This is a genomic window from Ferdinandcohnia sp. GQ5 (assembly GCF_059759275.1).
Genome location: NZ_JCAXEW010000005.1, coordinates 115,343 through 173,013, shown reverse-complemented (window position 1 = coordinate 173,013; position 57,671 = coordinate 115,343). Strand labels below are relative to the sequence as shown.

General features: G+C 34.6%; 49 protein-coding genes and 2 pseudogenes (1 of these 51 cut by a window edge). 8 read left to right on the top strand and 43 right to left on the bottom strand.

Going from position 1 to position 57,671, the window contains the following annotated elements; translation table 11 throughout:
- Positions 1 to 316: the start of a redoxin domain-containing protein gene (locus AC6CHV_RS08280; protein WP_498078672.1), read on the bottom strand. Its footprint begins 335 nt before the window's first position; 316 of the gene's 651 nt are visible here — the first part of the coding sequence; its start codon is at positions 314 to 316; its stop codon lies off the left edge, out of view.
- A gap of 858 nt (positions 317 to 1,174) precedes the next feature.
- Here AC6CHV_RS08280 and AC6CHV_RS08275 point away from each other — a divergent pair.
- From AC6CHV_RS08275 to AC6CHV_RS08265, 3 genes are read left to right on the top strand one after another with little or no spacing between them, the layout of a single operon-like run.
- Positions 1,175 to 2,683 (top strand): spore germination protein, encoded by a 1,509-nt coding sequence (locus AC6CHV_RS08275; protein WP_498078671.1) that lies wholly within the window; start codon positions 1,175 to 1,177, stop codon positions 2,681 to 2,683.
- On the top strand, positions 2,676 to 3,773 hold the full coding sequence (locus tag AC6CHV_RS08270; RefSeq protein ID WP_498078670.1) for a Ger(x)C family spore germination protein: 1,098 nt from the start codon (positions 2,676 to 2,678) through the stop codon (positions 3,771 to 3,773). The genes AC6CHV_RS08275 and AC6CHV_RS08270 overlap by 8 nt, the downstream gene beginning before the upstream one ends.
- Positions 3,774 to 3,791: 18 nt before the next feature.
- The gene (locus AC6CHV_RS08265; protein WP_498078669.1) at positions 3,792 to 4,898 is read left to right on the top strand and encodes a GerAB/ArcD/ProY family transporter; all 1,107 of its coding nucleotides are present in this window, start codon (positions 3,792 to 3,794) and stop codon (positions 4,896 to 4,898) included.
- 71 nt (positions 4,899 to 4,969) lie between these two features.
- Here the strand turns inward: AC6CHV_RS08265 and AC6CHV_RS08260 are convergent.
- The 6 genes and pseudogenes from AC6CHV_RS08260 to AC6CHV_RS08235 all read right to left on the bottom strand — a co-directional run.
- Positions 4,970 to 5,216, bottom strand: a pseudogene (locus AC6CHV_RS08260) (IS1595 family transposase); the annotation flags it as partial.
- A 156-nt stretch (positions 5,217 to 5,372) separates the two neighbouring features.
- Positions 5,373 to 6,020: a TlpA disulfide reductase family protein gene (locus tag AC6CHV_RS08255; protein WP_498078740.1), complete on the bottom strand. Its 648-nt coding sequence runs from the start codon at positions 6,018 to 6,020 to the stop codon at positions 5,373 to 5,375.
- Between the two features lie 15 nt (positions 6,021 to 6,035).
- Entirely contained in the window at positions 6,036 to 6,149 is a 114-nt protein-coding gene (locus AC6CHV_RS08250; RefSeq protein WP_498078668.1) for a peroxiredoxin family protein, read from the bottom strand.
- Between the two features lie 161 nt (positions 6,150 to 6,310).
- Positions 6,311 to 7,231: a 2-dehydropantoate 2-reductase gene (locus AC6CHV_RS08245; protein WP_498078667.1), complete on the bottom strand. Its 921-nt coding sequence runs from the start codon at positions 7,229 to 7,231 to the stop codon at positions 6,311 to 6,313.
- 969 nt (positions 7,232 to 8,200) lie between these two features.
- Positions 8,201 to 8,644, bottom strand: coding sequence for a carboxymuconolactone decarboxylase family protein (locus AC6CHV_RS08240; protein ID WP_498078666.1), 444 nt, complete (start codon positions 8,642 to 8,644; stop codon positions 8,201 to 8,203).
- 85 nt (positions 8,645 to 8,729) lie between these two features.
- Positions 8,730 to 9,368: an NAD(P)H-dependent oxidoreductase gene (locus tag AC6CHV_RS08235; protein ID WP_498078665.1), complete on the bottom strand. Its 639-nt coding sequence runs from the start codon at positions 9,366 to 9,368 to the stop codon at positions 8,730 to 8,732.
- Between the two features lie 216 nt (positions 9,369 to 9,584).
- Here AC6CHV_RS08235 and AC6CHV_RS08230 point away from each other — a divergent pair, with 216 nt between their 5' ends.
- Positions 9,585 to 10,076, top strand: coding sequence for an Rrf2 family transcriptional regulator (locus tag AC6CHV_RS08230; RefSeq protein WP_498078664.1), 492 nt, complete (start codon positions 9,585 to 9,587; stop codon positions 10,074 to 10,076).
- Positions 10,077 to 10,774: 698 nt separating this feature from the next.
- On the opposite strand, the gene msrA is transcribed toward AC6CHV_RS08230, so the two are convergent.
- From msrA to AC6CHV_RS08195, 7 genes are all read right to left on the bottom strand, one after another.
- Positions 10,775 to 11,728 (bottom strand): peptide-methionine (S)-S-oxide reductase MsrA, encoded by a 954-nt coding sequence (msrA, locus tag AC6CHV_RS08225; RefSeq protein WP_498078663.1) that lies wholly within the window; start codon positions 11,726 to 11,728, stop codon positions 10,775 to 10,777.
- A 167-nt stretch (positions 11,729 to 11,895) separates the two neighbouring features.
- Complete coding sequence (locus AC6CHV_RS08220; protein WP_498078662.1) at positions 11,896 to 12,339, bottom strand: carboxymuconolactone decarboxylase family protein; 444 nt, start codon at positions 12,337 to 12,339, stop codon at positions 11,896 to 11,898.
- Positions 12,340 to 13,976: 1,637 nt separating this feature from the next.
- Positions 13,977 to 14,933 (bottom strand): thioredoxin-disulfide reductase, encoded by a 957-nt coding sequence (gene trxB / locus AC6CHV_RS08215; protein ID WP_498078661.1) that lies wholly within the window; start codon positions 14,931 to 14,933, stop codon positions 13,977 to 13,979.
- A gap of 727 nt (positions 14,934 to 15,660) precedes the next feature.
- The gene (locus AC6CHV_RS08210) at positions 15,661 to 15,813 is read right to left on the bottom strand and encodes an FbpB family small basic protein (protein ID WP_498078660.1); all 153 of its coding nucleotides are present in this window, start codon (positions 15,811 to 15,813) and stop codon (positions 15,661 to 15,663) included.
- A gap of 247 nt (positions 15,814 to 16,060) precedes the next feature.
- Positions 16,061 to 16,843 (bottom strand): cyclase family protein, encoded by a 783-nt coding sequence (locus AC6CHV_RS08205; RefSeq protein ID WP_498078659.1) that lies wholly within the window; start codon positions 16,841 to 16,843, stop codon positions 16,061 to 16,063.
- A 962-nt stretch (positions 16,844 to 17,805) separates the two neighbouring features.
- Positions 17,806 to 18,708: an NAD-dependent epimerase/dehydratase family protein gene (locus AC6CHV_RS08200; RefSeq protein ID WP_498078658.1), complete on the bottom strand. Its 903-nt coding sequence runs from the start codon at positions 18,706 to 18,708 to the stop codon at positions 17,806 to 17,808.
- A 30-nt stretch (positions 18,709 to 18,738) separates the two neighbouring features.
- Complete coding sequence (locus tag AC6CHV_RS08195) at positions 18,739 to 19,245, bottom strand: redoxin domain-containing protein (protein ID WP_498078657.1); 507 nt, start codon at positions 19,243 to 19,245, stop codon at positions 18,739 to 18,741.
- A gap of 1,060 nt (positions 19,246 to 20,305) precedes the next feature.
- Between AC6CHV_RS08195 and AC6CHV_RS08190 the strand changes: the two genes are divergently transcribed.
- Positions 20,306 to 20,932, top strand: a complete 627-nt coding sequence (locus tag AC6CHV_RS08190) for a TetR family transcriptional regulator C-terminal domain-containing protein (protein WP_498078656.1) — start codon at positions 20,306 to 20,308, stop codon at positions 20,930 to 20,932.
- A gap of 515 nt (positions 20,933 to 21,447) precedes the next feature.
- On the opposite strand, the gene AC6CHV_RS08185 is transcribed toward AC6CHV_RS08190, so the two are convergent.
- The 8 genes from AC6CHV_RS08185 to AC6CHV_RS08150 form a co-directional block, all read right to left on the bottom strand.
- A complete protein-coding gene (locus AC6CHV_RS08185; RefSeq protein ID WP_498078655.1) occupies positions 21,448 to 21,648 on the bottom strand; it encodes a hypothetical protein in 201 nt (66 codons plus the stop codon).
- 312 nt (positions 21,649 to 21,960) lie between these two features.
- Positions 21,961 to 22,821, bottom strand: coding sequence for a YetF domain-containing protein (locus tag AC6CHV_RS08180; protein ID WP_498078654.1), 861 nt, complete (start codon positions 22,819 to 22,821; stop codon positions 21,961 to 21,963).
- A 23-nt stretch (positions 22,822 to 22,844) separates the two neighbouring features.
- Positions 22,845 to 23,051: a DUF1657 domain-containing protein gene (locus tag AC6CHV_RS08175; protein ID WP_498078653.1), complete on the bottom strand. Its 207-nt coding sequence runs from the start codon at positions 23,049 to 23,051 to the stop codon at positions 22,845 to 22,847.
- A gap of 15 nt (positions 23,052 to 23,066) precedes the next feature.
- The gene (gene spoVAE, locus AC6CHV_RS08170; RefSeq protein ID WP_498078652.1) at positions 23,067 to 23,417 is read right to left on the bottom strand and encodes a stage V sporulation protein AE; all 351 of its coding nucleotides are present in this window, start codon (positions 23,415 to 23,417) and stop codon (positions 23,067 to 23,069) included.
- On the bottom strand, positions 23,414 to 24,433 hold the full coding sequence (gene spoVAD / locus AC6CHV_RS08165; RefSeq protein WP_498078651.1) for a stage V sporulation protein AD: 1,020 nt from the start codon (positions 24,431 to 24,433) through the stop codon (positions 23,414 to 23,416). The genes spoVAE and spoVAD overlap by 4 nt, the downstream gene beginning before the upstream one ends.
- Positions 24,433 to 24,912 carry a stage V sporulation protein AC gene (gene spoVAC, locus AC6CHV_RS08160; RefSeq protein ID WP_498078650.1) on the bottom strand — a complete coding sequence of 160 codons (480 nt, stop codon included), beginning with the start codon at positions 24,910 to 24,912 and terminating at the stop codon, positions 24,433 to 24,435. The genes spoVAD and spoVAC overlap by 1 nt, the downstream gene beginning before the upstream one ends.
- A gap of 19 nt (positions 24,913 to 24,931) precedes the next feature.
- Positions 24,932 to 25,405 carry a YhcN/YlaJ family sporulation lipoprotein gene (locus AC6CHV_RS08155; protein WP_498078649.1) on the bottom strand — a complete coding sequence of 158 codons (474 nt, stop codon included), beginning with the start codon at positions 25,403 to 25,405 and terminating at the stop codon, positions 24,932 to 24,934.
- A 77-nt stretch (positions 25,406 to 25,482) separates the two neighbouring features.
- Positions 25,483 to 25,689 (bottom strand): DUF1657 domain-containing protein, encoded by a 207-nt coding sequence (locus AC6CHV_RS08150; RefSeq protein WP_498078648.1) that lies wholly within the window; start codon positions 25,687 to 25,689, stop codon positions 25,483 to 25,485.
- A 1,024-nt stretch (positions 25,690 to 26,713) separates the two neighbouring features.
- Here AC6CHV_RS08150 and AC6CHV_RS08145 point away from each other — a divergent pair.
- The 3 genes from AC6CHV_RS08145 to AC6CHV_RS08135 all read left to right on the top strand — a co-directional run bounded on the left by AC6CHV_RS08145 (position 26,714) and on the right by AC6CHV_RS08135 (position 28,627).
- Positions 26,714 to 26,965, top strand: a complete 252-nt coding sequence (locus AC6CHV_RS08145; protein WP_498078647.1) for a GntR family transcriptional regulator — start codon at positions 26,714 to 26,716, stop codon at positions 26,963 to 26,965.
- 131 nt (positions 26,966 to 27,096) lie between these two features.
- Positions 27,097 to 28,128, top strand: a complete 1,032-nt coding sequence (gene pdxR / locus AC6CHV_RS08140) for a MocR-like pyridoxine biosynthesis transcription factor PdxR (protein WP_498078646.1) — start codon at positions 27,097 to 27,099, stop codon at positions 28,126 to 28,128.
- A gap of 115 nt (positions 28,129 to 28,243) precedes the next feature.
- Entirely contained in the window at positions 28,244 to 28,627 is a 384-nt protein-coding gene (locus AC6CHV_RS08135; protein WP_498078645.1) for a thioredoxin family protein, read from the top strand.
- A 715-nt stretch (positions 28,628 to 29,342) separates the two neighbouring features.
- On the opposite strand, the gene AC6CHV_RS08130 is transcribed toward AC6CHV_RS08135, so the two are convergent.
- From AC6CHV_RS08130 to AC6CHV_RS08030, 21 genes and pseudogenes are all read right to left on the bottom strand, one after another.
- Positions 29,343 to 30,026: a cyclic nucleotide-binding domain-containing protein gene (locus AC6CHV_RS08130; RefSeq protein ID WP_498078644.1), complete on the bottom strand. Its 684-nt coding sequence runs from the start codon at positions 30,024 to 30,026 to the stop codon at positions 29,343 to 29,345.
- A gap of 4 nt (positions 30,027 to 30,030) precedes the next feature.
- A complete protein-coding gene (locus tag AC6CHV_RS08125; protein ID WP_498078643.1) occupies positions 30,031 to 30,240 on the bottom strand; it encodes a hypothetical protein in 210 nt (69 codons plus the stop codon).
- 781 nt (positions 30,241 to 31,021) lie between these two features.
- A complete protein-coding gene (trxA, locus tag AC6CHV_RS08120) occupies positions 31,022 to 31,321 on the bottom strand; it encodes a thioredoxin (RefSeq protein WP_498078642.1) in 300 nt (99 codons plus the stop codon).
- A gap of 243 nt (positions 31,322 to 31,564) precedes the next feature.
- Entirely contained in the window at positions 31,565 to 31,837 is a 273-nt protein-coding gene (locus AC6CHV_RS08115) for a Spo0E family sporulation regulatory protein-aspartic acid phosphatase (RefSeq protein WP_498078641.1), read from the bottom strand.
- 2,451 nt (positions 31,838 to 34,288) lie between these two features.
- Complete coding sequence (locus AC6CHV_RS08110) at positions 34,289 to 34,708, bottom strand: VOC family protein (protein WP_498078640.1); 420 nt, start codon at positions 34,706 to 34,708, stop codon at positions 34,289 to 34,291.
- A 441-nt stretch (positions 34,709 to 35,149) separates the two neighbouring features.
- Positions 35,150 to 35,827, bottom strand: a complete 678-nt coding sequence (locus tag AC6CHV_RS08105) for a nitroreductase family protein (protein WP_498078639.1) — start codon at positions 35,825 to 35,827, stop codon at positions 35,150 to 35,152.
- Positions 35,828 to 36,548: 721 nt separating this feature from the next.
- Positions 36,549 to 36,848: pseudogene (locus tag AC6CHV_RS08100) on the bottom strand (alpha-galactosidase); the annotation flags it as partial.
- A gap of 388 nt (positions 36,849 to 37,236) precedes the next feature.
- Positions 37,237 to 38,967 (bottom strand): CocE/NonD family hydrolase, encoded by a 1,731-nt coding sequence (locus AC6CHV_RS08095; protein WP_498078638.1) that lies wholly within the window; start codon positions 38,965 to 38,967, stop codon positions 37,237 to 37,239.
- Between the two features lie 234 nt (positions 38,968 to 39,201).
- Positions 39,202 to 40,902 carry a PucR family transcriptional regulator ligand-binding domain-containing protein gene (locus tag AC6CHV_RS08090; RefSeq protein ID WP_498078637.1) on the bottom strand — a complete coding sequence of 567 codons (1,701 nt, stop codon included), beginning with the start codon at positions 40,900 to 40,902 and terminating at the stop codon, positions 39,202 to 39,204.
- 260 nt (positions 40,903 to 41,162) lie between these two features.
- Complete coding sequence (locus AC6CHV_RS08085; RefSeq protein WP_498078636.1) at positions 41,163 to 42,644, bottom strand: aldehyde dehydrogenase family protein; 1,482 nt, start codon at positions 42,642 to 42,644, stop codon at positions 41,163 to 41,165.
- The gene (locus AC6CHV_RS08080) at positions 42,641 to 44,206 is read right to left on the bottom strand and encodes a nitrilase-related carbon-nitrogen hydrolase (protein WP_498078635.1); all 1,566 of its coding nucleotides are present in this window, start codon (positions 44,204 to 44,206) and stop codon (positions 42,641 to 42,643) included. Before AC6CHV_RS08080 ends, AC6CHV_RS08085 begins: the two co-directional genes overlap by 4 nt.
- Positions 44,207 to 44,233: 27 nt before the next feature.
- The gene (locus AC6CHV_RS08075) at positions 44,234 to 45,214 is read right to left on the bottom strand and encodes an amidohydrolase family protein (protein ID WP_498078634.1); all 981 of its coding nucleotides are present in this window, start codon (positions 45,212 to 45,214) and stop codon (positions 44,234 to 44,236) included.
- Positions 45,211 to 45,816, bottom strand: a complete 606-nt coding sequence (locus AC6CHV_RS08070) for an isochorismatase family protein (protein ID WP_498078633.1) — start codon at positions 45,814 to 45,816, stop codon at positions 45,211 to 45,213. The genes AC6CHV_RS08075 and AC6CHV_RS08070 overlap by 4 nt, the downstream gene beginning before the upstream one ends.
- Before the next feature lie 66 nt (positions 45,817 to 45,882).
- Positions 45,883 to 47,172 carry an MFS transporter gene (locus tag AC6CHV_RS08065; protein ID WP_498078632.1) on the bottom strand — a complete coding sequence of 430 codons (1,290 nt, stop codon included), beginning with the start codon at positions 47,170 to 47,172 and terminating at the stop codon, positions 45,883 to 45,885.
- 154 nt (positions 47,173 to 47,326) lie between these two features.
- Positions 47,327 to 48,685: a dihydroorotase gene (locus AC6CHV_RS08060; protein ID WP_498078631.1), complete on the bottom strand. Its 1,359-nt coding sequence runs from the start codon at positions 48,683 to 48,685 to the stop codon at positions 47,327 to 47,329.
- Between the two features lie 169 nt (positions 48,686 to 48,854).
- Entirely contained in the window at positions 48,855 to 49,652 is a 798-nt protein-coding gene (locus AC6CHV_RS08055) for a fumarylacetoacetate hydrolase family protein (protein ID WP_498078630.1), read from the bottom strand.
- Positions 49,653 to 50,399: 747 nt separating this feature from the next.
- Entirely contained in the window at positions 50,400 to 51,626 is a 1,227-nt protein-coding gene (locus AC6CHV_RS08050) for a molybdopterin-dependent oxidoreductase (RefSeq protein WP_498078629.1), read from the bottom strand.
- A complete protein-coding gene (locus AC6CHV_RS08045) occupies positions 51,598 to 52,095 on the bottom strand; it encodes an ATP-binding protein (RefSeq protein WP_498078628.1) in 498 nt (165 codons plus the stop codon). Before AC6CHV_RS08045 ends, AC6CHV_RS08050 begins: the two co-directional genes overlap by 29 nt.
- A gap of 68 nt (positions 52,096 to 52,163) precedes the next feature.
- Entirely contained in the window at positions 52,164 to 52,487 is a 324-nt protein-coding gene (locus tag AC6CHV_RS08040) for a HAMP domain-containing protein (protein ID WP_498078739.1), read from the bottom strand.
- Positions 52,488 to 53,391: 904 nt separating this feature from the next.
- Positions 53,392 to 54,594: a RepB family plasmid replication initiator protein gene (locus AC6CHV_RS08035; RefSeq protein ID WP_498078627.1), complete on the bottom strand. Its 1,203-nt coding sequence runs from the start codon at positions 54,592 to 54,594 to the stop codon at positions 53,392 to 53,394.
- Between the two features lie 1,835 nt (positions 54,595 to 56,429).
- Complete coding sequence (locus AC6CHV_RS08030; RefSeq protein WP_498078626.1) at positions 56,430 to 57,500, bottom strand: DnaA N-terminal domain-containing protein; 1,071 nt, start codon at positions 57,498 to 57,500, stop codon at positions 56,430 to 56,432.
- Positions 57,501 to 57,671: the final 171 nt, after the last annotated feature.

Here is a 57,671-nt window from a genome sequence, read left to right as displayed (position 1 = left end):
CTATCGCCTGGATTTCAGGTAATATCTGCTGGTACGCCTTTAATTGCATATTGCAAAAAGGACACCATCCGCCGCGATAGAAAACTAGCACAACCGGCCCTTTCGCGATCTCATCAAATAAAATAACATCCCGGCCTAGTGCGTTTGTTAATTTAAAGTCTACAGCCTTTTCACCTGGTTGCTTCCCGGAAGCAATCCCCGATTTCTGAAGTTCTTCAATCATTTGTCCAATCTTGACCTGCGCTTCAATTGGTGAATTGGCCTTAAATTGTTGTGTGGCCGCTTTCAGCTGTTCGGTTAAATTTGGGTTGAGCATTTTTCTAAAACCTCCAATATCGAATGATAGCTTGATTATAAGTCTAAAAAACTCGAACTTCTGTAATGTAGCTTACAGTTCTCCATTTTTGGTTTTGGAATTGTGTAATACGGTAAGTGAGAGTCTTTATGACCACCCGGATAGCCCGAAACAACATCTATGATGCCTAAAAACTCTTAAAAGGTAAAAATCCATGCACCAAAAGCATTCACCAACACATGTAGCCTCTTCAGTGTTATTCATTATAAATCCCCCCTACAAAGGATTCATTTGTATCCTATTCTATATATTGGATTATGCAACGAAATGTAACTTAACGTCACCTTTATTCTCATTAGGGTCGAATTATCGCGCTTTATTAAATGCGTTACTTTATGGACTAAAATTCTATACTGCTACAATTTGTTTTCTGTCAGTTTATCATTTCAATAGAATCTAACATAGAAGCCAATCAGCCTTTCGTCAGATTTATCCGTACTCACCTAAATTTACATAGGGATTCAAAATTACTAATCACGAATAATTTTCATTTCATAAGAAACCCACACGGCTTCTCTCCAAATCGGCCACTACCTATCATAAAAAAAATTGAGCTCTAATAAGAAGGTTTATTCTTAATTATTGATGGCAATACAGTTAATAAAAAATACGAACAGTTCAGAAATACGAAGATCGTAAACTTATGTTATTTTACTAATCCTCTTAACTTGTTATTTGGTGTAAATGACATATGTGATGATTATTTAGGTATCTATCGCTCTTTTGGAGAGAAATAAGCATTATTAAGAGAATAAAAATACCCAGTATAATACTGAAAAACTCAGAGTAAATATAACCATGAAACTTAAGGTGGTAAGAATGGCTTCCTTTTTTAAGAAACGTAGTCTAAAGAAATTAACAAACAAACCTAAGTCAATTAAAGTAGTTTTTGAGCAAGCAAATAAATCCAGTGATTTTCACCAATACTCTCCTTTTGAGGGTTCGGATCGTCTATTAATTAGCTATTACAAATCTATGATAGACATTGAAAAGGTAAATCGACTTCTTCTGCCGTCAATTCAAAAAAACATAGAGAAGATTACCAAAGTTGATGATATAAAAAATTATATTCCTTTTGATAAAGTACAAATTGTAAGTGATGGCCAGGATGTTCAGAACAAACTTATTCAGGGCTATGCAATGATCCAAATAAACGAATCAGATACACAATTTCTCGCAGTAAACATTGATAACGCTAGTCTTGGAATCCGAAAAAACAATGACACGGAAAATGAATTTAGTGTTATTGGGCCAAAGTTTGGTTTTATTGAAAACATTGATGTCAACATTCATTTATTGAGAACCAAAATTTCTATTTCTGAATTAATTTTTGAAGAGGTTAATCTTGGGTCAATGTCAAAAACAAAGGTGACCATTGCGTATTTGGACGGAATAACTAACCCTCAGAATATTCAAACCGTTCGACAAAGACTAAAGGATATAGATATGGATGTTTTGTATGATAACTCGCACCTAAGCCAAATCCTTTCCGATAATTCAAATACACTTTTTCCGACAATGGTAACGACTGAACGAATCGATAGGGTAACATTTTCTCTAACGCAAGGGCAGATTGCCATCTTATCAAATGGATCACCGTACGTAATTATTGGACCTTCAATATTGATGGATTTTTTTATTTCACCTGAGGATTATTATTTTCCTTGGTTGATAGGGTCCTTCTTTCGGATTATTCGTTTATGGAGTGTTATTTTTTCGATTTTCGCCAGTCCATTGTATGTGGCCGTGCTAACGTTTCATTATGAGGTCATACCACAAGTTTTACTAGGGCCATTTATTAACTCCCGAGCCAATGTCCCATTGCCACCAGTTTTGGAAGTTATTTTTATGGAACTAACGATTGAATTATTACGCGAAGCCGGTGCACGTTTACCAACAAAAGTTGGACAAACTTTAGGTATTGTAGGTGGGATAGTTATCGGACAGGCAACCGTAGAGGCTGCTCTTACAAGTAATGTTTTGCTTATCATTGTTTCTTTGTCTGCGTTGGCATCCTTTACAACGCCGATCTATACAATGTCCAGTGCCATTCGTCTCCTACGTTTTCCCTTTATATTAGTTGCAGCACTTTGGGGAGGATTAGGGCTTGCGTTAGGTGCGGTTATTCTTTTTGGACATCTGTCAAGGTTACAGTCTTTCGGTACGCCATATTTAGCACCGCTATATCCATTTAGAATTAAAAATCTTCGGGACAGTTTTATCCGGTCATCATTCAAGTATACAACAAAACGAAGTCAAATTTTGAGACCTCTCAAGATGAAAAAGTATACACCAGGGAAAGACGAGGATGATAATAATAATGAATAGTCTACGAAATATTATCAAAATTGGCTTTATGTTTATTATTACATTTCCTATATTGATCGGTTGTAATCGTATAAATATCCTCGATCAATTACAAATTGTGACGATTCTGGGGTTTAGTAAAGAGGATAACAAGTATATTGGAACAGCTTTATATGCTGACTATACGGAACAAAAGCAAGGGAAAGTTCACACATTGCAGGGAGAGGCCTCAACCGTTGAGTTGGTTCTCGACGATTTAAACAGCCAATCGGAAAAACCTATAAAAATTGGGAAGTTAAGGCTACTCATCGTCAGTGAAGATATAGCCAAAGAGGATATTTCCGAGATTGTCAGAACAATATGTACAGACCCTTTGGTTGGAACCAATCTAATCGTAGCTGTTTCAGAAATTCCACCAAAAGAATTACTTAACAAAATAAAAGATGAAAGAAGTGACTATCTTCCAGGACTAATCGAACAAAACTTTAAATTGAGAAATTTACCAATTTCGAACCTTCATATTTTCTTATTTGATTTTTATGGAGAAGGAAGAGACATCGCGGTTCCTTATCTGAGGCTAAATCAAAAAGGGAAAGTTATGATAAAGGAATATGCAGTTTTTAAAAAAGAAAAGATGAATCTCATTTTAAATGAAAAAGAGATGGTTCTTTATAAAGTTTTACGAGATGAATCCATAGGTGGTCAAGTTGCAGTTAAAGTAAGGAAAGATCAGTTCGAAGATTTAGCTGTACTTACTATTCTTTCTGGTACAAATATTGAATCCGTATCAAATCCTAATACGTTACCGAGGATATCGTACAACATAACCTTAAATGGAATGGTTAGAGATTATCCAAAATGGTTGGATTTGAGGAAGAAGGAAAGCACTTTATTACTAGAAAGACAGTTAGAAAAAAGTTTAAAGGACGATCTAAGACTCCTATTGTTAAAATTCCAGGAACACAATGTTGATCCTTTAGGTGTTGGAGATTTCATAAGAGCTCATAGTGAAGAATGGAATGAAGAACAATTTTACAAAACAATCTACCCAAATATTACATTCAATGTCGATATTAATGTCGTATTGACTGAATCAGGAATAAAAAAGTAGAAATATAGGAGATTAACAATGAATAAACAGGTAAAAGAAAGCTTAACAGTATCCCCATTTTTTATTTTTTTTCTGATCCATGGAACCCAAACCGGTGTGGGGATGTTGAGCTTTCAACATGAAATAATAAAAGATGTAGAACAGGATGCATGGGTCTCCGTTTTGTTGGTTGGATTCAGTTTTCACTTAATTATATGGATGATTTACTTTATATTACAACGTTCAAGTAAAGGAGATGTTTTATCCTTACATCAACAATTATTTGGGAATTGGTTCGGAAAAATCTTAAATATCATTCTTTTTGTTTATATTATTGTAATTACTTCATCTGTTATTCGTTCTTACGTAAAAGCTTTACACATTTGGGCTTTCCCTTATATTGAGATTTGGGAGTTATCATTAATTGTTTTAATAGCAACGACATATATAGCCTCCGGGGGATTCCGTGTTGTAACAGGGATTTGCTTTTGGGGTGTAATTATACCGAGTATTTTATTATTAGCCGTTTATTACCCGTTAAAGTATGCTCATTGGGACAATTTAAAACCTTTTTTGAACCACGATTGGAGCGACTACTTCAATTCAGGTAAAAATCTCATCTATATGTATCTGGGCGTAGAATTATTATTAATTTATTTTCCATTTATTAAAGATAACGTAAAGTCAAAAAAATGGGCACATATTTCCCTGTTCTATACAAACCTTCTATATTCTTCAATTACTATAATTTCACTTGTTTTTTTTAGTACTGGGCAGTTAGAACATATCACATGGCCCACTCTTAATTTATCAAAAATTATTCATCTTCCGTTTATTGAGAGATTTGAATACATTTTTGTTTTCACATGGCTATTAGTAATTTTACCCTCCTGCTGCGTCTCCATGTGGAGCGGAATACGGGTTTTAAGTAAAACAATAAATCTTAAAGAAAAATATTCGTTATGGATTTCCAGTAGTATTATTTATTTACTAGTCATTAGTTTTAAAAGTGACCTAGAAGCTGATACGTTAGCTAGGGTTGCATCTATAGCCGGTTCCATATTTATATTTTGTTATATACCATTCTTATTTATATGGTTTAACATTAATAATCTGTTATTTAAAAGAAAAAAATACAAAAATTAAAATTTATTTAATAACTTGAAAAAGTATCCTTTAAATTTGTGTAATATAGGAATATTTAATTTACCTTTCATCTAATAGGTGTTTAAAACAGATAAGCGTATACTATAATAAGTATCGGTCATTCCAAATACAAATGACGATAATAGGAAATAATCTTAGATATTATGTTGTGTGGCTTTCGTTACTTAGACTATCTAAAAACAAGAACCCACGCTAGGTAGTTGTCAAGATACTTTGTAGCACACCTTTAAATCGGTCCATCTATTGTTTCATACGAAAGTGGAGACCATTTTCATTTTGGATATGATACAAGTCTTTACCTGAATTATCCATGATATTGTAGGATATTCGTTTAGACTATTATTAATTCATCCTTTCTATTGAAGAAAGTATGAAAATTCCATGAGTCAAAACTCATGGAATTTTTGAACTAGACATTTTGAATTATTAACATCTAAGTGTCACTTAATTTCGTTATTCATTATCAGCTTGTATAGTTCCAGGAATTACACAACCTTCAGCTTCACAATCTACACCATCTTTCAACTTACCCTCTTCTGACTTTTCCTTTTGCAGTTGCTTTTGTTGCCATTCAATATCGATTGTAGGAGAAAATTTTTCTGGGTAGCGAATATACCATCTTTGTTTTCTAATTAGAAAGTTATCTGTATCGAGAAGTAAAGCATCATCCAGCTCTTTTAACGCTTCTTCCTTTCTACCATTTTTAGCATATTCCATCCCAAGCTTAAATTTTGTTACCGAAAGTTGCTTTTCGATTTCAAGTGGTTTGTTTAATGGATTATAGTACTCATCATCTAATACAACTTGATCAACGGTTCCGTGAATTAGTTTTTCAACCGCTTCAACATGCCCTTTCTTACTCACATTAAATCCTTGTTTAATAAGACGAATGAACCCCTTTTTATCAATAAATATTCCATTTGGAACAACCTTAAAACCGAAATAATTGGCTAAAACATTTTCAGAATCTACCACTGTGGTAAACGACTTATCAGCAGCATATGGTTTTGCTACCTCTGCTCCTTGAATATCTACTGACACTGATAAGATTTCAAAATCTTGGCCCTTAAATTTTTCATAAAATACCTGCCAACCTGGCAGTTGTTCACGACATCGTCACCAGGATGCCCACATGAAGATTAGGGTATTCTTACCTTTAAAGTCACTAATTGATACGGATTTTCCATTTAAATCTGAAAGCGAAACATCTTTCATTTTAGTTAGTAACATTAAATCGTCTCCTTTTTTTAAGTTTACTAAGAAAAGGTCACATTCAATTATTCGGCTAATCTATTCCTCGTTGCTTACTTAACACTGTAGCCGCACACTTGTAATTTAAGATTAATCAATGTTCTTTAAAAAGTGACTTGCAATTTTATAAGTAAAGAAAATTATTTAATTAATTGTTTTTCATAAGCCCGTAAGTTTAAATAAATAATTTTCAATAAAGGCGTTTCAATTTGATATCTATTTGCGAGACTTAATAAGTATCCATGAATATGTTCTCCTTCAATCTGAGTTCCTCTTTCCATATCTCTAAGCATTGAGGACTTCATTGTCTCTGGAATTTCCATTATCTTCATTAACTGTATTTCCTCTATATTATTAGGTAGAGGTACTTCGTGAGCTTTCATTATGAGTCCAATCTCTAAAATAAGTTTATTGATTAACTCCCAACCGACTTTATCTTCTCTAATGAGCCCAATACTAGAACGAAATAGAGTAGTTATTCCTGAAAAGCATGCTATAAAGAAATATTTAACCCACATATCACTTATAATAGATTCACTAGTACGAATGGATGCTTTTGTATTTGAAAATACCTTCTCTATATATTTAACCCTATCTGAAGTTTGACCTGATAATTCTCCAAATACTAATTCATGAGAAGGGCTAGTTTGAACAATTACATTTTCCTTGTTGGTCGTAGATTCAATAAAGCATAAGCCACCCATCACATTATTGTTTGGGAAGGCATTTAATAGTATATCGAGATGTCTAATACCGTTTAATAAAGGAATTATTACCGTGTTTTTACCCACGAATCGTGTAATATCCTCGACAGCACTATCAAAATGATATGATTTAGTACTTACTAGAATTACATCAAATTCTTCAGGAAGAGCACTAGTAGTTATTGTTTTTGGAAAGATGTTTACGTTTCCATGGATACTTTGTATATTTACTCCATTTTCGTTAATTAACAATTGCTTGTTTTTTCTTACCAAAAATGTAACATCCACTCCGCTTTCAAATAATCTTGTTCCAAAGTAACCCCCTACTGCTCCAGCACCCACAACTAATACTTTCATTAGATACACGCCTCCATTCATCAAATTAGTTTAATATTGACTCAAATCTTAGTCCAAATGAAAGGGTTTTCAGAAATTTAAGTAAATCAAAAATTTAGGTTAACGCCCTGAACTCTTCCCTTCCATCCTTTTTTATATTCCAAAATTAGATCCAGCACCTCTATGGTTCCCTGGAGGTAGAATTAGTTGATTTGATTTAAATACTTCATTTCTTACAATCTATAAATATAAAAATACATTTTTATAAACAAAAGAATTTTTACTCTGAATAAACATCAATTTTTTTGGAATGAACAATCCAAAATTAAACGTAATAAAAGTATATAATATTTTTTAGATGGTATCAATTGATTTATGTTTAATAATAGGTGTCTTTCATCTTCAAAGTATATATGATAATCTTCGTTTTCCAATAGGTGTATTTGAAGCTATACATACCGAATCTTGAACAACAAAAAATTTAGATTAAAGAAATTTCAGAACTGTCCAACGGTCCTCGAAATGTATTCAAAACCTAAATGAAGAACAACTACTTTCTCAATATCGTCTAGACGATTGGTCAGTTCATCAATCAGTACATAATATGGTTGAATGCTAGTAAACTTATCATATTACGAAGCACAACGTTATGAGTGGCATGGCAGACATCATATTGCAAAAATCCAAACAAATGTTACGACACGTATGGGATGGTAAAGCAACTTTTCTTCTAAAGCGAGTTCCAACTTAAGGACATTATTAAGAAATAATAAAATTTGCAAACAAAAAAGGCTATATTAAACCCCTGATATCCTGCTCAGCGAAAAAAAAGGGGTTTAATTTCTATAAAATGTCTAAACTCACAAAGTTTCCAATATGTTGACGGTACTCCTTCGTTAGGTAAATATGTTAAAAAATCTAAAACATTTTCATCAGGATACTTTTTTCTAAAATCGGAAACAAGCACTATAAATTGTTCATTGAGAGTTGCTATTTTTCAGTTGCTGTATTCCCCATTGCAATAGAAGTTCTATTCCAACTGTTGATTTGATTAATTATTAGAATAAGGTCAACATATTGTTTTTCATCAAAATGTTCACGTACTCGTTGATAAATCTCATCTGGCACACGTTTTGTTGGGATTAGTGTCACGTATTCTGACAACTCGAGTGCTACTTTTTCTGCGTCTGAATAAAATGTACACTCTCTCCAGGCACTAATACAATATATTCGTTGTTCTGTTTCTCCCATTTTTCTAGCATCTGCCGTGTGCATGTTAATACAGAATGCACAACCATTTATTTGAGAAGCCCGAATTTTTATAAGTTCACGAAGTTTACGGTCTATACTTGTTGTTTTCGTATATTTCTCCATTTCCATCATGATTTTAAGTGCTTCTGGTGCTACATTGTAATAATCGATTCGTTGTTCCATTTATAATTACCTCCTTAAAAATGTTTAGTTTACTCTGCATTTTATACCTATCCCTTTCATTCAAAAGATCGCTGATTTTTCTAGTTTAGAAAGATTGTGAGTTAATATTACCTACTAATTCTTTTTCAGCCGCTTTCATTATTTCTTCTTTGTCGTTTGTAGACATGTCTAAGCCTTGGGCACGTATTAATTTCATTTGGTTAATTCCCATCATGTGCAGTACTCCGCGCATATATTGTGGCGCAATATCCAAATTTACATATCGGTAATTCGTATCATATTCACTTCCACTCGTGAGGATAAAAGTGACCTTGGTAGTTTCATCTGACATTAACCCAATTGAACCAGTTTCAGTATATTTGAATGTTTCTCCTGCGGTTAGAATATTATCCAGATAGTCTTTAAACTTTGCAGGCACGTTCCAATTATGCAACGGCATGTAAATATAAATATAATCGGCTGATTTCCATTGCTTAATTAATTTATATTGTGTTTCATGACTCTTTAATCGTTCAGCAGACATTTCTTTAGGATTCGTAACATTTAAAGTATCCGCAGTAATTTGCGGGATAAAATTATTTGGATCATAAATATTTAATACTTCAATTGTTCCTTGACCCTTTAATTTTTTTTGTAAAGTTTTTAAACCAACATCTGCTAAACGGTTTGCTGCTCTTTCTTGATTATTGTAATCAGGATGAGCCATAAGCTGTAAAATGTTCATTGTTCCACCTCTATTATTTTGATTATTACTAGCCCTCTTAAACAGAGAATAATTCAAGACTAAATTAATCGTCGATTAACATAGTCCATAATAAACACTATAATTATTTTTGTCAATTGAACAAACTTTACCAAGGAGGTTTCATTTATTTGACTAGTACTCTAAATCCTCCTAAGATACAATTTATATTCCTTAATCCAAAGTAGGTGAATTTATATGCAATATAGTGTTGGAGTCGAATATGCTTTACATTGTTTGGTTTATTTAATTGATGTTCCATCCAATGAAAGTGTTGGAATAAAGGACTTGGCAGAGTTCCAAGGACTTTCTGAGACATTTCTATCAAAGGTTTTTAGTAAGTTATCTAAGGCAAGAATTGTAAGTTCTGTCCCTGGTGTAAAGGGAGGATATAGGTTATCTAAGTCCCCTGAAGATATTTCCTTTTGGGATGTAGTTGAAGCAGTTGAAGGTCCTAAGCCCATTTTTCAATGTAAAAATATTAAAGAAAATGGTTATTTGTACAGAGAAGGCTGCTGTTCAGCTCCCTCTTTTTGTACCATCAATTTAGTTATGCTCTCTGCGGAAGAAAAAATGCGTGATGAATTACGTAGTAAAACTCTTTCATGGTTAAATGAAGAACTTAATCGTGTCTTGCCCAAACAAATACGTGAAGATACTCGGAAATTTTTTTCGAAAAGTAGCATATAAAAATACTCTCTAAATTTCTTATATAGGTATTTAGAGAGTATTTTGATCCTATGGAAACATTCCTTCGATTATCCATTCATAATCATAACTATATCTGAACTTCTCTGCCTCGTTCGTTTTATGAGATCAGCCAGATATTTCTAGTTTATTATTTTTTGTATGGTTTTATTATTTCAGTAGCTAGGGTAAAACGTATTGTAACGCAAAGCAGATTATAACAAATAAAATGACGTATTAATTTGGCGGCATAACCTAAACGCTAACAAAAAGCGGGTTATGAACAAAGTTAAAAATATATAAATGCGAATATTGTACAAATTGCCCATTAAAACAACGATATACAAACGCAAATGGTGGTAACCAGGTTCACTGAGAAACCATTTTGAAAAATTGAAAGTGAAGGCGAAGGTAGAGAAACAGCCTTGAATGTGAGGAGAAGGCAATTATCTATTTTCAGCGTGAATTTGAGATAGAAAGTGCATTAGATCATATCTCATGTAAACGGTCGTACCGCAGAGTTTCTCTGAGAGGGGGCGAGTTTGAGATTGTACATTAGCACACTATCTATTGAAGGTAGAAGGCATCCGCATAATCACTTTCAACAATCAAACTCCAATAAAAAAGCAGCGAGAGGAAAACATATATTTTTTCTCTCACTGCTTTACTATTTTAGGGATTTTTTAGAACCCCTCTAATTTCTATCGGAACAAACTAAGATATTCCCCGTACCCTTCTTCCTGCAGTTTATCTTTGGGAATAAATTTGAGGGCCGCAGAGTTGATACAATATCGAGACCCACCTTTATCGGTTGGTCCATCATCAAATACGTGTCCTAAATGAGAATCTGCCGTAGCACTTCTGACCTCAATACGTCTCATCCCATGGGACGTATCTAGTTTTTCGAGAACTTCTTGATGCTTGATGGGCTTTGTGAAGCTCGGCCATCCACATCCAGAGTCAAATTTGTCCAATGAACTAAACAAAGGTTTTCCAGAAACGATATCTACATAAATTCCTTCTTCCTTATTATCCCAGAATTCATTTTGGAAGGGTGGTTCCGTACCGTTCTCTTGTGTCACACGGTGCTGCATAGGAGTAAGCTTCTTTATGTTTTCTCCATGAAGTTTCTTCCAGTTTTCCCGGATAAATCCCGCTCGTCCTGATCCTTCTTTGTAAAGATTATAATGAAAAGAATTTTTTTTATAATAATTCTGATGGTATTCTTCTGCTGGATAAAACACAGATGCCTCTTTGACTTCCGTCACGATAGGTTTGGAAAACCTTTTGCTTTCTTCTAATTTCTGTTTAGATTCTTCGGCAAGGCGTTTTTGCTCCTCTGTATGATAAAAAATCACCGTTTTATAGGATTCTCCTCGATCTCCGAACTGACCATGAGCATCGGTAGGGTCAATTTGCTGCCAAAAAAGTTCTAACAGCTTCTCATACGGAAAAACGGCCGGGTCGAACGTAATTTGAACTGCCTCATAATGACCCGTTGTGTTTGAGCATACTTCATCATAGGTTGGGTTCTCTTTATGCCCACCTGTATAGCCTGAAACTACTTTTATAATGCCTGGTAACTCATCGAAGGGTTGAACCATACACCAAAAACATCCACCAGCAAACGTAGCTAATTCATCATTAGTTGACATAAACGAACCTCCAGTATAGTAAATTTTTGTCTTTTAAAATGTTGAATACCGTGCATCTTGAACCTGTTTTTCTTTAGTTTTTGAATTCTTTCGTCAGACTCTGCAAATTGAAAAAATGCATTAAGAATATCAGAAACAAATACTATGAAGAGGCTCTCTGAGAGTTATTATTTTTCAATTGCTGTTTGCCCCATTGCAATAGCAATTCTATTCCAAGTGTTAATTTGATTAATTATTAAAACAAGATTGACATACTGTTTTTCATCATAGTGTTTACGAACTCGTTGATAAAGCTCATCTGGCACACGTTTTGTCGGGATTAACGTTATGTGCTCTGTCAACTCTAGTGCTACTTTCTCTGCTTCTGTGTAGAATTCACATTCTTCCCAAGCACTTATACAATATACTCTCTCTTCTGTTTCACCCATCTTCAGAACATCTGTAGTGTGCATATACATACAAAGTGGACAGCCGTTAATTTGAGAAGCACGAAGTCTAATAAGTTCACGGAGTTTACGGTCTATACCTGTAGTTGCCGTATACTTATCCATTTTCCCAATAATGTTAAATGCGTCTGATGCTACATTGTAATAATCAATTCTTTGTGACAATTGCATTTCCTCCTAAAAGTTTATTTATTCAATAAATAATTGATTTGAAATCAGATCTTATTGACATTATTTAAAAACCAAATTCGATATCATCTGCTATTTTTCCTTAAGTTGTACAAAAATCACATTAGAATATCTTAAGGAACGTTTGTGACAAACATTTCCTCTTCCTAAATGAATTTCTCTTTTATTATCTCGTTTCAATTTCCAGATCTTTGTATTGGCCATTCCATTTAAATTAACCTTAATATTTTTTGGATTGTCCGCTCCATTTTTTGAAGAAGATTATCCATCTTATATGATTACCTGAATCAATGTGCTTATTCTCTTTTGTGTTAGATTAGAAAAAAGTGAAAAAATAACATGATTCCTTCCAGCAGTTTATTAATGCCTTTAATTTAAACCATCATTTTAGAATGATTTGAGTCTGCAAAGTATTTTCGACACTTGTCTTCTTACTAGGAGATAAGTTCTCTCCATACCAGAGGCACTCTTTAACCAAGTTAATGCGTCAATGAGAATTTGAAGTTTATTGCTCCTTTGTAAATCATCGATATCGTACTACTATTTATCTTAAGAGGTACAAAGATTTTCCCTTGTACACCCTCAGGTACTATGGTTAAAAACATTTCTTTCTTTGAATCAACCCCTCTTTTAATAACGTCATTTCACCTCGATATATTTTTTTGAAGTGTTAACTCCATCTTCTGAAGAAGATAATCCGCCATGGCCAAGTGTTTGGTTGCGTTCCGGAACCGATCCTCTTTTTCTGAAGGTCCTCTATCAATTCAGTGATCTTAAACTACGCTTCCATTGTGAATTATCCTTAAACTGTTGTTTGGCCACTTCCATCTATTCGGATAAATTTACCTTGCTAATTGTTTTATAACCTCCAATATAGATGATAGCTCGATTATAATTGTAAAAACTCCGGATAACTGTAAGGTAGCTTACAGTTATCCATTTTTTAATTGAAATTGTGTAAACGGGAGATCAATGTATATAGATGAAAGATGCAGATTTTATTGACACGTTAATCGTTAATTAAACATCCAAGCACCTATAAGTTATCAATCAATAATATTTTATCTTAGATAGCAGGTCCTCAAGGGGATCTCTTTGAGGTCATTACCCTAAAGTATGCATCTGTGGTATATAGCTTTCTAAAAAGCAATCAAATATTTTCCTAATTTACCTGTACCATAAATAAAGTCCTATTTAGATAAGCCAGAATTTTTTTAGAACTAAAATAGAGATAAGAATGAGTATAAAGAAGGTGGTTATAGTCATTCTGTGATATACCCATGTCAGTGCAAAAGAACAGAACTACGAAATATAACTGGAAGCAAACAGAATTTTGGGGTAGAAAAAGATTTATCAATAAATATGACAGAATCTCGAATAAATCAGCCGAATCACGAGGAATTAATGAAAGTATTGTGGTGTGCAGATAGAGTGAGCACAAATATAGTGAATTGCATTTCCAACTCTATATACCTAATAGAACTGAGCGAATTGATTGTTGATATGGATGTCCGCTTTGTGTCGATTACCGTTAACAATGTTTCCTCCACAACGGTGGTAAAATCTTATAAATAATAAAAACATCTCTTCTGATTCGAAGAGATGTTCGTTTCTTATTTAGCTTTTAATTTTTCCATGAGTTCTTCTACATAATGCTGGGCATTTTGTGCAGCAATGCTACCATCACCAGTTGCGGTTACAATTTGACGTATTGTTTTTTCACGAACATCCCCTGCAGCGAAGATACCGTCTACCTTTGTTTCCATACGTTCATTTGTCTCAATGTAGCCCATTGAATTCGTGATTCCGAGTTCCCTAAATGGTGCTGTTAATGGAACCATTCCGACATAGACAAAGACACCGTGAATAGTAAACTCTTTTTCAGCACCATTTACCGTCGATACAAGCGTCACTGACCCTACTTTCCCATTTTGTTCATTAATGGTTTTTACGGCTGTATTAAACATAACCTCAATTTTTTCATTATCAAACGCACGTTGTTGTAGAATATTCTGTGCTCTGAATTCATCACGTCGATGAACAATTGTCACTTTATTTGCAAAACGAGTTAAGTACACACTCTCTTCAACAGCAGAGTCTCCTCCCCCCACTACAACCAGTTCCTTGTCTTTAAAAAAGGCTCCATCACAAATTGCACAATAAGATACACCACGTCCGGCTAGCTCCTTTTCGCCAGGTACCCCCAGCTTTTTATGCTCAGCGCCAGTTGTAATGATCACTGCGCGAGCTTTATATTCCTTTAAAGTAGTTTTGACCGTTTTATATTCTACACCATCTACAATGCCTTTAATATCCCCGTATGCATATTCAGCGCCAAATTTCTTCGCATGCTCAAACATCTTGGTAGAAAGCTCAGAACCGAAAATACGATCAAATCCAGGATAATTTTCAATCTCTTCTGTATTTACCATTTGTCCACCAGGTAATCCCCTTTCAATCATTAAAGTTGAAAGGTTGGCACGAGATGCATAAACCGCTGCTGTCATACCAGCTGGTCCTGCTCCTATAATAATCACATCAAAGATTTTTTCATTAGTCATCTTATTCATCTCCTTTTTCATTTAAGCAACTTTGAAAGCCTCTATGAATTGTTATCTTACTTCAGAATATAAACTAACTTGAAACATAAAAATGTTAGAAGGCTTACATTAAAGATGTTTTTATAAACAAAGATATATATATTTTGCTTGTTTTATATACAAATTGGTTAAAACGCCAAGAGTCACCTATTGAAAAATAGCTAGAAGAAAAGATTAAGGAAAATTTATTGAATGCCAAGAAAAACTTAAGCGATCTTATGGTAACAGCGTCCTATAAAGACTTATACAATATCGCCTATCATGTTAGCCGTAGAAAATGATAATTAACTCGTAAACAGCTACCATTAAAAAGCGAAAAACAGAATGTAAAAGGATTCTCCCGCATAGCAATCAGGGTCCCCAATATACATCCCGCTAATATGACAACCTACTAAAAAAATCACAATTGAAAGCCGGCACTTCCACAATATAATTCGTGTTTATAATCAGCAACGTTTCCAGAAGAAATTAAAAAACCTGAGTCGATTTAAATACAGGACCCAGGTTGCATTATTGAGCTTTTTCATTACCGTCTACTTCCCAGAGGTCATTTCATTGTGCTCGACCCCTTTTCTTGAATTTCATCAATCATCATTATTTTGAAGAGTCCTCATATACTTCAAATATTGATTAAAAGATCAAGTTCTTAATTATTTTACGTGACATTTTTTTCAAGTCTTCAGGAGTTAGCCAAACACTACTTGTTATTTTCATTTGTTTCCTCCCCTTCTCCTGCAATTTTTTTCTCTAGTTTCTCATCAATCCGTTCTAGCTCTTTGTTATCATTTAGTATTTGTTTTTTATTTTGAGAAACTAATTCCTCAAATGAAATCCTTGGTCTATTTCTCATTCATTTACCCTCATTCCCCATTTAACCATGTGTTTACGATATTTTGACTTTCCTTGCTTAACCACTAATCCATCCCAAAAAGAAAAGTAATCCACCCTTACTCTAAATTTTGTAAAACTTTTTATATTAGAATTTTAGAATTATTAAAATAGAAGCAAAACTCACATTTTAATAAAAGTTTGATTAAATAAAGCAATTCTCAATAAGACCTGATAAAAAGAGGAAAATCTGCATCCATAAATCTATTTTACTCTTCCAGTATAGCTACAACCCGAGCCCAACCAGCACTTGCCTTTTCGATGTTAACTGGAAACGCCGATACCTTAAAGCCGTATGGTTTGGGTAGTTGATCCAAGTTGGTTAGTTTTTCAATCTGTAAATATTCTTTTTCTCGTCCATATAGGTGAGCCTCCCAAAACTGAGTTTTCCCCTCCAATGCTTCTTTTGCTAATACGTTAAAGGGTCTATCTATTCCCCAAGCATCAATTCCTATCAATTTTATTCCATGATTCACTAACCATTCAGTCGAAGATCGTATCAAACCCGGATGCTGGAAATCATATCCTTTATTCTTAAAATATTTCGAAGCATCCGTGCGGATCAGTACAATATCAAAGGGTTTAAGTGTATATTCAATTCGGCTAAGTTCAGCTTGTAAATCATCAATCGTAATGGCATCCCCAGGTTGCTTATGAGTCATACACAGCACAACACCATCTCCATAACACCAAGAAAGTGGTACCTCATCAATAGTTCGTGCTGGTTTTCCACTTTCCATAGTCGATCCATAATGGTAAGGAGCATCAATATGAGTTCCACTGTGTGTCGAAAGCGTAACTTCTTCTACCGCCCATCCCTCTCCTTTTGGCCAATACTCCTCCTTAAGCCCTAGAAACCTCTTGGTAGTACTTATCGCTTGTTTATGAGAGGAGTACTTGATTTTATGGGAATTAGGCTCGAATTCTGATGTACTATTTTTCAACTTATCACTCAAATCAATTAGCGTAAAACTTTTCCCATTTCTTTCCACTATTTCTTTCGTTATGTCGCTCCTTATTTTTACTCAGATAAAAAACTACCGTCGAGATCAATTGTCCAGCCAATTTAAATCCAGAAAACCTCCGAAACGTCTTACAACGCTCTTGATACCAACCGAAATCAGCTTTTTAGTTTCTTCTCTCCTCAATCTATTTATTGATATATCATTGTTAACACTTGTTTTTTAAACCCAGATACAAATACCTTGACTATAAAATTCCGTTATCTAATTTCATCATTATCGTCTTGGAACCTGTTTCGCCTCCTACTCTGCTGCCGTATAGTTCACTAATATGAGGTAGTGCCAGTGATTCTGACACTACCTCAATTAGGTGATAAATTTAATTTATTCAAGCATTAGGTATGTATTTTTCGTAATCTCCAGCTCTTGCTTTTCATTTATCAAGTATTTTAAGCAAAACCGCTTTACTATTGAAAATCGTTACTGCTAAGCTACTCACATGGATTTCAATTAATTTGGTTAGTATTATAGATTAAATATTGAAAAAATTGAATTTAAAGTGGATCGTACGGTGTTCTCATGGGTAGTAGTCACTGGACGGGTCCGAAAAAATGCTAATACACACTTCAGGAATAAATCGTCCTTATATTCACTTATAATAATGGAAACAAATAACGGCTTTTTGAAAAAATAAATGAATGATGAATTTTAGTGATTCTATCCCCTTAATTGTATTAGAGTTTTTTTAAAATGTATTATGGATTGTAATGACTGGATCAGCAGCCAGTTTACCTCTAACAATCCTGGCAGTCATTAAAGTTCTTCTGTCTCACATTAATTAATGCTATTCCCTGGAAACAAACTCATTATATCTTGGTTTATGCGCTTGGTGAAGAATGGCCACAGGAAAATTAGGATACGTATCTTCCTTCAAATCAAACATGAGGACATTACCTACGGCACAATACTATGAAAATGATGATGATATAGCCCTATAGTTTGATCCCAAGCCTTTCGACACTTTGTTCAACCATCAATGGAATTACCTTTCGAATATCTGGAAATTCGTATCCAAACGAACTTGCTTTTGCATTTGATATTTTCCAGGTATATGGAAACATGGCATAAGGCGACAAAGTTGCTACGTCACGACCGGGGCGACCGACATGAAACTCAGGAGAGATACCCAACATTTTACCAATTTCACGACTAAGCTCCTGGATACTAAGGTATCCGCTGTTTCCAGCATTAATCGGACCCTTATAATCTGACTTCACACCCATCACCCTGAGGAAGTCCGCAATATCCCATGCTGTCACATATGTAATAGCGTGTTCTGATTCAAAAACACCAATTGATTTCCTATTTGCCACATGTTCAACATAGAAATCGAATCGCCCCGTATAGTCGTCGTTCCCCGACACCACCATCGCTACACGAACAGCTACCACCGGAAATGGAGCATTTTGAAACAAATATGCCTCAGCCTGACGTTTTCCTTCATCATATGCATAATCGTCAGTATCCAGATTAACTTTGTAGTCTTCCGGTATGAAATCGCTTTCTGTTATTTCACTATCTTTATGACCATAGACTGCCATACTCGAAGTAAAGACATAACGTTTTATCCGGTTTCCAAACGCTTCAATAGCGATTTGGGCTTCTCTCGAATTAAAACAAATTTGGTCATAAACTACATCATAGTACAGGTCTGCAAAGGCTTCTTTCATTGTACTCCGTTCTGTACGATCAATTTTAATCCTTTTTACCTTTTCCCCAAAATCATCTGAAGTTTGGCCACGAGTAGCAATGGTTACCTCATGCCCATCCTCAAGTAATAACTCGACTAAGCGACGACCAAAAAATCTTGTACCACCCATAACAAGAATTTCCATAAAGTCCCTTCCTTCATATTCATCCTATTGTTAAGCTTTAAGTTTCTTTTTGATCCATTGAACTATTTTTCGGAGCTCTGTTGTCGATGGTCGACCAAATGGGCTTGTTTGCTTTTGTTGATAAAGCAGGACGCCCTCTTCATCTGTTAAGAAGTATGCGGGTTCGCCGTGTGCCCCATGGTCCTCATAGAGATTATTATCATTATGGTAAAAGACATCATAAGCTTTTAATACGTTTAAATCCTCATCAAACAGAACTGGGAATGTAAGATTATGTTTTTTGACTAATTGGTTCAAATTATCAAGATTATCTGTAGAAACAACTGTAAAATACACCCTTTTATCTTCAAAATAACCTTTGTTTTTCTCTATTTCTATTAGATCTTCCACACATACAGGACACCAAGAACCTCTAAAATAGATGACAAAGTGCCAGCCTTTATTATCATCACGAAAAGATTCGAAATCATAATGGTAACCGGACGTAGAGGGAAGTTCAAAGTTAGGAACTTTATCTCCTAAACTAAATCTATTCACAAATATTCCTCCTAAGGCAATTAATATATAAGTGAAATAAAGGTATTCTTAATATGAAGACATTAGTTAAACTGCTATTGTCGAATCCAAATTATGCATTTTTTCAAAGCTCCTTCACATTATCAATGATTTCCTCCGGTTTTATACCATACTTAGCCCTGGTTTCCGTGTGCCTTAATAACAAATCCTGAAAGGTTTAATTCCTCTATCGTACTGGGACACAGAATTATATGGACTTGGAAGAGTAATAACTATCAATTAAGCAATAAACTTTTGGACATCAGACGTCTTTAAGACAACTAAACTCTTCTCAAGCTCTACATACATAGGCACTTGACCGTACGGGTTCAACATAGTAAACTTCTTAGTTTCTTCCCCTTCCTTGAAACCGAATTCAATAGTTTACTATCACTTCCGCCTGAAGCGTAGCAAAAATCGCATTGCATTTTAAACCAATGACTATGTTATCGACATTGTTTTATCATTTTTTTGGAATAAACACTCCATTTTAACAGAATGATCATATCAATATTTTTTTGGAGTGTCAACTCCATTTTGTTGAAAAGAAAGCCCACCATTGGCAAGGGTTCGACCCCGTTAGCTGAGTTCATGTGCCACTCGTATCATGCGGATCCTCTTTTCCCAAGAAGTTTTACCTACTGTAGCAGAGATTCCTTAGTCAAAATAGATATCTTTTTGGCTAGTAAACCCAAAAATACTGTATTTTATATGAAGTTAGTGTTCCTGTATCAAGGGTTGTAGTTTCCATACTATCAATTCCATTCTCTCGCTCCACGTTTACTGATACTTCTATTCTCGCAAGTCGGGACCTTCACCAATGATTCCTACAAAATTTGTCACTCAAATAAAATTGAATAGAATTCATTCATAGATTACAAGACCCCCAGTTATTAATTACTTAACTTAGAATTCATTAAAAGATACGATTTCGGAATTTTTTCTCGTCTATTTCCTTTTTAAGAGTCCCAATCTTTTGTTTCAATACCATTTAATAAAATTTTTTGGTTTGTAAAACCTATTTTTTTGCTATACTTATTATATGAGAAAACTAAATGAAACTAGGAAATCAAATCATCGGCTAACGAAAAAGGGTGAAGAGACTCGCTCTCGAATCGTTTCTACTGCAGCCAAACTGATGTTTGAGAAAGGCGTTTCAGGTACAAGCGTAGAGGATGTGCAAAAAGAGGCTCAAGTCAGTGCGTCCCAACTATACCATTATTTTAAGGATAAGAGAGAGCTGGTAATAGCGGTAATTATTTATCAGACTGAGAAAGTCCTTAGTACCCAAGAATCATTTGTTCAACTTGACAGTATAGAAGCTTTAAAAACTTGGCGCGATGCAATTGTTCAACTTCAAATTAAAAAGCAATGTCGGGGTGGATGTCCGATTGGCTCGCTTGCCAGTGAGTTGTCAGACGTTGAGCCGGATGCGCGTTTCGAACTTGAAGCAGCATTTATGAAGTGGGAGAACTTTATTCGAAAAGGGCTACGCATGATGCAGGAACGTGGTGAACTAAGCACCAAAGCAAACCCAGACGAGCTTGCTCTTGCGTTGCTGACCACACTTCAAGGAGGACTTCTTCTTACACAGGTTCGAAAAGATACACTCCCCCTTGAAGTAGGATTGGACAGTATGCTAGCATATATCAGCTCATTCATCATTTGATACGGCGGTATGATCAAACTTTACCCAATTGAACAAGGTAGTATAGTAATTTATTATGCTAATAAACTATCCATCATGAAAGGAGATTTAATTCTTTTCCTCTATTAAAAAAAATCGTCCCGAGACACTAACCTACGACTGTACTGCACCGTAAATGTTAGGCACTAAATAACTATACGGGGTATTTTTCATGACCGAATTTAAGCTGAATAAAAGTTAAAGATTGTTTTAACGTAATTAGGCAGAAGTCGTCCATCCTATATAGGTGGGTGATGAATTCCGTTCGGTCAACTAACTTAGCTCCAGCTATGTTAGTTGACCGACTGTTATAATCAGTCTTAATAAAATTACAAGACAAAGCTGAATAGTATGGACGTGAAATTATCAAATTAGATAAATGGTTCCCATCTAGTCAGGCATGTTCTGATTGAAGACATAAAGTCAGCAAGAAATCTCTCAAAATTCCAGAATGTACTTGTCCTATTTGTCATGCTCACCATGTTCATTGTTACAGATTAATTTATTTTGTTCCAAATCCTGTCCAGATTTAAAGGCACATGTATTTTATCCCCGTGTATTTCTCTATGTATAATAGGAGTTTTAAAATATTGATCATAGTTTTCCATCTCTTTTTTTGACCTCGCACTCTGTATTCCTTCAAATAAAGTCTCAAATCCTGCATCGATTTTCGTTTGATTATAATTTTGTTGAGGCATTAGTTTCTCTCCTTATATATCTCATTAAAATTTGTTCCTTCTATATAATCACCAGATTTTTTTCGTTTATTATTTAAATGTGTTATTTTTCATAATTTCTTGGTTTGTAGACTGCCCACTTTGTATCAATTGAATATATCAAAAACAATTAGGCTACCACATTCCAATAATAGGGTATATGGGAGCCTAGAGGATGTTTTATTATCTAAAATACAGATGTCAGTCTAAATTTCATTTTATATTTGATGCCTAATATACCCAATAATTATTTTATTCAAAAGTGCACACTTGATTATTATGGAGAGTATTCTTCTAGCTCTTTAAGAAGGGAGTCAATTTATCAATCGCCATTTGTAGTTTTTCGCTATTTTTGCTATATGTCTGCTTTGCCTCTTCTGACTCAGTAGATAAACAAAATAATTCTAAATCTGCCTGACATTTTTTTAAAGTAGCAAGAAGTAATGGTTTTTCCTGTGGGGACGGCACACTGATCTTATCATCGTATAGATCGACTGTCAGTTGTCCATAAGTATCCACTTGTCCTAGGAATACATTTTCAATGCTGACTCCAATCTTATCTAGTTCCGTTTCAAGCCAATTCTGACTGTGTCCAGATGAAGATAATGGTTCATGCATGATTTCCCCGTCCATAATAACCGTTTGCGATTCTTTAATCGGGGCTACAGCAAGATTGAGGACTTTCGCAGTTATAGGTTGATTTTCCTTTTTTAATAATACACTAAGGCTTCCATCAGTCTCTAATACTGCGAACTCAACATCAGCTACCTGAAATACATCCTTATTCCGTAGTTTTGCTAATAATTCATCAATCGTGTATTTTTCTTTTTTTAAGTTATCCTCCATTATCTTGCCATCCTTTATAAAAACAGTTCCTTTTCCCTCAGCAAAGTCCCTTACGATTTTACTCTTTAAAGAAACAATACCTACGATAAATGGAACGGCAAACCAGACGCCCATGCCTATTAAACCATGGCTGATTTTTTTATCCAACCCTGTAGCCACCTCTGCAGCAATACTGCCTATTGTGATTCCATTAATATATTCGAAAAATGACAGCTGGGATATTTGCTTTTTTCCCAACCACTTGGTTAATAAGAATAACACAATTAGTAAAACCAACGATCTTCCAGCAATACCTAACCAATCTGGCATGATAGTAACTCCTTACTATTAAATTAAAAACCTTTATATTGTTCTTCCTCTCGTTCTATTTCACCGACTCGTTTTTTTAAATCATCTTTAATTTCATCCATGATCATCATTGTTTCATGAAAAGTTCGTTTCGCTTGTTTGTCTTGTGTTCGTAAAGCCAAGCTTGAAAGCTGAGCTTCAATACTTTTTATACTTGATAAACATTGTTTCACTTGAGATCCAACAGTCATCTTACATATTCTCCTTTATCCCTTTGGCTTGAAAAATATTGCGCCGATCATCCCGAAAATGATGGCAGCAGATATACCAGCACTTGTAACTTCAAACATTCCAGTTACTACTCCGACAAGTCCATGTTGTTCGCCTTCAGCCATTGCACCATGCACAAGGGAATTTCCAAAACTTGTAATCGGGACAGTCGCTCCGGCACCAGCAAAATCAATAAACGGTTCATATAAACCAAACCCATCCAAAAGTGCTCCAATTACTACAAATGTGCATAATGTATGAGCTGGTGTTAGTTTAAACACATCAAACATTATTTGACCAATTACACAAATAAGGCCACCAATAACAAACGCCCAAAAAAATATCATAGTTGTTCTTCACCTCCATTTTCAATTGACACCGCATGAGCAATACACGGAATTGATTCGTTTTGCTGAAACGTAAGCGGAGAAAGTAAAGCACCCGTTGCAACAACCAAGACCCGATTTAATTCTCCTCTTTTCATTCGATTTAAGATATGTCCGTATACGACTGTAGCAGAACAACCAGCACCACTGGCACCTGCAAGTACAGGCTGCCCTTCTCGATAAATGATGAGGCCACAATCCTTAAAATGGTCATCCTTAATTGGAGTACCATGTTTTTTAAATAAATCTAGTGAAACCTCTCGACCTATATGACCAAGATCCCCTGTCACAATTAAATCATAATATGATGGGTCAACTTTTCGTTCTTTTAAATGTGCCTCTATTGTATCAACAGCAGCAGGAGCCATTGCACCACCCATATTAAATGGGTCTGTCAACCCCATATCTATAATTCTACCGATGGTTGCCGATGTTATACGGGGACCTGATCCTGAAGAACTAATTAAAGCCACACCTGCACCTGTAACCGTCCATTGTGCTGTTGGTGGTTTTTGTCCACCGTACTCGGTTGGATAACGAAATTGCTTTTCAACGGCTGCATTATGACTAGAAGCGCCAGTCAATATGTATTTCGCTCCGTTATAATTGACAATAAAGGCCGATAACGCTAACCCTTCCATTGAAGTTGAGCAAGCGCCAAACAATCCTAGGTATGGACTTCCTAGTGTTCTAGTCGCAAAGCTCGTTGGGGTGATTTGATTAACAAGGTCACCACCAAGAAAAAACTGAATCTGTTCTTTTTGTAAATTGGCTTTTTCAATTGCTTTTTGACATGCTTCTTCTAGCAAAACCTGATGTGCTTTTTCAAACGAATCTTGATTTAGCCAAATCTCACCATGAATCAAGTCAAAATCTTGTGGAATGCTCCCTTTCCCTTCAAATGGCCCGACGACAGTTCCAGATGAAAGAATGACAGGTTTTTGTTCGAAAATCCAAGTCCGATGACCAGTCAGCATTACAATCCTCCCCACGTAATAAGAATTGTCTTAATGGTAGCGATAATAAAGGCTGAAAATACACCAAAGAGAATAACTGAACCTGCTAATTTAAACATATTTCCACCTACACCTAGTACAAATCCCTCTGTACGATGTTCAATCGCTGCTGAAATTACCGCATTTCCAAATCCAGTAACAGGAACTGCCGATCCTGCACCACCAAATTGGGCAATCCGATCATAGACACCAAAACCCGTTAAGAGCATAGAAAGGAAGATCATAACAGCTACTGTTGGATTTCCGGCAGTTTGCTCAGTAAAATCAAAATTATAAATAAAAAACGTTTGGATTGCCTGACCAATTAGACAAAAAACACCTCCGACACAAAAAGCCTTTATACAATTTTGGAGGATGGGACGCTTCACTTCACGTTCATCTTGAAATGCTTGGTACTCCTGTTGAACAGGGGTCAATTTTTTCTTTTGATTATTTGACATGTCTCCTACCCTTCCTTCATTATGCTTTTTCCTTCATAAGGCTTTTGATTTTGTCAAATTCTTTTTTTAAAGCTTTCATTTTTGTTTTATCTTTATGTAACTTTTTTTCTAATTCTTCCAATTCCAAATATATTTTTGAATCAGTAGATACGAGTATTTTATAATCTGTATATTTTTTTTCTAAATCTGATTTAACTTTCTTTTCAATCTCTTTTAATCGAAATCTGTCAAAATTATCGACCCTTATTGCTAATAATAGCTCCTTATCTGTATTTACAGCCTTTGCACTCGAAATCTCTTCTCTTTTTATTACCCTTTCTTTTACTTGGTTAGCAATAGATTGATCAATTGGCTTGCTTGTATGTACCATTACGATATTCGATTTATCATTGTCATTGGCATGCTGATTATGATTTCCGGCACACCCTGAGCTTAATCCGATAGCTGTTACTAATAAAAAAGAAATTTTCAGTTTAGTTTTTATGTCCTTCATGAAATCACCTCATGCTTTATCCATTATCGGAAGCCAAAAGGTTGGTTTGCATCCAACCAACCCTTTGGCTTATCTAATTATTGTTGTTTATATTGAGGTTCCTCTTGCTCGATTTGTTGAACACGCGGTTCAATGCTGTCTACAACTACCTGGGTTTGTTTTGCAGCATCTTGGTAAAGTTTCTTTGCTTGTTTATTATCTGTACCAAGTGCAAAGGTTTCAAGGCTTGCCTGTGCACTTTTCAGTCCTGCTAGAGTTGTCTTAACATCATTTATAACTGTCATATTCGGATCCCTCTTTCTTTTATTTGATAACTTACGAATTGTATTATTATTTTTTTCCATTAAGTTTATGCAAAGATAGGACTGGCTTTTATTGGAATACAGAATATTATAAATGTAGAAAAATAGGTAGATTTATTTAAGAAATGTTTGCTAAATAAGGGTTATCGATTAACTTTCCAATACTTTGAAGAATGTTTAGAATGAATAAGATGGATTTAATAGAAAGGATGAATCTAATGCATGAAATATATTGGAATATCCTATTGATTGTAAGTACCTTTTCTTAGCTTTTCCCATTTTTTTATTTTTATGGGTTTTATTAAAGTGAACGTACTTGATATTGTTGCTTGCATACTTGTTTATGATTGAGTTCTAAGCTTTTTAAAGATAGCTCCATTTGTGGCAGAACAAAAATAAAAAACGCTATGAAATACTTTTGGATGATATAATCTCATTATTTTTAGACATATTAGAAGATAAAAGCTCTAAAAAAGGTATTTCGGAGATGTTTATATCTCAATTTTGCAATTGTATTACGTTAAATAATTTCAAATTCAAATATGGAGTATAGATAAGAGATAACCTATCAATTCATAGATTATGAAAGAGCAATAATTAATCCTCATCGACTTAATAGTCATAAGAATATAATATTACTCTCGAAAAAGGGATATAAAGGGTAAGCAAGAAAAATCGCTGAAAATGAAGACTATACAAAAATGTGTATTATCCTTTTAAACCAATTCATTTAACAAGCTGAAAAAGGAACTATCAGTAGAGGTCATTTTCAATTTCCTGGTGTTTCATTGTGGCTTTGTTTCACCAACGATTGCTTTACCGTCAAAACATTGTAGCTTCATTACAAATTCACAATTATGTAAACAATACTTTATATTGTATTCACTTAGACTCAAGCTTCTTCATTCTGATAATTAAATAAAATAAGGTAATCTAATTAAAAAAGGATATTTTTATATGAGTAGAATCAATAATTTTAATAAAATTTATTCTGGAGTGATAATAGATGTTTGAAATATTAATTAAAGATGCACAAAATACACCTGTTTATCTTACCCTCTATCGGCACATTCGAGACGCTATTCGAAAAGGTGAAATAACTAATGGTATGCGCCTGCCATCTATAAGATCATTACAATCGCAACTAAATATCAGTAAAACACCGATTGAAACAGCGTTTCAAATGTTAATCGCTGAAGGACACGTAATTAGCAAACCACGTTCCGGTTTTTATGCAATAAAACAACAATCTGTATAGCCTACCAAACAATATGAACTGTCTCCAGAACAAGAAACTAACTATCCACCTATGGAATCAAAGCCCATAATTGATTTTAATCCTTCTGCTTTAAACCATATTGTTTTCCTTTTCGAACCTGGAATAAGATGTTGAAAGAGGCTCTTGAAAATTTTTCGATGGATATTGGGAAATATGGTGATCTTCAGGGAGAATCTAAACTTCGCACATTACTAGCAGACTACTTATTTAATGCGAGAGGCGTTCACTGTACAACCGAACAAATTATTATTGGCAGTGGCATGGCAGATAGTATCCGAATACTTTGCCATCTGTTTAATGATAATTCCCGAATAGCATTCGAAGAACCAGGATATAACCTGGTACGTCAACAATTTATCTTGAATGGCTTCGAAGTATTACCTATCCAAGTACAGGAAAAAGGGATTTTAGTTGACGAAATAGAAGGTAGCTCCGCAAATCTTGCCTATATCACTCCATCACACCAGTTTCCCACAGGATGTATTATGCCATTTTCCGAAAGAGAACATTTGTTAAAGTGGGCAATGAATAATAATGCATTTATTATCGAAGATGATTATGACGGGGAGTTCAAATATATTGGTAATCCTATCCCTTCTCTACAAAGTTTAGACGAATATGACAGAGTGATATATATTGGCACTTTCTCCAAAGTATTATCACCATCTTTACGAATGAATTACATGGTACTACCCCATGGGTTATTGACAAAATTGAAGGAAATTTCCTATCAATTCACATCAGCCCCTTCACGAGTCACCCAGTGGGCAATGATTTCTTTCATAGAACAAGGACATTGGTATCGGCATATCCGTAAGGTACGTAAATTATATCGTAAAAAACACCATAAATTAATTGAACTAATTCAGGAAAATTTTCATAATCACTTAAAAATTACTGGTCAAAATGCCGGCCTTCATATACAAATCACGGTTAACAAGAATCAATCCATAGACACCCTAATATCATCAGCTGCTAAAGAGGGAATAACCGTCTATGACTATAAAGACATGTGGATGAACATAAAGACTGATCCTCTACCAAGATTGTATTTAGGGTTCGCTAGTATGAGTGAGGAGGACATGGAAAAAGGGATAAAATTATTAAAGAAAGCTTGGATTCCATTTCTTCTTACACAGTAATCATTATGCGAAACTGACTATTTAAATAGAACTAAACTGACCATTTATAAATGGTCAGTTTAGTTCTATTATTTGTGTGTTAAATGTTATTTTTTTTGAAAGGGCGAAGCTAAAGATGAACAAATCAATAAATCTAAAACATAAATTTGGGCTTGGAATAACTCCTCAACAGTTTATTGACAGTATGCTAAATCGAGTAATGGAGCGAAGTAAAATCTTAGATACGCGGAATCAATTTTTGTACAACTATGAAAATTTCTCATGGGAGAATCTAACGGATGACTTGTTTTTTAATAATTTTCGTAATCCCAAAGGACTTCATTGCTTAATACTTTGTACCGATTGGTGCCCAGACGTTATTTGGAATGTCCCGGTTCTTTTCAGGGTAATGGAACATTGCAATATTCCTACTAAAGTATTATTAATGGAAGAACACTTGGAAACTATGGACCTTTTTTTGACTGATGGGGTACGTAATCACCGATTGCTGTCATACTAGATAAAGACGGTAATGTTTTGGGTAGATGGGGAGCCCGTCCTGCTTATATTCAAGCCGTAATGGATAGATTTAAAGATTCTAATCCTGACAAGATAGCTCCTGATTATCAAGAGAAAATAGGAAAGGTTTATGGAGAAATAGGAGACTTGTATCATTCGGGGAATCACTATCAGAAAGTTCTATTACAGGAATTAACTGTGCTTTTTTCGTCTATAAATATCTTGGATAAGTTTTAATAATTGTAAAGGAAAGAAAGACAAAATGAAGATGAATTTTCCTAAATATTATCCTTTTGTATGTTGAATACAAGTACGGATTATGTATATACAAGAGATAGCGTTAAGCGCTTTTACTGAAACAGCAAGGCCCATAATAACTGGAAGGCACCAACAATTTTGGCAACCGATAATTTGAAATAATAGACAAATCACCCTCAGTACCCGTTCCAAATAATGCGATTACGACTAGTGACTTATAAAAGTTATTTTTTATATTGGAATAGTCTCACCAGTAACCCATCAATTTGTAATATTTTGTGCGATACGTTGATGTCGTATAGAAAAAAACGAAACGCGAGATAATTAAAGAATTTACACGCCAAAATAGAGAAAGAAAGGTGAATTTGAGAGCCCTCAAATTCACCTTTCTCTCACTTTGAAGCTGGTTTATATACTAGCCTCTTTCTTTATGAACATAATATGAAAGTGGGGATCGATTATGCCTCTTCTACACCATACAGTTCCTTAACCAATGCTGTATTTATTTTTAACGGCTTTCTTGTAATGACTTGTTCCCTTTCTAATTCTCCTAATAATAAACTAACGGTTTCTCTTGATGACCCAATCATACTTGCGATATCATGCTGAGTAATTTTGACCTCAACAGTTTGCCATTCTCCACTTCTTACACCAAAACGGTTACTTAACTGCATAAAAAGTAAGAGAATTCGATATTTAACATCTTGATAAGCAATACTTTCTGTTATTTGGTACATTTCTTTTAACTTCGAAGTCAATATGGTGATAAGTTTTAACGAAATATCAGGATTTTGACGAAGAAACTCTTCAAAACGCTCCTTTGTTAGTGTACAAATAAAGGAGTCAACCATCGTTTCTGCATATATGTCAGATTCTGTTAAGGAAAAACTAGAAGTTTCTCCAAAGACATTACCTTGACTTAAAAGATCAACTGTGAATTCCTTTCCAGTTGAAGATATCTTATATAAACGAACCTGTCCTTTTTTCAAGAAAAATAGTGACCGTATTTGTTGAGTCGGACTTAATATAATTGTACCTTTTTTAATAGGAGCTGTTACCATCACTCCGCCTATTTTCTTTAATTCCTCTTCCGGTAACTCATCTAGTAAATTTATTTGTGAAAGAAGTCTAAGTTTATCCATATCTTCACTCCTTGTTATACCGTTTCATAATCATTTCATAATCAAGCCACTCGTTATTTTCCTTTAAAACTGGTAATCCATTATCCAATATTAAGGTCTGATCTGCATTCATCGAATCAAAGATATTGATAACATTCACATTTAGCTCTAACTTGTTAAATAGCGTGATAACTTCCTGGCATTTACAACAACCTGGTAGTATATATAAAACCATTTCCCTCTCACTCTTTCTCTTCTTTACTTAGTTATATTATTCTCAAAAGCAGCAACAAAGAATTCGTAGTGGTCACACCATTATTTTAATCATTTATTTTAAATGTAAATGTTAGATACCTTACATTAACGTTCCATGATAATGATACATAATAAGGGCATCCACTAAGAGAGGAGTAGTGAACTAGTTTTAAATGTTGAATTAAATAAAATATCAAGTGCATTATATAAAATTACCACGTTTGAAGCCCCGCAGGCTTTTGAACGTTCCGTTTTAGAATCAAATCAGGGCGAATCGATTTACAAAATGCTGATTTTTCTATAGGCTTAATTCTTATATTCTGGCTCATATGCTCAGTAAAAATTTTAATGTTGGTTACAATAAACATCCATTTCTCTTTTTTAAAATAAAACGTTTATGTCATCATTCTCCTTCCTTTTCCTAATTTAGCACCAGCCGAGGTCATATCCTTCCACATAGGCTTTAGAAGGTTATCTTGTAACTTCTCTAACAATCTATATTATCTTTCTATCGTCTTCTAGCCAGACTTGAATCAGTTCTGGCCTATCTAGTTTGTAAACCCTTCCAATTAAGAATAGCACTATACTTTCCCCCACTTCTTTATTTTACTTACTACACCTTACAAGTAAAGGTATTGTAGAAAATTTGATACAAAAATGTTAGTTGTATTACAGACTAGCTATAAAATAGATGGAAGATCATACTCTAATAGAAAAAAGTGACCTCCCGAAACGGTGGTCACTTCTCAATGTTTTTAGTCTTAGTTATGCTTAGTTATTGCCTCCGCTAGTGCTTCCTTAGGTTTAAAACCAACCAAAGTATCTACAACCTCACCATCTTTCATAACTAGTAGAGTCGGAATACTCATTACACCAAATTTGTTGGCTGTTTCTTGGTTCTTATCGACATCTATCTTAACGATCTTAACTTGGTTCCCCATTTCTTCATTAAGCTCTTCTAGAACGGGCGCAATCATTTTACAAGGGCCACACCAAGTGGCGAAAAAGTCAGCTAACATTTCCGTAGTAAATGTTTGATCGGTCACGTTTAATATTGCCATCTCTTATCCATCTCCTTATAATCAATAAATTTTTTAACCTATTAAGAATTTCAATATACTTTGGTGGCACAAGGCGTGTTGTTTAGTTTGGGCTATAAAACTGAATTTCTTCCTTTATAACAACTAGAAGCTTTTATACAGAAAAAAGCCGACTCTTCTTCTTCTACTTAATAACTCATTCTTTACAGTAATCAGGGGTTGAGCACTATAGTGATTTCTTGATCTATCCATCACACCTTATCATTATCTCTTGCTACCTGCCATATACTGATTAAGTAATTCGTCGAGCTCTTGACTTAATTGAATGATTTTAGGAGATTGTAAATGTGTGCTCGTATTAAATAATTCTGCTAGTTCATGTTTCTTTTTCTCTATCATGTACCGTAGTAAATAGATTGGGATTGGCGTTTTTCCTGTTGCATCTTTTAAATTGAAATTGGGAGTCTTTTCTCCAATTTGTTCAAGTTGCTCACCTACAGTTTGTAACTGCCCACATAGGGTAGCTTGCTCATTCACTAATATACTCCTCCAACTCGTAAAGCAAGTCTAACGTTATATTAATTTTCACACTTACAAGTATAGCTTCTTCCTGTATTATAAAATGTTAGATGGCTAACATTTTTTATTTTATATAAAATTTTTGGTAGCAAATTTTTATCAGTTATAAGCGAACATCTCCTCTGTTCGAAGAGATATTCATTTTCTCACCTAGTTTTTAATTTTCTCCAAAGGCACTTTGTAAGGCAATGCTACCTCAGCACTTGCTGTTACCAACTTGACGAAAAGCTTTAACACGAACATCCCCGGTTGCATAGATACCTTACACCTTTGTTTCCATTCGACAATTTAACTCAATGGGTTCATTGAAATATTCCACAAAACGCTAACATAGACTCTACATCCCTTAATTAACAATGGATAATAACCGCCATTACTTAGATATTTTATTTCAGCACCAAGCTCACCTAAAGCGTTTATTAATGGTGAAAAACCAGTCTATTACTCATGCTTTTGCTTACTTCAATCGCCCATATCCCTTCACCAGATACTACCGATGCTCCAGGTAGCGATTAATTGTGGTTCCTTTTCCAGAACCATAATGAAGAATAGAGTCTCCACCAGTTTATTAAAAAGTATGGATTCTGTTTTCTATCATTAATGCTTAAATATAAAAAACGTCCAAGAGAAGTCTCTAGGGACGCTTTCATAACTATTTAAATAACCTTAGATATTCCCCATACCCTTCTTCAGCCCAATCAAGTTGGTACGCAGAAATGATGCCCCATCTGCACATCTTGGTAATCTAGTGAAACATTTTTAGAGACAAACATCAACTTCTTCAAAATCACTTCTCCATGAAAGATTTGAATCAATAAACTAATTTAGGTGCCAATTTTGGAACTTTCAAGACTTTATTCTTGAGCTCCAGTTTCCTTCATTTACGCTGGGAGGAATTATTCAATTGCCGTAGAACAAAATGGTTTCAAAAAGTAAAAAAGTTGCAAAAAAATTTAGCCCCTCTCTCGAGCAAGAAGGGCTACTTATGTAGAATCATGATGTTATTTTATTATAGCCTTTTTACAAAACCTACATTCATGTTTGCCGCTTTCCGTTGGTAATAACTTATACTCCTGGAATACTCCCTACAATCAGTAACTCATTTATTTTTTATCTAGATTTTAAAATTTTATTAGAGAGTTTGTCACTTATAGATTCAGCATTTATTACATTCACAATCTTAATATATCCCGATCCAGTAATACCTCTTTTATTTTCTGGCCAGGTTTAAGCTTACTCATTAGTTTTTCTTTGTCCATCGAGGGAAATCAAGGTATTCTTAGTAGTTTAATATTTACTCCTACGTGATTTCGTTTACTTGTCTACTATTTGTGTCTTACGAGAAGGATGAGTAGTTTTGTCACAATTCAGTTGTGTAAAATAATGCTGTTTTATATGAGCTTTTTATTTCTTTTTATTCCAAATTGCCTTTATGTTTACCCTTTCTTCACTTATAATATTTAAAATTGGTTATCTCAACTTAGTCTTTTATTTGAGTTCTTGGATTTTATCTTCGAATTCGTTTGTATCCAATTCTGCATATAGAATAATGTAACGAAATGTAGGATTTATATTAATGTCACCCTGATACCCATTAGGGTCAAGTTGTCCCTCTATATTAAATTTGATGCTTTTTAAATTGATTTCTTCAGCAAGCAAATTGGCGATTATAGTTTCATTAGAGGCTAATGCACCAAGACAGATATTAAGAGGATTAGTTCCATTGTCTCTTCCTTCTAGTGTGTTTGTCTCTTTAATACGCTATTGGTGACTTTCGGAAAGTATTGAAATGGAGCTTTCTTTTGTTATTGAACTTGCCTAGTATGCCAATAATTTCATAAAAATTCCTCCAACAACCCACTATTAGTTTAGCCTTTATTATTTTGAACTCAATTATTTCCCCATACACTATGCATTTAAAAATTAACTAGATTTTTTTGCTTGGAGAAAAAACAGATATAATCAATGGAAAAGTGATACTTGTGAATGAAGATAAGCTAGTGAAATTTCTATGGAGTTTCCCAAGTCCAGGTTTCGGGGCTGCTATTAAATGGAATGTTTATTAAGCGCACAATTCTTATCATACTAGAATTTTTAATTAATACTAATTAAATCTAAATAGCTTAACTCATATTAGGTTCTTATGAAAAAAAGAATCGATCGAATTATAGACTCTTTCAACGGTATTTGTTTATCTCTGTGTTTTTATTAGCCATGTTTTTTGTATACCCTTTAAGTAGTATATACATTTCATAGATATCAAAAACGACTAAACGCCCTAAGCCCTGTGAGATATAGAACTAAGGCCGTTTAGTTATTGTTTTATAATTTCCACCGTCTACTTGGAGGGAGGTGTTCAGCCTCACAATAATTAGTCCTTTTTTATTTTGATGGTATTTTAAAGTAACATTAATTTTGCTCAGGATAATCACAATACTCAATAATCATACCATCCGTGTTAGCGGGATTTAAGTATATTAATCTTCTACCCTGTTTGTTTATTCTTAACGTTTCCTTCAATACTCGAATGCCTTTACTTTCTAGTTCTTTTAACGCTTCATCGAGATTATTGACATTGTATGCAATATGATGAACACCTTTTCCTTTCTGTTTAATATATCGTGCAATCGGGGAGGTGGTATTGTTTGTTGGAGCAAGCAATTCAATTCGATTTCCACTTACCTCCATAATCGCGATTTCACTTTCTACCCCTTTTGCATCGCTTTTGTATCGATCCAGAAACGTACCTTTCAAAATGTTCTTATAAAATAGTATGCTATCATCTAAACGACGAACGGCAATTCCAATATGATCAAGTTTATAATCCACGTAACCCCTCCTAATACTATGTATATTTTTATTCTAACATCCTCCTACAAAAAATGAACTGTGTCTTACCTTTTGGATTGTAGAAAAAAAACAGTCCATAGAAACTCGGAAGAATATTTAGAGTATGGGTGTGATTCCAATTTCATTTCGATTGTCATCATCACTATTATAGTAAAAACCTTTGGACTCCATTGCATCCGTATTCTTGCCGAATTATTAGAATGAATATATTTTTATTCTTTGCAAATGGGCTGGTTGCTATTTTGTAAAAGTGCAAAAAGAGTATAGAATATGATTGATTTAGTTGATGTAACCCTAAAATTATAAATAGTAACTAAAAATTGCGCTGCCCAATATGGTAGGTTGAACCACTATGTTCGTCTATTTAATAAAGCATGGTTCCTGATTTGCTTGTATTATGAACAGTCTCTTTCATTTTTCCTACTTTACCCACCGAACGATATCATCAAATGACCTTCTCGTTTTCGGAGCTGGTTCATTCACTCGATAGCCAAATGCAATCATTACCGAAATGCCAAAATGACCATTTTCTAAAAGCCCTTCTCTGTCAAGTAATTCATTCATTTTTTGAATATTAAAACCCTCGATGGGACACGAATCTATGCCAATTTCTGCTGCAGCGGTCATCATATTTCCCAAGGCAATGTATGTTTGTTTCGATGCCCAATCAAAGAGGCTTCGATCATCTTCTAAAAGGTTGAAATCCACTTTTTGAAACTCTTTGATTTTCCCATAATACTTTGCCAAATAGTCTTCAGGATAATGTTTTACATTTTTAAAATGGATCTGTAGGTACTCTGAATCAAATGTAGTATCTATTTTTGTTCGAGCTAGTAAAACAACAAAATGACTTGCATTTGGAAGTTTTCCGTATGCACCCCAAGCTGTTTTTTTGATTTTCTCTCTCAATTCTTCATTTTCAATAACAACAAATCTCCAAGGTTCAAAACCAAAAGAGCTAGGTGATAAACGGCCTACTTCCATGATAAACTCGAAATCTTCAGCTGTTATTTTTCTATGGGGATCAAATTGTTTCGTTGCATGTCTGAAGTGGTGAGCATCTAGAATCTCTTGTTTTCGCATTTCTTTATTTCTCATTCTGAAATTCACTCCTTTTTCAATTCGCACAAATCCAATAAAAAAACACCATATGGAGGTACTTGATGTAATTACAAGCCTAGTATGTTCAATTCGATTCTTTATCATCATAATAATCTTTGATGTTCCTAACGAAATTGCTTATTGAATTTGGTACCTTACCATCTCGTGTGCACACATTAATTCCTGGAATAATCGTTTCTTTCATAGAAATCCCCTTTGGTTTTAGTTTTCAGGAAGCCTAGGCTTGCTGCTCCAATAAAGATAAAGTTAAAACCCAATGGGTAACCACATTTGCCACAAGTCCATCATAGAAATAAAAATCGTCCTGTAAAGTCATCTAAGACTGATACCACCATCTCTACACGTGCTGTAACACTGGTAGAGAATAAGTACAAACTGGTCTAAGTGGCGACCAAACAAACTTGTTCCTCCCACAAAAAACTATAAAATATCTTCTTTCATTTGTAACTGTACATTACATGAGAGCGCTGTTTTATAAGCTTGTTAATGAGAGATATTCACGCCTCTTTATCAAATAATTTCTACGTGTTAACTTTAAGGTTCTTTTTTGTCAAATTGAAAAATTTTTCGGTTTGTTGTCCTTGGGCTGAAGAGAGGAATATTCGTCTAGGATTGTTCCTTCTTCTATTAGAATATTTAACAGTAATTTTGAATCAAAAAATTAACATATTGGTAAAATAACTTCAACGGATGTTCCTTTATTAGCCTTTTGCGCTAAACTTCCAAGTCCGCTTTGAAGTTTCCTCAAATTGACAAACCAATCCCCCAAGGAACTAGTATCATCCTCCCGTTTACCAAACCAACCATCATCCAACACAAGCAATTCAATTCCTAATTCTGCTTCTGTTTTTGCAATTGAAACAATTTTCTCCTCGTCAAAATCAAAATATGTTGCTTCCCAATTATTCACTAATATAGGTCGTTCTTTATCTCTATGACTCCCCCTACATAATCGTGAACGATAGAGTCGATGATAAGTTCTAGACATTTTGCCTAAGTCATTCAGAATTACATATTTTAGATTATTTGTAGGTATTTGTAATATATTTGAATAGGAGAAACCGTGTAGATACAGGCTTTATCAATGTTTAATGGATTAATACAAGTAATTTTGGATTAAAGGATTAAAGAAGGTTTAAGGAGTGGTTATTCTAGGACTCTAAAAAAATTAACATTAATTGAACTAAAGAAAGAGTACACCTCATGCTAAAACCATTTATCCTATAACTAGCAAAAGCCGAATCATGAAATGCTGGCCATTGACTAGTTTTCTAGATATCCTCAACAAAAGGTAATAGAGGTATCAAAGAGTCAGAGTAAGATTAGATTAAAAATAAAATAAATAGAGGATAGCAATGGATTCAGCTTCCTCTATTTATTTTATTTTAACGTTCTTTTGGGATTACTGGCACAAGTAAATAAGATTCTTTTCCTGAAAATGTGTGAATAGTAGCCTTACTTCTGAATACCTCTTCAGGGCGATCACGAGGATCATCATGCCAGAAGGCACCTGAACCTGTCATCAATCTTGCATGGTACATGGTTCCCTCTTCATCATGACTATAATCAGAACCACCTACCGTTAATCCTAGTTTATATCCTTTTGGTATAACAATTGATGTTGGCCAAAGTTCAATATCAAGTTCATATACCTCATTAGGAATTAACGGCTGAACTTCATCATGAGGATGAAATGGTCGGTATTCTGTGCTCTTTTCAAGGTTTAGTTTACGATGAGAAGCGCGGAGCCATCCCTGAGTAATAGGAGTTTTTGGGTCCTGGGCTCCACTGAACAATACTTCTTTCCCAGTTGGATCAAAGAGTCTAATTGTTAAGAATACATCTGTGTCTTCTGTAGATGAAGAAACAAATAGTTTTGCAGAAACAGGTCCTGTAATTTCCATTTCCTCTTCGTATGTTGGAGTCAGAAACGTTACCCCATCACTGAATGTATCATATTCAATATGACCTTCGATGGGCTGTTTACTCAAGCTTAAATTGTTTGTATCTAAATATAGACGTGTCCATTCTGTTTTTGGAAGCGGCCAAGCTTCTTCCTGTCTATTAACAAACCCATCAACACCTCTAACTTGCAATAATACTGGTGGAAGCTCGTTCCATCCATTATCTTCCCCTTTTAGATAATAATCAAAAAATCGTCTTTGAAGATTTCTTCCGTAGTCAGTATAAAAGTGTGTCCAATGTTCCAGTCCGTGAATTTCCAGCCACTTTTCCTTTGAGGCAGCCTGCACATACCCCTCTACATTTCCTCTTAAATGTAAACCAAGGCCGCCCCAGTTACCTGCTGACAAAATGGGAACGGTTACTTTAGACCAGTCCACCTGTCTTTCCTTATAATAAGGATCGGTTGTTAACTTGTTAGAGTATATTTCATGATCGATATCAATTCTATTTTTGGCAAGTTCTTCATCTGATAATGTATCAGGTCCTGCTATCAATTTACCTGTATTGGGGTTAATTGAGCCATTTTTTCCGACTCCATTCTGAACCTTTAATACTTGTGGTCCATACCATGTAGACCAGAAACCTGAAGCAATTCCTCCATGATGGGTTGCATCTCTATAGAAATCACTTGCGCCCTCCCAAGGACATATCGCAACTAGATGAGGTGGCTGTAGTGCTGCTACTTGCCATTGATTCATACCATAATAAGAAATTCCATTTAAACCTACTTTTCCGTTACTCCATGGTTGTACCCCTGCCCATTCAATACATTCATAAAAATCTTGTGTTTCTCTTTTTGAAAAAGGATTTAAATAACCAGGCGAAGTTCCTGTTCCTCTTGAATCCACACGAATACAAATATATCCATATGGAACCCACTTTTCTGGATCTACCGCTTCCCACGTTTGATATTTATTGGTGGAGCCTTCTGGAATTTCTGGATGTTCCTCTGTCATACGTTTCCATTGCCAAGGATAACCTTCCTGGAATGGTAGTCCTTTGGCATATGGACCATAGGTCATAATAACTGGATATTGTCCATCTTCAACCGGAGCATAAATATCTGCACGAACAATACTTCCATCACTCATTGGGATTTCAACATCCCATGTTATTTTCATATTATCCTGAATTACCGTTTCTACTGCCATATTTTTCCCACCTCTCCAAAAGTAAATAGATCAAGTTTCTTACTTAGCGCCAAAAGATTTAACTAAAAAATTCGACCTTATAAAATTTTCTGAATTCTTTAAGGGTGATAGATCCTATACATACTATATTTCAAAATAAATAGAAATTCTTTATGGGAAGTAAACAAATAATCGTAATTTAAAATGTTGACTTCTAACAATCAAAGGAAAGTATTATCTCTTGGAGTTAAAGGCCTATTCTGTTCTTAATAAAGCAGAAGGATTATCGAGTATTTCAGCCGCTTCGAGCGCAAATAAATATGTAAAACGAACCTCCCAAGAATTTATATCCCGTTTAATAACACTCTGAATCTTTTTTAATCTGTAAGCAATTGTGTTTGGATGGACAAACATACGTTTTGCTGTTTCATGTGCATTGCCGCCATTTTGCAGATATACATATAACGTTTCCCTTAGAACATCGTTATATTGATTATCATGAGTCACAAGATCTGCTAAAAAGTCATTGCAAAAGTTCCTTAATTCTTCTCTGTTATGGACCATCGAAATGATCCTATGTATCCCCAAATCCTGATAAAGTACAATAGGTCCTTTCATTTGAAACGACTTAGCAATTGATTTAGCCGAGATTGCCTCATTAAAACTTTTGCCAACTTGCTGTAAATCAGTTTGCGCGCTACCGATTCCTGCAAAATAACTATGAATAAGCTGTTGTTTTTTACATTCACTTAGAACAATATCTAGTTCTTTTCCTAATGTACCTTCAGCAGAGGAAACAATTGATGATTGAAAGAACGCCAATACATATAACGTGGAAGTTTCACTCCTTCCTACAAAAACATTGTCAAAGTGATTAAGAAGGTGTTGCTTAATTTTCTCAGTCAACTGTTCTGTTGAGGTGTCCCAGGCATAGCTCTCCTCAATTATATTTTCTCCACCTAAATCGACTACAGCCATCACAACAGGCTTTATCCAATCATTGCGATGTAAATAAAATTCATTTACTAAATCTGAGCCAAACCTTCCATTCACAAGATCGTTAATCATTGATACAGTTTTAGTTCTTAATGTCCGTTCATGAATAACCTGCTTCATAAACTGAAGGGCCAAAGTAGTTGTAGCATGGTCAAGAATCGTTAAGTCAAGCTGAGACACTTTTTTATTCGTTGCAATAATAGAAATAAAACCATAAACCATTTTATTAGAGAGAATGGGAACAGTGATAGTATTTAGACTTATGTTAGATTTTAGGGGAATCTCCAGTTTTCCTTTTATTTTATTTGATATCACGTTTTTATAAAAATCGGTACATGCTAGTTTTTCTTTAAAAACAGGACTTAACCGTTCCTCTATGAATTTATTATTTTTTTCTTCGTCTATAATACTGTTTTGACTCAATGAAATATGGTTAAGCCTCGCATCTTCAATAATAATTGGATTCCCGACAAGATTTGAAATCTGATTGGCAATCACCTGAACAGATTCATTTTCGAGAACAAGAGATATTAATGCGTTATGTACTTCTTCGGTTCTTTGAAGGATGTTTATTTGGGTATCCATAAGTAGATTCATAACGGACTCAATAACATTTGGCCATGTAACCTCCGTTGATATTTCAATGATAGGAAAATTTAACCGATCAGCAATTTTAATTATTGATATCGGTACTTCTCCCAAAAAGCGGCTAGTTTTTATTGCTAACGCTGCGGCACCATTGACAAATAAACTTTCAACCCATTCCATCTGGTATTTGATACCTTTGCTAATAAAATATGCTGTGGTACAAACAAGCTCACCACCACGCAACCAATTGGCAGCGTCAGGTACCTCTGCTACCGTTACTGTGCTGACAATGCGTTGAAGTCCCTTTGCTCCGCCAAGGATTTTTGATGATTGAAATGGATTTGTATTTAAAATCTGTTCAACTGATATCAACGTCTAGGTCCTCCTTGTTTGAAAAATCAGCCTTTAGCCATATGAAGCTAACAGTTTTCCCTAAAAAGTGGGGCACTTTTCTTATAATCTATTTTCTAAAATGGTTGAACTTGGTTACAATTATATCAGTTTCTAGTATTATCTTAGAGATTATTGCGAAAAAATAAATATTTATCAATCTCTAAAAATTTAAAAAAGTAGAAGAAAAGCGAAGAAATTAAAGGGAGTTTTGGATAACCTTTAATTTCTTCGCTTTTTCCTTAACTATATCTTTTCACCTGAACACTCCCATCGAACCAATCGAAACTTTCTTCTTGAATATTGACAATGACATTTCGAATTTTTGAGTAGTCCTCAAAGCACTTTATACTATTCTCCAATCCTATACCACTGCTTTTAAAACCACCCCAAGGGGAAGACGGGTCTATACGGTGATGATCATTAATCCATATAATACCTGCCTCAAGTTTGCTAGCAAGGCTATGTGCCTGCCTTATATTATTGCTCCAAACAGACATAGCCAATCCCATATCTGTTCCATTTGCAAGCTCTATTAGTTCGCTAGTATTAGAGTATTTAAGAACACAAGTTACTGGTCCAAAAATTTCTTCTTGGGCAATTCGCATGTTATTTTGAACGTTTTTAAAAATAGTTGGTTCAATATAATACCCTTTACCTTCAAGAGATTTTCCCCCAAATGCAATTTCTGCACCTTCATCCTTACCGATTTGTATATAATCCAAAATTCTGCGATACTGTGTTTCACTAATAACGGGACCAATATCTGTTTCCATTTTCTGTGGATCTCCCATTTTAAGGCTCTTCGTTTTTTCAACAAAACTTTCCATGAATTCATCATACTGTGATTCATGAACGAAAATACGGGAGCCTTGTACACAAGTTTGTCCCGTAGCAATAAATGCAGCAAATGCAGATCCATTTACTGCTTCTTCTATATTCGCATCAGGTAAGATAAGAACAGAAGCCTTTCCCCCTAGTTCTGCTGCTACTTTGGCTAAATTGAACCCAGCTGCAGCGGCGATATGTCTTCCTGTTTCCGTTCCACCTGTTACATCCACTTTTGCCAGATTTTTATTTGTGCTGAGGGCCTTCCCAGCTACAGCCCCATAACCGGGCACTATATTTATAATCCCATTTGGAACACCGGCTTCTTTTGCAAGTTCTCCCAAAATGGAGGGGGTAACTGGTGCATTTTCCGATGGTTTAATGACAACGGAGTTCCCTGCTGCTAATGCTGGAGCAAGCTTCTTGGTTAGAATTAATAACGGATGATTCCAAGGCGTAATTAGTCCAACAACTCCTAGTGGAATTCTTTGTGTATAATTTAAATAATCACCACTAAATGGAGGTGAATTGGTCCCATGCGTTTTTAATACGCTAGCAAAAAATTCAAACCACTCCGGCAACCTTGATAGCTGTGCCTTCATTTCACGAATAGGACGGCCAGTAATTATTGATTCTAGTTCTGTAAGCTCACCAAGATTATCCCGTAGTAAAGTAGCTAGTCGGTTTAGTACACTGAATCGTAATCCCTGATCGTAGGACCAAGGAGTTTCTTTGAATGCCTTTACTGCACTTTCAATTGCCCACTCAACATCCTTTTCGTTGCCTTCCGCAGCTTCTGCAATAATATCCCCTGTCGCAGGATTAATAACTGGAAAATACCTGTTTAGGAATGGTGTCCTAAATTCTCCATTGATGAATATATCAACTTTCTTCATTTGATTAGCCCCCCATAGTTTTGTGGATTCCGATTCAATACAACGTTTGTCCCGGGTACAATTTCTTTTATTCTGCTATTTACAAACGGAACTAGAGTACCACAAGCATGTTTTCTCAAGGACTCTAACGTGGAAGATATAACGCCCCCATTTGGATCAATTATTTGACTAATATTTCTGTGTTCATTAGATGATTGTGATGTTATCATATAGATTCTATTTTCAGCGGCCCTAGTTCTAGCGATCTTAACAGCTATCTCAGGAGAATACTGATTTGGCCAAATAATACAATCTGCACCAAGTAACATCAACGTTCTAGACCACTCAGGCAGCATCCCTTCTACCCCGTGCATAATGGCAATTCTGCCCCATTTTGTTTCAAAGATTAAACTTTCTACATTTAGATCCTCGTTACCTTGCGAATGTATAGTTGAATACCTTTTTTGAATCCCCTCGTTTGTCATCATATAACTAATCATTTCACCAGAATTATCAATTGTTGTTGCAATTAGATAACAATTGACAGGAAGAATACTTTTTAGTTCATTAGTTACTTGTTCTATATTCACATGATTAGGGGGCATAACAATTAATGTGCTGCCTTGATCAACCATCCTTCGGACCATTTGGAGATATTCTTCCTCCATATAACCAGACGCAACTACAACAAATGGCGTTAGATCAGCAGGAATCAATGGTTCCTTCATATATTTTACGATGGGCAAAGAATCGATGGGATATGTAAGGGGTTGATAATAATGTGGTTTTCTTTGTTCAGAAAACTTCACTTCTCCTACTATTTTTTTAATCTTTCCTTGACCATCACAAGGAATCTCAGCAGATATAATTTCATCTTTATCCGAACTTGCCTGAATTAAGCAAGACCCATCGGGTGAAAAAATACTCGAACGGCCTGCATATGTAATAGTGTTTGCTTCTACTCCCCATTTATCAGAGACAGCTAGCCAAACCTGGTTTTCCAATGCCCGTGTTGATAACATATATGCACTTTGCGCATTGTGGAGTTCAGATATATCTGGTCCCGTTGCAGTCAGGTTTGCTAAATCAATAATTAGCTCTGCCCCTTCAAGGGCTGCTAACCGAATGATTTCCGGCATTCTTGCATCAGCACATACAACAAGCGCTAATCTTCCAAACTCCGTATCTACTATTGCGGTCTCCTCTCCAGCACTAAACCATGTACTATCAAAATGCCATAAAAAGGATTTGCGTTTTTTTGCAATTTCTACTCCCTCGCGATTCAATAAAACAGCAGTATTATAAAGGTATTTTTTCTCTTTTTCCGCATATCCATATGCAATATAGGTTTTTTCTCTAATTGCAATTTGTTTTATTTTATTTAAATAATTTTCGCTCTCTTCAAGTATCTCGGTAAGATTCCCTTCTTCATGTCCTAAAAAATAGGCTGGAAAAGCAGCCTCCGGAACAATGATTAAATCATTTTCGGAAGCGGCCTTTTCCACCATATTTAATAGTTTTTGCATGGCATTCTTATAATCTTTTAAGTCATTTGCCTGAACTTGAATCGATGCTATTTTCATTCTTATCTCTCCTTTTTGCCATCAAAGTCAACTATTAAATAAGTGTTTTGCATTCCCTTGATAGATTAATTCTTTAGTTTTGTCAGGAAGTTGACATTCCTCCACAATTTCTCTCGGTTTAAGTGTCCCCATATCAAATGGATAGTCACTACCTAATACCACCTGCTCGGGTCCAACAAAATCAATTAAAAATTTTAAAGTTTGCGGGTTAAAAGTTAATGTATCAAAATAGAAACGATTAAGATATGTCGATGGTCTTTCCTTACAGCTTCTGCTTTCCTTTCTCTCCTGGTATCCTTTATCGAATCTGCCAATTTGATAAGGTAAATAGCCTCCACCATGTGCAAGCATCACTTTTAAGTTAGGAAAACGATCAAGAATCCCTCCAAATATGAGGCTTCCAGCCGCTACCGTTGTATCCAATGGATTTCCTACTAGATTAGTAAAATAATATTTGGACATCCCAGCTTTGTCACCTACATAATAAGGATGTAAAAACAAAGTGACATTTAATGCCTCTGCAGCTTCGAAGAATCCAGTAAATTGAGGGTCATCCAAATTTACCCCTTCAATAGAAGTTCCAATTTCCACAGCGTTTAGTTGAAGTTCATGAACAACCCTCTCCATTTCTTTTACCGCGAGAGTTGGTTTTTGCATGGGAACAGTAGCCATTCCTTGGAATACGGACGGATTCTCTGCAATAAATTCAGCAATCCCGTCATTAATGAAACTGCTTACCCCTGCTGCGGTTTCAGGGTCTAACCAGTAATTAAACATCGGAGGTGCTGGAGATAATACAGCCTTGTCAATTTCACCTTTTTTAAAATCCTCTAATTTTGCATCTGCATCATAAAATTTATCAAATAAAGGGTAGGCATATCCTTGATGATGAACAATCCATTCAACATTTTCTTTCTTTTGAATATCGGCTTGAAATCTAGTATCCCCGGAACGGATTGCGTCTACTACCTTTTTGGGGATGATATGATGGTGTGAATCTATTATCATATTAATACACCAACCAATTCCTTAGAGGATTTCACCTTACCAAATGCTCTTTCGAACACTTTTAGTGCAGCCTCGTGGAAGTATTCTCCATCCATAGTGTCCACACAATCAGATACCATGGTTACGTCATAATCTCGAACAGATGCATCAATAGAGGTGGCTAAACAACAGGAGTTTGTGTTTACACCAGTAATCCATAAGGAATTAATCTGATTGGCTTTCAATACAAAGTCAAGATCGGTTGCGATAAAACAGTCGTAACGTTTTTTTGTATCAATTAAAATATCTTTTTCATCCCATAATTCAGGAATGACCTCTACCCCTGGCATTCCTTCAAGGTTATGTTTCCCCACATTTTTGCGGGTCGCTTTTGGATCATTTGCTCGGTCATACCACGCTGGGTTTGATAAAATTTCCTGTTCATTTCTGTATTGGGTAAGTAGATGAATAATAGGGATATCTAACTTACGACATTCCTCAAAAAATACACGATTTGCTTTGATTACCTGCATACATTTATCAGTTGGCAATGGCATAGTAGCTACGGATGGATCTAGGTGTCCTCTGTGTAAATCAATTGCAATAACAGCCATTTTTTTCATAACATTTCCTCCAAATTAGTAATATTAGGGGAGAAACCCGAGGTACCCCCCTTTACTTTTATAATTTTATCCGTGGATTCCGGCCTTGTTTGCCTGGTGTTTGGAAAGATTAATTTTATCATCCTGCATAAATAATACTGCAATAACGCCAATAATCGGGAAGACGGTTAATTCCCAGAACGCGGCTCCACCCCAGCCAACATTCTCAACTAACAATGCGAAAATATAACCTGCAATTGCGGATGGTAAATATAAGGAACTAATAAATATCCCTGATGCCCGGCCAACATATTCCACACGGACACTACGTTGAATCAAAGAGTAAACGTTTACAAATAAGATCCCACTGCCGAATGTCCCCATTAAGAAACTAAGTACATAATGTTGCAATGGTGTAGTAGCAACGTTAAACAATAAGTATCCCGTAATCATGGCACCTATAAATGCAATTACAATTACATAACGCTGATTGAAACGATCACCAAGCCATCCACCAACTAGTCCCATTAAGGCTCCAATCCCAAACAAACTAAGAGCAAAGCCAGCAGTAGGACCCTCAAATCCAAGTTCACTCGTTAAATATTTAACGTATAATCCAACATAACCATAAATTGAAGCACCAACTGCAACTGCAGCAGTTGCACATAATATTACATTGCGATTGTATAATTTATCAGGTATATGTGACTGGTCAATTTTTTTAGATTTATTTGAATCTACTTCTATTTCTTTCGTCTCCGTGAATATCTTTGGCACAATAAAGAAAATGATAATTGCTAGGACCAATCCTAGAATTGCGTATAAATAAAATGGCATTTTCCAACCGTAAGCAACTGCCATTTTGGCTCCCAAATAGGGTCCCAAAAATCCGCCAACTCCGTATGCAAAGTTTAAGGAACCAATGGCCAATGACCGATGACTAGAGAAGTATGTTCCAACAGCAGAGAAAAGAGCAGCGTTTTGTAAGGCTTCGCCAATACCAGTAATTGCACGATATGCCAGCATATCAGGAAATCCGATTGCCAGCGCAGTAAACATTGTAAAAGCAGAGTAAATAACAATACCTATAATCATGACTGCTTTTCGGGATAATTTATCCAATAAAAAACCTGTTGGAATACCTGCTAAACCGATTCCCAATGTAAAGATTGTAGATAACAAACCACTTTGAGTTAAACTAAACCCATATTCTGATTGAACGGCTCCAACTACTACGGGAAACACTTGTCTGTCCATTGCGTTAATTACATAGGAGGCTGCTAAAAGAACTAGGATAGCAATAGCGACTTTGGTACTTAATTTTCTTTGAGGTTTTTCCTCAATAACTACGTCGTTTCTTTGAACTGCTGTCTTCATCAAATTCTTCCCCCTTCACCCTTTAAAGCATAATTAAAATACAATGAATTCTTTAGACTAATCTTTAAAACTCTTGGGAATCTAACAATTGTTATTAATCTACTTCAACTCCTTTCCTTATTATGTAAATTTTTTATATTGTTTACTGCAAATACTATTTATTGATTACATTTAATTTTTGCAGTCTACTAACTGGTTGGCCAATACCTGGTTCCGCAACAATATTCCCCTTTTGATAAACTATAGCTCCGTTTACAATCGTATAAATAGGCTTACCGGTAATTTCTACTCCGTCAAATGGAGACCATCCTGATTTGGAAATGATATTTTCATTTTTTATGGTCCATTTATGATTCATATCTAGTAAGACTAAGTCTGCATCTGCCCCGACCATGATACACCCTTTATTTGGATAAAGGCCAAGTAGCTTTGATGGTGTTTCACTGTATATTTCAATTACTCTTTCCAATGAAATTTTCCCTTGATTGACCAGATTCAGCATCATAGGTAGGGTTGTTTCCACTCCTGGCAATCCAAAGTTACATTCCCAAATGTTACCGCTAAGCTTCTGTTCAACGGTCGATGGTGCATGGTCAGTGGAAAGAATTTGAATGTCTCCAGCGAGGATCATTTCCATTAATCTTTCTTGTTGTTCCACCTTTCTTGCGGGAGGAGTAAACTTGCCAAATGGACCTCTCTCCAATACCTTTTGATCATCCATAAAGATATATTGAGGACAAATTTCTCCATAAAGCATTGCACCCTCAGCTTGTTCGCGTTTAATTAATTCCACTACTAAAGGGTGGCTAATGTGGGCAATTGTCGCTTGGACACCAGTTAATCGAGCCATTAAGGCCACGTTAGCAACAGCAACTTCCTCAGCTGTTTCCGAACGCCATTCCGAAATAATTCCATGGTCACATCGATGAGCCGCTTTTAATCTCTTTTCATTTCCTTCTGTAATGGCATCATCCTCACAATGCACCAAGCATCTACCATTAAAAGAAGCGATTTCTTCAAATGCCTTATATAACTGATCATTATTCATTGTAGGAATACCATGGGTCGTACATGTAAATATTTTAAATAAGATGGCTCCACATTCCCAAAGCGCTTTCAAATTCCCTAAATCTTCTGGGAAAACATGTGCTGTTAAACCGTAGTTCACAACAGATCTTTTCTTTAAATATTCATTTTTTTCTTTAAAAGCTTTGACATTACGTACTGGAAACGCATGGGTGTGTTCAATAACAGTTGTAACTCCGCCTGTGGCTGCTGCCATTGAACCATGAATAAAATCTTCACGGTCAGTTTCCCCTGGATCCATAAAATGAACATGTTGGTCTACCATCCCAGGAACCAACACTAAATCTTTTGCATCAATATATTGTCGGGCATTTAGCAACGGCGATTTACTAATTGCTGCAATCTTCCCATCTGCAATAGATATACTCCCAACATACCGCTGTCTTGATGTAACAATTGTGGCATTTAAAATTTCTAATTCAAACATTGGAAATCACTCCTGTAAATTATGCGACTTTATATTGGTACTGCTTGACAAATAAGTAATTTAAGAGACTCTCTGAATAAAAGAATGTTGATTGGATTAACTGAAAAAGCCGCCTGATAAATGAAATCAAAAAGAGACTGTCTAAGATGGCTAGGGAATTTTTAAACGCCTATTTTACATAATTAATTAGTTTACCAATATCCTCCACCTCTATGGTTACCATATCACCTGATTTCATTGGGCAACTTCCTGCAGGTGAACCAGTAGCTAAGACATCACCTGGTTCAAGTGTCATTATGTTTGAAATCCAACTAATAAGAAACGGAATAGAAAAGGTCATCTCATTCGTATTACCATCTTGTACGACTTTTCCGTTTAAAGTTGTAACTATTCGTAAATTAGTCGGATCAATACCTGTCACAATACATGGCCCCAAGGGACCAAAAGTATCGAAACCCTTTCCACGTGTAAACTGGGGATCTTTTTTTGTAAGGTCCCTTGCTGTCACATCATTGAAAATTGTACAGCCATAAATATAGTCCATCGCCTCTTCTTCCCTAATATTTTTACCACTTTTCCCAATAATAAGGGCTACCTCCCCTTCCATCTCCACCTGACTGGTTACATTATTTGGAGGAATGATAATTTCCCCTTTATCAGGTATTAAAGTAGTTACTGGTTTTAAAAATAAAAATGGTTCTCTGAGATAGGCCTGTCCATCAGTCTCTTTAGCGTGTTCTGCATATGTCCAACCAAAATTAATAACTTTTGATGGTTTAACTGGCTCTAAAATGAACACATCATTATATTTAACACTAGTTCCATCAAATTGGAGATTATTATTTACAACTTCAGCAAATGTACTGGATAATTGAAAGATTTCATCGTCTTCCACAATTCCATAATGCACTTTCCCTTCATAATTCTGATACCGAACAACCTTTTGCATTTTTTTAAGAACCTGCATAACCAGACTCAACTCCTGTAGGATAAGTTATCATGACAATTAGCACTAATAAAGATTTTTTCCATAAATTTTACACCTTTGACTCATCCTGCATGTTAAGCAACTAAAAAATAATATGATTTAATAATAATTGTTAACAAACCCTATTCCATTAGCCCGCGTTCACAAAAATAACTAACTTCTTTTGTGATTAGTTAATAAATACAATTTATAGGGTCCGTTGTTAAAAAAATTAAAGGAACCGCCGTTTTTTTAACAATACTTAGCAAGGTTTCATGATGAAATCCGGTTTTTACTGCATGCATAGTATGCCGGCGGAATGGATTATAGAAATGAGGATGGTGCTTTTTGGAGACCATTATTGAAAAAAGATAGGAGGCCGAGATGAGGCTTCATGGGTAATCTGAGGGAAGCTTTTTTTAGCTTATTCAAAGATCTTTACGATTGTGCTTATAAAAAATGAAGAGACTGGGACAAAACCCTCCTCTGAAAAGAAAAAACCTGTGAAATTTTACTAGTGTAAAATTTCACAGGTTTTGAGTAGTTTTTAAATAATGATAAGGAAATTCTCTATAAAAAATTAAGTTACCACACAGTATCCAGCCGGAAAGATGATGTGTCCTTATGTTAAAAGATTAATACATGAGTCAATTCGTTTTTCCCTTAGTTTTATTATGAAAATTACAACAAGAGATCACTTTTTAGATATCACCAATTCACCAATACCTTTACTATTATACAGTTAGTCTAGTTCACCCATGCATCTTGGGAGTATCCTCTTTTTTCCCAATAACCTATATGTTCGTAATCAATTACCTCAACTCTGTTCAACCACTTAACAGACTTGTAAGCATACATTTTTGGAACTATCAGCCGTACTGGCCCACCATTTTTTGTTGTAATCAATCCTCCATCTATTAAAACGGCTATCATAACATCATCTTGCATGGCTTGATCCAGTGTTAATGTATCAGTATAGACACCATCTGCCGAATACAACTTTATATATTTTGCTTCTTTTTTGACACCAGCTTGCTGTAATAGAGTTCTTAATGGTATCCCTTCCCAAGTGACTGAATAAACACTCCATCCAGTCACACAATGGAAGTCACTTACTTGGACATTTCTTTTTAGCTGAACAAATTGATCCCACTTATAGGTGCTCGGTTTCTCTACTAGACCGTCAATTTTAAAACTCCAATTCTTATCGTTTAGTTTTGGAACCTCTGTTACTGTATAGTAACGAAATTTCCCTCTCCTTCCACCACCAATTGGCGGGGCTGATTTTTCATCCGGTAAAGGGATTGGAGCAAACTGATTTCCGTTTGACATAGTCGCCTTTTTGCTAACTGATGGAAAATTTAAATGAAACCACTTCATAACCATAGGGGAAAACAAAATGACAATCATGCTACCACTAAACAAACGCAAAAAAGTTCTTCGCTTATAAATTGGATTTCCATCTTCAATTAGCATTGGCTCTTCTTTTATTTCAACTTTATTAATGCGCTTTTCTAGTTTTTTCAACCGTTTACTTCTCGTAATACTATGATATATGATATATGGAACCCCTACCCAAGTTGCAATATCATGGATGATTAACGCCCATGAGCTTACAAGCGACGGCATATACCTATGAAAAGCCAATAAAAAACCAGAAATAAGGAGGACAATTAAAATAGTTAATACAAGTCTAAGATTTATTAGATTTTTCTTTATTTTACTCAAGATTTTTACATGTGTTTTCATTCTAGGAATATAAAATAATAAGGGTATACAGCTAATAACACCTAACAAAATATGAAAATCTTTCATCAAAACACGTAAAGATGAAAAAGTAGAACGGAAAGTAGAAGAAAATAATAGTAAACCGGTCAAGCTTAATAAGAAAAACAAAATTGCATTATAATGATGTAATTGAATTAGCTTCTTACCAAACTTTAAATTACATTGAAATAAAATCTTCAAATTCACTCTTTTCTTCCACCTCTCTTCTATTAATTGGCAAGACAATAATAAATTCTCTACCTTTTCCCACTTCACTAGCTGCTGTTATGGTTCCGTTATGATTTTCTACAATTGTTTTCGCTATAGCTAGTCCTAACCCAGCACCGCCAAATTTTTTATTATGGGATTTCTCAATTCGATATGTTCTCTCAAAAATATGAGGAAGCTCATCTTTACTAATTCCTTCACCCTCATCTCGAATAGAGATTTTAATTTTTTCATGAAGTAAAGTATCAACTGAAACTGTAATTATTAATCCACCTTCTTCTGAAAAATGAATAGCATTGTCCAATAAATTGAATAAAACCTTTTGAAAATAAAATCGGTCAACATGAATTGAAGGAATTTGATTTGGAAGATTCACATCTATTTCAATATTTTTTTGTTCTATATGTATTTGCTCGTGCTCGAGGACTGCAAGTAATAATTCGTCCACACGTATTGGTTTGTAAATAAGTTTAATCCCACCTGAATCCAGTAAGGATAGCTGAAACAGCTGTTGTATTAGTTGATCAAGTCGCTCTGTTTCAAGATCAATCGTACGTAAATACCGATGGAATGTAGCGTCATCTCTACTATTCCATCTTGAATTGCAGTACCAAATGCTTTTATAGATGACATCGGTGTTCTTAAATCATGAGAGTTATTTGCTACCAATTCCCTCCGCGAAATCTCTGCCTGTTTAATTTGGGTAAAAGGTTCATTTAACCTGGCATTCATATGATTGAAACGGTTTGTTAATTCTTTTATCTCAGATGGACCTTTAACAGGAAGGGAATGATTAAACTTTCCTTTCTCCATTTGGTGAGACTGTTTAACAAGTAACAGAATAGTATTAACATACTCCTGATATAAGTATGAAACCTTGTTGGTGTAAGAATATCTGGTTCACTTTTTGTGGTACACAATTGAAAATTGCAACAAAAAACTGAAATTCAAACAAATCTTACTCACACTATAATCCACTGTTAGTTCGTAAAAAGCGCTTGGGTTCCAAGTTCCCAAGCGCTTTTAAGGACCATTCATTTTCCCTACGGGATTAAAACTATTTTATATTTAATAAAGTTATTCTCGAATCTATCCTTAACCAGAGTTTGAGAACAAAATATTATGATGCGGAATGGGTACCGACGATAACAGACATTGAATTTTTTCTATGCATATTGGTTATTATTTTTCAATTGCTGTTTACCCAATCACAAAAGAAATTCTATCCAAGTGTTAATTTGTTTAATTATTAGAACACGTCAACATACTGTTTTTCACCATAATGGTTTGCACTCATTGATAAAGCTAATCCTGCATACATTTTGTGGGGTTGAATATTATGTGTTCTGTCAACTCTAAAGTTACAAATTAAGGTATGTTTATAACAAAGTAATTTCTTTTCCTAAATGACTTCTCTCTTGAATTTCCCTTAAACTCCTGATTTTTGGATTTCTAATCCATTTTTATGAGTCAATCTTAACAATATTTTTCTGGATTGTCCACTCCATTTTTTTTTAAAAAAGGAGATAACTCAGTGTAGCCACATGTTAACTCCTATAGATGACCTTAATTCATTTCCTATAATTTAGGAACTTAGGAATACACATGCGATATCTGCGGTATAGAGTAAATGTTTAAATAGTCATTCTTCAATTGAATAAAAATAAAAGTAGTCGATAATTATTTTATTAACTTTTATTTTTTAAATAGAAAGAGCGTTGGTCCAAAACCAACGCTCTTTTCACTATATTCTACGTAAAGTTATTCGATAAGCTTGTTGAGCAAGTGGGTGTTCAAAATCACTATCTTTCAACGGATCCAATCCTGCTTGTCTGCGATCACGAACTACCTCTGTCATAATTTCAGTAAAATACTTGAGCATCTCTTCTTTATTTGCCTCTTTACTTATCAAACCTTCCTTTACCTTCTGTTCAGCAAAAAATGCATACCTACTAACTATTTTATTAATTTCTTCAAGCGTCTGAACTTCTTTTTCCTCTTCCGAGATGTCAGCATAATTATTTTCAATAGCTTTTACTATATAGCCACTTATGTTATCAATATCTTCTTTAGCTTTAGTATCGACAACATATCTAACATTTTCCGTTATCCGTTTGGAACTATAAGTAAGTGTCATTTGAGATGCAGTTTGTGGTCTTATACCGAATCTTACTAGTAAACCATAGGGTTCATCTTGTAACTCTTCTTGTTCAATTACGTCTTTAAGCAGCAATGTATTCTTTTTGATATGAAATACAAAACCAACTACTTTACGACCTCTTTTTATTTCATCATATGTAAAGCATAAATCTGTTTTTTCTTTAAGCTCCGTTTGCGCCTGTTTCAGTACCTTATCTTTAAAGTGACCATACTGACGATATTTAGTATCTGGAATATCCAAGACATATCGTAAATCAGTATACGACAATTCTCTTTTGTGCAATTTCTCGTACTGCTTTAATAATTCATACATTTTCATGGAATATTCACTACGTAATCGTAGTACATTCCGCAATTTAAAGGGGGTGTACTCTTTTTGGAGTTTTAACAAATATGGTTGGAGTTTCTTTGAAAATTCTAACTCAACAACCCCTTCACCCGAAAAATATTCCGAACTGGCCAACCATTGTACATTTAAAGCATTTCCATTTTCTGAAACAATCGTCAACATCTTTTTTTGCAAGCCTGTTACTACTTCCTGCACTTTACGATAGAAATTTTTTTCTTGAATTCCTAGTATATCCGCTAAATCTCTAACTTTAATTCTATGTAATCGAAAGTCTTCATCATTAGGTTGAATAAGACTAGCTAGTGTTAATATAATTCTACGTTCTTGTAAATTAAGGCCAGTAGGAGTTTCTATTAACTTATTTGATTGAGTAACTATATATTCTGGTGAAAGTTTAGTTGTTATAAGCTCCGCATCCCATGTCATTTGTTCTGTCATATGCTACCCTCCCACTTACTCATATCTTAAATATACATAAACATTCTGAAAGAATTCTACTCCTCAAATAGTGATACTTAATAAAATAACATAATAAATACTAACTATCACTTATGTAGGAGTGTAATACCCTTTTTATTTATGCTAACTATCACTAATTAATGAACTTATAATGCAACTTTTAACTATCACTAGTTAAGGAGTCTAGTCATTAAATAATCTGCAAAATAAGGTCATAAAGCTAACTATCACTAATGGTGGAGTAAAACCATATACAACTATCACTATTAAAGGAGTAAGTTCATTATTAAGTGGCATTTATAGAGTCTTATTTTAGTTATAACGCATGTTTATCCCAATTTAGTGATCTTTTAACAGTCTAATACTCCTGAAAAAGTGATAGTTCATAAATAAATAGTGATCCTTACTCCTCGAAACGTGATAGTTAAGTCAAAATCTCTCTTTATATTATATCGACTCCCCTTAAAGTGATAGTTAGACTCCTGAAAAAGTGATAATTAAGTAAACAACTAGTGATAGTTAGACTCCTGAAAAAGTGATAGTTTAGTAAGCTACTAGTGAGGATTAACTCCACGAATAGTGATTATTATTGTCAAATTTTGTTGATATAGGTGGGATTATCCTCCTTGAAAACAATTAAACATTAAATCAATTTATTAAATAAAATAAATATATATGTAAAACATAGGTAATTTAGAACTAAAAACCATATAAATCTTACATATAAATATCTAACACTCAATTACTTTATCATTACTTATTAACTATCACTAATTAAGGACTACATTACTTTAAATGAAGTAAACTATACAGCTGCTTTTTCTGCAAAAATTTCCTTCAATAGGCTTCTATCTTATTCTTTTATTCTAATTTTTCAATTTACCTTCTAAAAAAAGTAGTAACTGTATTTGATTCTTTTCTTTTTGTTTCATTTGAGAAAATTCAATTTTCACTGTAGATTTCACTAGAATTATATTCCTTCTTTAACCATTGAATGTTTATTTTACGACGACCTTACTAATCTCAACCTACTTTCCAAATGCTCATCGTTATTCAATTTAAACACCTTTTCTTTTTTAGTTTATTTATATAAAAAAATGAGAATAATAGAGACGTTTGAAAATATATCCTAATCATTCTCATCTGTAACCACCGTCATCAATACCTTTAAAAAAATTTTAAAAAAATTGAAGTCTATAAATTTAATTTTTTATTGTGGTAATTAACAGCATATTAAATTATTAAACAAGTTTATCTGAAACATATATATATAATATAAAAACTTTATTAAAAGATTGTATTTATTCGGGTTCAAATTTTGAATCCCCCCCCATTCAAAATTTGAACCCCTGTTACCACCATTCAAAATTTTAAAGGGGGGATTCAAAATTTGAATCCCCTATTTCTGTGGATAACTATATCTTTTTTCTAGGGTTCAAAATTTGAACCCTACCCCATTCAAAATTCGAATCCTAGGATTCAAAATTTGAACCCTAGATTTAAAAAATTGAATCCTATGATTTAAATTCTGAACCCCTATTTATTAAAAAAATAAAAAATCTCTCCAATAAGGCTAGAAGAGATTTTCAAAACCAATATCTAATTTTTTTTGCTACCCTCTTTTTACCCAATTCATAAGGGCTTTTTTATGATAATTCATTTTTTTCTCTAAAGGTATCATCAAACATTCGTCTTCACAATCAGATATAAAAATTCTATTTTTAGAAATGTAAATCTATGCCAATGATATTTTGCTAATAGATATATTCTATTAATGGTGCTCCTCCATCATAATATTGCTATATAATGTTAAACTAAATTTCACCTGCAACCGCGTATTCTAGCTCGTTAAAATGTGGATCCAACTCCCGAAGCTCTTCTTGAATTTGCTCATCATAACGAGTTACTAGCCAATCCTTTTGAAACTCATTTGTTGCATATATAAAGTACTTATTTCCTTCTTTAATGCAATATGTCCCTCTTAACCAAGTATCAAACGAAGGTTTTGAAATTTTAGTCTCCATCCCTTTTAAGACACCTTGCCAAACAATAATATCTTGTTCTTTTAAATGTTTTGGTTGAATGACAAATGAAAGCGACCTCATTTTTTCTTTTTGAACACTTGTTTCTTGTACTTTTTTTGCTTTGTTTAACAGTTCTCTGAAGATGTCTTCGTAGCTGACTGAATCTAGAAGATCAACAGACTCAGAATTTGCTATCATATGAGCTACATATTCATCGTGATCCTCTCGAAGTAGTTTAGGAAGACCTATTTTTTCTTTCTTCAATGCTTTTTTTATATGAGGTTCAAATGCATCATCAATCACAATTGACGGGTCCCCGCTTAATAATTTTTCGGTTAGTAATGGGACCTTTTTTCTAATTTTATAAATAGGACTTTCTTCAAGGTTATCTCTATCTTCATTGATCACATTAAACTTGTAGATAAAACCATATCTCTCGAGTATCTCTAAATAATTTCTTACCGTATTTTGTGACTTATTCATTTTCAAAGAAATTAGCTCAAGATTAGGATAACACCAATCCTTCTTACCATATGCATATCGCTTTAAGTGAGCATATAGGGCTAATCCCTCAGCGTTAAGGTAATATGACCAATAATCAAAAAGGTAATTATTTAGAACCGTGATCTCACCATCTACATAAGGGATATGGTGACCATACATGTCCAAAGATAATCCTCTAACTTCATCTTCTGTGAAAACCCGCTTTTCTAATTCTGGTACAAAATATGTTTCGAATTCTAGCCCCGAGTCTTTCCCTTTTTTTGAGCGTTGTCTTGGATATTTATTACCTGTTTCAACATATCGATAATAAGTAAGCTTATCTGTTCGCCCTTTTAAATTTATATAATCGTCAGACATAAAAATATCCCCCTTTCCCACCCACACAAGTCAATAGGAAATTAGAGGAATTTCTACCTTGTATATTTGTAAGCGTATGTGATACAATTAAGTTGTTAAAACAAGTAAGAAATCCCGCCTGTTTCGGTTTCATATAATCTTCTCAGTCCCAAACTGTTCATATTATATGGA

Coding starts and splice junctions, on each gene's coding strand:
- AC6CHV_RS08275 (WP_498078671.1), top strand. CDS start 1,175: ATGGCTTCCTTTTTTAAGAAACGTAGTCTAAAGAAATTAACAAACAAA.
- AC6CHV_RS08270 (WP_498078670.1), top strand. CDS start 2,676: ATGAATAGTCTACGAAATATTATCAAAATTGGCTTTATGTTTATTATT.
- AC6CHV_RS08265 (WP_498078669.1), top strand. CDS start 3,792: ATGAATAAACAGGTAAAAGAAAGCTTAACAGTATCCCCATTTTTTATT.
- AC6CHV_RS08250 (WP_498078668.1), bottom strand. CDS start 6,149: ATGTTACTAACTAAAATGAAAGATGTTTCGCTTTCAGATTTAAATGGA.
- AC6CHV_RS08245 (WP_498078667.1), bottom strand. CDS start 7,231: ATGAAAGTATTAGTTGTGGGTGCTGGAGCAGTAGGGGGTTACTTTGGA.
- AC6CHV_RS08240 (WP_498078666.1), bottom strand. CDS start 8,644: ATGGAACAACGAATCGATTATTACAATGTAGCACCAGAAGCACTTAAA.
- AC6CHV_RS08235 (WP_498078665.1), bottom strand. CDS start 9,368: ATGAACATTTTACAGCTTATGGCTCATCCTGATTACAATAATCAAGAA.
- AC6CHV_RS08230 (WP_498078664.1), top strand. CDS start 9,585: ATGCAATATAGTGTTGGAGTCGAATATGCTTTACATTGTTTGGTTTAT.
- msrA (WP_498078663.1), bottom strand. CDS start 11,728: ATGTCAACTAATGATGAATTAGCTACGTTTGCTGGTGGATGTTTTTGG.
- trxB (WP_498078661.1), bottom strand. CDS start 14,933: ATGAATAAGATGACTAATGAAAAAATCTTTGATGTGATTATTATAGGA.
- AC6CHV_RS08210 (WP_498078660.1), bottom strand. CDS start 15,813: ATGAGAAATAGACCAAGGATTTCATTTGAGGAATTAGTTTCTCAAAAT.
- AC6CHV_RS08200 (WP_498078658.1), bottom strand. CDS start 18,708: ATGGAAATTCTTGTTATGGGTGGTACAAGATTTTTTGGTCGTCGCTTA.
- AC6CHV_RS08190 (WP_498078656.1), top strand. CDS start 20,306: ATGAGAAAACTAAATGAAACTAGGAAATCAAATCATCGGCTAACGAAA.
- AC6CHV_RS08185 (WP_498078655.1), bottom strand. CDS start 21,648: ATGCCTCAACAAAATTATAATCAAACGAAAATCGATGCAGGATTTGAG.
- AC6CHV_RS08180 (WP_498078654.1), bottom strand. CDS start 22,821: ATGCCAGATTGGTTAGGTATTGCTGGAAGATCGTTGGTTTTACTAATT.
- AC6CHV_RS08175 (WP_498078653.1), bottom strand. CDS start 23,051: ATGACTGTTGGATCTCAAGTGAAACAATGTTTATCAAGTATAAAAAGT.
- spoVAE (WP_498078652.1), bottom strand. CDS start 23,417: ATGATATTTTTTTGGGCGTTTGTTATTGGTGGCCTTATTTGTGTAATT.
- spoVAD (WP_498078651.1), bottom strand. CDS start 24,433: ATGCTGACTGGTCATCGGACTTGGATTTTCGAACAAAAACCTGTCATT.
- spoVAC (WP_498078650.1), bottom strand. CDS start 24,912: ATGTCAAATAATCAAAAGAAAAAATTGACCCCTGTTCAACAGGAGTAC.
- AC6CHV_RS08155 (WP_498078649.1), bottom strand. CDS start 25,405: ATGAAGGACATAAAAACTAAACTGAAAATTTCTTTTTTATTAGTAACA.
- AC6CHV_RS08150 (WP_498078648.1), bottom strand. CDS start 25,689: ATGACAGTTATAAATGATGTTAAGACAACTCTAGCAGGACTGAAAAGT.
- AC6CHV_RS08145 (WP_498078647.1), top strand. CDS start 26,714: ATGTTTGAAATATTAATTAAAGATGCACAAAATACACCTGTTTATCTT.
- AC6CHV_RS08135 (WP_498078645.1), top strand. CDS start 28,244: ATGAACAAATCAATAAATCTAAAACATAAATTTGGGCTTGGAATAACT.
- AC6CHV_RS08130 (WP_498078644.1), bottom strand. CDS start 30,026: ATGGATAAACTTAGACTTCTTTCACAAATAAATTTACTAGATGAGTTA.
- AC6CHV_RS08125 (WP_498078643.1), bottom strand. CDS start 30,240: ATGGTTTTATATATACTACCAGGTTGTTGTAAATGCCAGGAAGTTATC.
- trxA (WP_498078642.1), bottom strand. CDS start 31,321: ATGGCAATATTAAACGTGACCGATCAAACATTTACTACGGAAATGTTA.
- AC6CHV_RS08105 (WP_498078639.1), bottom strand. CDS start 35,827: ATGAGAAATAAAGAAATGCGAAAACAAGAGATTCTAGATGCTCACCAC.
- AC6CHV_RS08095 (WP_498078638.1), bottom strand. CDS start 38,967: ATGGCAGTAGAAACGGTAATTCAGGATAATATGAAAATAACATGGGAT.
- AC6CHV_RS08085 (WP_498078636.1), bottom strand. CDS start 42,644: ATGAAGAAAGTTGATATATTCATCAATGGAGAATTTAGGACACCATTC.
- AC6CHV_RS08080 (WP_498078635.1), bottom strand. CDS start 44,206: ATGAAAATAGCATCGATTCAAGTTCAGGCAAATGACTTAAAAGATTAT.
- AC6CHV_RS08075 (WP_498078634.1), bottom strand. CDS start 45,214: ATGATAATAGATTCACACCATCATATCATCCCCAAAAAGGTAGTAGAC.
- AC6CHV_RS08070 (WP_498078633.1), bottom strand. CDS start 45,816: ATGAAAAAAATGGCTGTTATTGCAATTGATTTACACAGAGGACACCTA.
- AC6CHV_RS08065 (WP_498078632.1), bottom strand. CDS start 47,172: ATGAAGACAGCAGTTCAAAGAAACGACGTAGTTATTGAGGAAAAACCT.
- AC6CHV_RS08060 (WP_498078631.1), bottom strand. CDS start 48,685: ATGTTTGAATTAGAAATTTTAAATGCCACAATTGTTACATCAAGACAG.
- AC6CHV_RS08055 (WP_498078630.1), bottom strand. CDS start 49,652: ATGCAGGTTCTTAAAAAAATGCAAAAGGTTGTTCGGTATCAGAATTAT.
- AC6CHV_RS08035 (WP_498078627.1), bottom strand. CDS start 54,594: ATGACAGAACAAATGACATGGGATGCGGAGCTTATAACAACTAAACTT.
- AC6CHV_RS08030 (WP_498078626.1), bottom strand. CDS start 57,500: ATGTCTGACGATTATATAAATTTAAAAGGGCGAACAGATAAGCTTACT.